The organism is Serratia sp. P2ACOL2, assembly GCF_003691565.1.
GTDB classification, from domain to species: Bacteria; Pseudomonadota; Gammaproteobacteria; order Enterobacterales; family Enterobacteriaceae; genus Serratia; species Serratia liquefaciens.
This window is the reverse complement of sequence record NZ_CP033162.1, coordinates 4,244,390-4,302,060: the sequence shown is the minus strand read 5'-3', so window position 1 is coordinate 4,302,060 and position 57,671 is coordinate 4,244,390. Positions and strand designations below refer to the sequence as shown.

Annotated in this window: 42 protein-coding genes, 3 tRNA genes and 1 pseudogene (2 of these 46 running past the window's edge); 28 read left to right on the top strand and 18 right to left on the bottom strand. The window is 56.5% G+C overall.

The window, feature by feature from the left end:
* A protein-coding gene (gene lplT, locus EBA31_RS20800; RefSeq protein WP_122080099.1) for a lysophospholipid transporter LplT crosses the window boundary here: on the top strand, positions 1 to 1,158 show its 3' portion. 39 nt of this gene lie to the left of the window's left edge; only the last 1,158 of its 1,197 coding nucleotides appear in the window; its start codon lies off the left edge, out of view; its stop codon occupies positions 1,156 to 1,158.
* A 33-nt stretch (positions 1,159 to 1,191) separates the two neighbouring features.
* Here the strand turns inward: lplT and EBA31_RS20795 are convergent, their stop codons facing one another.
* The 4 genes from EBA31_RS20795 to mutH form a co-directional block, all read right to left on the bottom strand.
* Positions 1,192 to 2,232 carry an NADP(H)-dependent aldo-keto reductase gene (locus tag EBA31_RS20795; RefSeq protein WP_020828403.1) on the bottom strand — a complete coding sequence of 347 codons (1,041 nt, stop codon included), beginning with the start codon at positions 2,230 to 2,232 and terminating at the stop codon, positions 1,192 to 1,194.
* 180 nt (positions 2,233 to 2,412) lie between these two features.
* Entirely contained in the window at positions 2,413 to 2,631 is a 219-nt protein-coding gene (locus tag EBA31_RS20790; protein ID WP_020828402.1) for a YgdI/YgdR family lipoprotein, read from the bottom strand.
* Between the two features lie 173 nt (positions 2,632 to 2,804).
* Positions 2,805 to 3,521 carry a TerC family protein gene (locus EBA31_RS20785; RefSeq protein ID WP_048760797.1) on the bottom strand — a complete coding sequence of 239 codons (717 nt, stop codon included), beginning with the start codon at positions 3,519 to 3,521 and terminating at the stop codon, positions 2,805 to 2,807.
* A 95-nt stretch (positions 3,522 to 3,616) separates the two neighbouring features.
* Positions 3,617 to 4,303, bottom strand: coding sequence for a DNA mismatch repair endonuclease MutH (gene mutH, locus EBA31_RS20780; protein ID WP_122080098.1), 687 nt, complete (start codon positions 4,301 to 4,303; stop codon positions 3,617 to 3,619).
* Positions 4,304 to 4,999: 696 nt separating this feature from the next.
* Between mutH and rppH the strand changes: the two genes are divergently transcribed.
* The 12 genes from rppH to recD all read left to right on the top strand — a co-directional run bounded on the left by rppH (position 5,000) and on the right by recD (position 23,597).
* Positions 5,000 to 5,527 (top strand): RNA pyrophosphohydrolase, encoded by a 528-nt coding sequence (gene rppH, locus EBA31_RS20770; protein WP_012146527.1) that lies wholly within the window; start codon positions 5,000 to 5,002, stop codon positions 5,525 to 5,527.
* A 12-nt stretch (positions 5,528 to 5,539) separates the two neighbouring features.
* Positions 5,540 to 7,786, top strand: coding sequence for a phosphoenolpyruvate--protein phosphotransferase (ptsP, locus tag EBA31_RS20765; protein ID WP_020828399.1), 2,247 nt, complete (start codon positions 5,540 to 5,542; stop codon positions 7,784 to 7,786).
* Positions 7,787 to 7,976: 190 nt separating this feature from the next.
* A complete protein-coding gene (gene lgt / locus EBA31_RS20760; RefSeq protein WP_020828398.1) occupies positions 7,977 to 8,849 on the top strand; it encodes a prolipoprotein diacylglyceryl transferase in 873 nt (290 codons plus the stop codon).
* Between the two features lie 7 nt (positions 8,850 to 8,856).
* Positions 8,857 to 9,651, top strand: a complete 795-nt coding sequence (gene thyA / locus EBA31_RS20755; protein WP_020828397.1) for a thymidylate synthase — start codon at positions 8,857 to 8,859, stop codon at positions 9,649 to 9,651.
* Between the two features lie 188 nt (positions 9,652 to 9,839).
* Entirely contained in the window at positions 9,840 to 10,346 is a 507-nt protein-coding gene (locus EBA31_RS20750) for a prepilin peptidase-dependent protein (RefSeq protein WP_122080669.1), read from the top strand.
* Complete coding sequence (locus EBA31_RS20745) at positions 10,334 to 10,912, top strand: prepilin peptidase-dependent protein (protein WP_122080097.1); 579 nt, start codon at positions 10,334 to 10,336, stop codon at positions 10,910 to 10,912. The genes EBA31_RS20750 and EBA31_RS20745 overlap by 13 nt, the downstream gene beginning before the upstream one ends.
* Complete coding sequence (locus EBA31_RS20740) at positions 10,909 to 11,355, top strand: YgdB family protein (protein WP_122080096.1); 447 nt, start codon at positions 10,909 to 10,911, stop codon at positions 11,353 to 11,355. The genes EBA31_RS20745 and EBA31_RS20740 overlap by 4 nt, the downstream gene beginning before the upstream one ends.
* The gene (locus tag EBA31_RS20735; protein ID WP_122080095.1) at positions 11,345 to 11,719 is read left to right on the top strand and encodes a prepilin-type N-terminal cleavage/methylation domain-containing protein; all 375 of its coding nucleotides are present in this window, start codon (positions 11,345 to 11,347) and stop codon (positions 11,717 to 11,719) included. The genes EBA31_RS20740 and EBA31_RS20735 overlap by 11 nt, the downstream gene beginning before the upstream one ends.
* A 33-nt stretch (positions 11,720 to 11,752) precedes the next feature.
* Positions 11,753 to 15,124, top strand: coding sequence for an exodeoxyribonuclease V subunit gamma (gene recC, locus EBA31_RS20730; protein ID WP_122080094.1), 3,372 nt, complete (start codon positions 11,753 to 11,755; stop codon positions 15,122 to 15,124).
* A 189-nt stretch (positions 15,125 to 15,313) separates the two neighbouring features.
* Positions 15,314 to 18,202, top strand: coding sequence for a pitrilysin (gene ptrA, locus EBA31_RS20725; protein ID WP_122080093.1), 2,889 nt, complete (start codon positions 15,314 to 15,316; stop codon positions 18,200 to 18,202).
* Entirely contained in the window at positions 18,199 to 21,750 is a 3,552-nt protein-coding gene (recB, locus tag EBA31_RS20720; RefSeq protein ID WP_122080092.1) for an exodeoxyribonuclease V subunit beta, read from the top strand. Before ptrA ends, recB begins: the two co-directional genes overlap by 4 nt.
* Positions 21,747 to 23,597 carry an exodeoxyribonuclease V subunit alpha gene (gene recD / locus EBA31_RS20715; protein WP_122080091.1) on the top strand — a complete coding sequence of 617 codons (1,851 nt, stop codon included), beginning with the start codon at positions 21,747 to 21,749 and terminating at the stop codon, positions 23,595 to 23,597. The genes recB and recD overlap by 4 nt, the downstream gene beginning before the upstream one ends.
* A gap of 43 nt (positions 23,598 to 23,640) precedes the next feature.
* Here recD and argA read toward each other — a convergent pair whose 3' ends face one another.
* Entirely contained in the window at positions 23,641 to 24,966 is a 1,326-nt protein-coding gene (argA, locus tag EBA31_RS20710) for an amino-acid N-acetyltransferase (RefSeq protein WP_041414902.1), read from the bottom strand.
* Between the two features lie 239 nt (positions 24,967 to 25,205).
* On the opposite strand from argA, the gene amiC reads away from it, so the two are divergent.
* Positions 25,206 to 26,462, top strand: a complete 1,257-nt coding sequence (gene amiC / locus EBA31_RS20705) for an N-acetylmuramoyl-L-alanine amidase AmiC (protein WP_122080090.1) — start codon at positions 25,206 to 25,208, stop codon at positions 26,460 to 26,462.
* 315 nt (positions 26,463 to 26,777) lie between these two features.
* Positions 26,778 to 28,187: an MFS transporter gene (locus EBA31_RS20700; protein WP_162302909.1), complete on the top strand. Its 1,410-nt coding sequence runs from the start codon at positions 26,778 to 26,780 to the stop codon at positions 28,185 to 28,187.
* Positions 28,188 to 28,314: 127 nt separating this feature from the next.
* Here EBA31_RS20700 and EBA31_RS20695 read toward each other — a convergent pair.
* From EBA31_RS20695 to EBA31_RS20685, 3 genes are all read right to left on the bottom strand, one after another.
* Positions 28,315 to 28,391 (bottom strand) — tRNA-Met (locus EBA31_RS20695).
* A 64-nt stretch (positions 28,392 to 28,455) separates the two neighbouring features.
* Positions 28,456 to 28,532, bottom strand: a tRNA-Met gene (locus EBA31_RS20690).
* 62 nt (positions 28,533 to 28,594) lie between these two features.
* Positions 28,595 to 28,671, bottom strand: a tRNA-Met gene (locus tag EBA31_RS20685).
* Positions 28,672 to 28,884: 213 nt separating this feature from the next.
* On the opposite strand from EBA31_RS20685, the gene mltA reads away from it, so the two are divergent.
* The gene (mltA, locus tag EBA31_RS20680) at positions 28,885 to 30,027 is read left to right on the top strand and encodes a murein transglycosylase A (RefSeq protein WP_020828385.1); all 1,143 of its coding nucleotides are present in this window, start codon (positions 28,885 to 28,887) and stop codon (positions 30,025 to 30,027) included.
* A gap of 302 nt (positions 30,028 to 30,329) precedes the next feature.
* A complete protein-coding gene (gene tcdA, locus EBA31_RS20675) occupies positions 30,330 to 31,136 on the top strand; it encodes a tRNA cyclic N6-threonylcarbamoyladenosine(37) synthase TcdA (RefSeq protein ID WP_122080088.1) in 807 nt (268 codons plus the stop codon).
* On the opposite strand, the gene csdE is transcribed toward tcdA, so the two are convergent.
* Both csdE and csdA read right to left on the bottom strand, forming a co-directional pair.
* Positions 31,127 to 31,561: a cysteine desulfurase sulfur acceptor subunit CsdE gene (csdE, locus tag EBA31_RS20670; protein ID WP_122080087.1), complete on the bottom strand. Its 435-nt coding sequence runs from the start codon at positions 31,559 to 31,561 to the stop codon at positions 31,127 to 31,129. The genes tcdA and csdE overlap by 10 nt on opposite strands.
* 23 nt (positions 31,562 to 31,584) lie before the next feature.
* Positions 31,585 to 32,790: a cysteine desulfurase CsdA gene (csdA, locus tag EBA31_RS20665; protein ID WP_046372766.1), complete on the bottom strand. Its 1,206-nt coding sequence runs from the start codon at positions 32,788 to 32,790 to the stop codon at positions 31,585 to 31,587.
* A 195-nt stretch (positions 32,791 to 32,985) separates the two neighbouring features.
* On the opposite strand from csdA, the gene EBA31_RS20660 reads away from it, so the two are divergent.
* The 4 genes from EBA31_RS20660 (at position 32,986) to rlmM (ending at position 36,062) form a co-directional block, all read left to right on the top strand.
* Entirely contained in the window at positions 32,986 to 33,210 is a 225-nt protein-coding gene (locus tag EBA31_RS20660; protein ID WP_004952250.1) for a YgdI/YgdR family lipoprotein, read from the top strand.
* Positions 33,211 to 33,600: 390 nt separating this feature from the next.
* Positions 33,601 to 34,518 (top strand): transcriptional regulator GcvA, encoded by a 918-nt coding sequence (locus EBA31_RS20655; protein ID WP_044553150.1) that lies wholly within the window; start codon positions 33,601 to 33,603, stop codon positions 34,516 to 34,518.
* A gap of 52 nt (positions 34,519 to 34,570) precedes the next feature.
* Positions 34,571 to 34,966, top strand: a complete 396-nt coding sequence (locus EBA31_RS20650) for a DUF423 domain-containing protein (RefSeq protein ID WP_020828380.1) — start codon at positions 34,571 to 34,573, stop codon at positions 34,964 to 34,966.
* Entirely contained in the window at positions 34,959 to 36,062 is a 1,104-nt protein-coding gene (gene rlmM, locus EBA31_RS20645; RefSeq protein ID WP_020828379.1) for a 23S rRNA (cytidine(2498)-2'-O)-methyltransferase RlmM, read from the top strand. Before EBA31_RS20650 ends, rlmM begins: the two co-directional genes overlap by 8 nt.
* A gap of 30 nt (positions 36,063 to 36,092) precedes the next feature.
* Here the strand turns inward: rlmM and xni are convergent, their stop codons facing one another.
* The 3 genes and pseudogenes from xni to queF form a co-directional block, all read right to left on the bottom strand.
* Positions 36,093 to 36,848: a flap endonuclease Xni gene (gene xni / locus EBA31_RS20640; RefSeq protein WP_020828378.1), complete on the bottom strand. Its 756-nt coding sequence runs from the start codon at positions 36,846 to 36,848 to the stop codon at positions 36,093 to 36,095.
* Positions 36,849 to 37,017: 169 nt separating this feature from the next.
* Positions 37,018 to 38,382 (bottom strand): nucleotide 5'-monophosphate nucleosidase PpnN, encoded by a 1,365-nt coding sequence (ppnN, locus tag EBA31_RS20635; RefSeq protein WP_122080086.1) that lies wholly within the window; start codon positions 38,380 to 38,382, stop codon positions 37,018 to 37,020.
* 190 nt (positions 38,383 to 38,572) lie between these two features.
* Positions 38,573 to 38,683, bottom strand: a pseudogene (gene queF / locus EBA31_RS27125) (NADPH-dependent 7-cyano-7-deazaguanine reductase QueF); the annotation flags it as partial.
* 107 nt (positions 38,684 to 38,790) lie between these two features.
* Here queF and syd point away from each other — a divergent pair.
* Entirely contained in the window at positions 38,791 to 39,342 is a 552-nt protein-coding gene (gene syd, locus EBA31_RS20630) for a SecY-interacting protein (protein ID WP_122080085.1), read from the top strand.
* Positions 39,343 to 39,960: 618 nt separating this feature from the next.
* Here the strand turns inward: syd and EBA31_RS20625 are convergent.
* Positions 39,961 to 41,199 (bottom strand): MFS transporter, encoded by a 1,239-nt coding sequence (locus tag EBA31_RS20625; RefSeq protein WP_122080084.1) that lies wholly within the window; start codon positions 41,197 to 41,199, stop codon positions 39,961 to 39,963.
* Positions 41,200 to 41,377: 178 nt separating this feature from the next.
* On the opposite strand from EBA31_RS20625, the gene EBA31_RS20620 reads away from it, so the two are divergent.
* The 5 genes from EBA31_RS20620 to EBA31_RS20600 all read left to right on the top strand — a co-directional run bounded on the left by EBA31_RS20620 (position 41,378) and on the right by EBA31_RS20600 (position 51,557).
* Complete coding sequence (locus EBA31_RS20620) at positions 41,378 to 41,704, top strand: YqcC family protein (RefSeq protein ID WP_202914211.1); 327 nt, start codon at positions 41,378 to 41,380, stop codon at positions 41,702 to 41,704.
* A 152-nt stretch (positions 41,705 to 41,856) separates the two neighbouring features.
* Positions 41,857 to 47,838, top strand: coding sequence for an alpha-2-macroglobulin (locus EBA31_RS20615; RefSeq protein ID WP_122080082.1), 5,982 nt, complete (start codon positions 41,857 to 41,859; stop codon positions 47,836 to 47,838).
* Positions 47,839 to 47,894: 56 nt separating this feature from the next.
* Positions 47,895 to 50,243: a penicillin-binding protein 1C gene (gene pbpC, locus EBA31_RS20610; protein WP_122080081.1), complete on the top strand. Its 2,349-nt coding sequence runs from the start codon at positions 47,895 to 47,897 to the stop codon at positions 50,241 to 50,243.
* Positions 50,244 to 50,303: 60 nt separating this feature from the next.
* Positions 50,304 to 51,074, top strand: a complete 771-nt coding sequence (gene truC / locus EBA31_RS20605) for a tRNA pseudouridine(65) synthase TruC (RefSeq protein WP_122080080.1) — start codon at positions 50,304 to 50,306, stop codon at positions 51,072 to 51,074.
* 33 nt (positions 51,075 to 51,107) lie between these two features.
* Positions 51,108 to 51,557 (top strand): flavodoxin, encoded by a 450-nt coding sequence (locus tag EBA31_RS20600; protein WP_044553138.1) that lies wholly within the window; start codon positions 51,108 to 51,110, stop codon positions 51,555 to 51,557.
* A 98-nt stretch (positions 51,558 to 51,655) separates the two neighbouring features.
* On the opposite strand, the gene EBA31_RS20595 is transcribed toward EBA31_RS20600, so the two are convergent.
* The 4 genes from EBA31_RS20595 to map all read right to left on the bottom strand — a co-directional run bounded on the left by EBA31_RS20595 (position 51,656) and on the right by map (position 56,590).
* Positions 51,656 to 52,045: a DUF3461 family protein gene (locus EBA31_RS20595; RefSeq protein ID WP_006318690.1), complete on the bottom strand. Its 390-nt coding sequence runs from the start codon at positions 52,043 to 52,045 to the stop codon at positions 51,656 to 51,658.
* A 129-nt stretch (positions 52,046 to 52,174) separates the two neighbouring features.
* The gene (gene dapD / locus EBA31_RS20590) at positions 52,175 to 52,999 is read right to left on the bottom strand and encodes a 2,3,4,5-tetrahydropyridine-2,6-dicarboxylate N-succinyltransferase (RefSeq protein ID WP_020828368.1); all 825 of its coding nucleotides are present in this window, start codon (positions 52,997 to 52,999) and stop codon (positions 52,175 to 52,177) included.
* A 43-nt stretch (positions 53,000 to 53,042) separates the two neighbouring features.
* Positions 53,043 to 55,721 (bottom strand): bifunctional uridylyltransferase/uridylyl-removing protein GlnD, encoded by a 2,679-nt coding sequence (gene glnD, locus EBA31_RS20585; protein ID WP_122080079.1) that lies wholly within the window; start codon positions 55,719 to 55,721, stop codon positions 53,043 to 53,045.
* A 74-nt stretch (positions 55,722 to 55,795) separates the two neighbouring features.
* Complete coding sequence (map, locus tag EBA31_RS20580; RefSeq protein WP_020828366.1) at positions 55,796 to 56,590, bottom strand: type I methionyl aminopeptidase; 795 nt, start codon at positions 56,588 to 56,590, stop codon at positions 55,796 to 55,798.
* Positions 56,591 to 56,951: 361 nt separating this feature from the next.
* On the opposite strand from map, the gene rpsB reads away from it, so the two are divergent.
* Positions 56,952 to 57,671 carry the 5' portion of a 30S ribosomal protein S2 gene (gene rpsB, locus EBA31_RS20570; RefSeq protein WP_020828365.1) on the top strand. Its footprint extends 6 nt past the window's final position, so 720 of the gene's 726 nt are visible here — the first part of the coding sequence; the start codon lies at positions 56,952 to 56,954; its stop codon lies beyond the right edge, outside the window.

Below are 57,671 nucleotides of genomic sequence, written 5' to 3'. Positions count from 1 at the left end.
CGCAGCATGATTGCCGTCATTTGCGCACAGTTTCTCTCTGCGTTCGGTGACAATGCGTTGCTGTTCGCCACGCTGGCGCTGATCAAACAACAGCTTTATCCCGACTGGAGCCAGCCGATTCTGCAGATGGCGTTTGTCGCCACCTATATCATTCTCGCGCCTTTTGTCGGCCAGATTGCCGACAGCTTTGCGAAAGGGCGGGTGATGATGGTGGCCAACGGCCTGAAGCTGGCCGGCGCATTGGTGATCTGTTTCGGGTTGGATCCGTTCCTCGGTTATAGCCTGGTGGGCGTGGGTGCCGCAGCTTATTCACCGGCCAAATATGGGATTTTGGGTGAGATCACCAGCGGTGAGAAACTGGTCAAGGCCAACGGCCTGATGGAGGCCTCCACTATCGCGGCGATCCTGCTGGGCTCGGTGGCCGGCGGCATCCTGGCAGACTGGCACGTGGTCGCCGCACTGGCGGTATGTGCGCTGGTTTATGCAGCGGCGGTGATCGCCAACCTGTATATTCCGCGCCTGCCTGCGGCACATCCGGCGACGTCATGGACGCCACGCGCCATGACTCGCGCTTTCTTCAACGCCTGTGTGGTGCTGTGGCGCGATGGGCAAACCCGTTTCTCATTGATTGGTACCAGCCTGTTTTGGGGCGCAGGGGTCACGCTGCGCTTTCTGTTGGTGCTGTGGGTGCCGGTGGCGCTGGGTATCGCCGATAACGCCACGCCGACGTTGCTGAATGCCATGGTGGCGGTGGGGATTGTGGTTGGCGCCGGTGCCGCAGCTCGCTTCGTTACGCTTGAGACCGTGAAACGCTGTATGCCGGCCGGGATCTTGATTGGCGTAGCGGTGGCGATATTCGCGCTGCAAACTACCCTGTTTAGCGCCTATGCGGTACTGCTGATTATCGGCATCTTGGGCGGCTTCTTTGTGGTGCCGTTGAATGCGTTGTTGCAAGAACGAGGCAAAAAATCGGTGGGGGCAGGCAACGCGATCGCGGTGCAAAACCTTGGCGAGAACACCGCCATGCTGTTGATGCTCGGGCTCTATTCGCTGGCGGTGAAAGTCAGCGTGCCGGTGGTCGGCGTGGGGATCGGTTTCGGTGTGGTTTTCGCGCTGGCGATCGGCGCACTGTGGTTGTCGCAACGACGGGCAAAATAATCAAAGGGGCGCGGTTTAGGCGCCCCTGATTATTTAGGGTGCAGGAATGGTAAAGCGGGTGTGGATCTCTTCCAGCCCCTGAAGCACGTCTTCATTCAACACCAGGTCGAAACTGTCGATGTTGGTTTTCAGCTGTTCCAGCGTGGTGGCGCCCAGCAGGGTACTGGCAACGAAGGGTTGCTGGCGAACAAAGGCCAGGGCCATCTGCGAAGGATCCAGTCCGTGTTTTTTGGCTAATGCGACGTATTCGGCAATCGCCAACTGCGTTTGCGGGGCCGAATAACGATTAAAGCGGCTAAACAGCGTATTTCGCGCACCGGCCGGTTTGGCGCCGTTCAAATACTTGCCGCTCAGGGTGCCGAACGCCAGGCTGGAATAGGCTAACAGTTCGACGCCTTCGTGCTGGCTGATCTCCGCCAGAGCAATCTCAAAACTGCGGTTTAACAGGCTGTAGGGGTTCTGAATTGAGACGATGCGCGGCAGCTCATGCTTTTCAGCCAACTGCAGGTAACGCATCACGCCCCAAGGCGTTTCGTTGGACACCCCGATATAACGAATTTTACCGGCGCGCACCTGCTCGGTCAGCGCTTCCAGCGTTTCCAGCAAGGTGACGGTAGCCTTTTCGTCAGTGTACTGATAGTTGAGCTTACCGAAGAAGTTGGTCGCGCGCTGCGGCCAATGCAACTGGTAGAGATCGAGATAATCGGTGTTGAGGCGTTTCAGGCTGGCGTCCAGCGCGGCACGGATGTTTTTGCGATCCAGCGCCTGCTGCGGACGGATACTGCTGTCAGTTCCGCGCACCGGCCCGGCGATTTTGCTGGCCAGCACCAGTTTCTCACGGTTGCCGCGAGCCTTGATCCAACTGCCGATGTACTGTTCGGTCAGCCCCTGGGTTTCAGGGCGGGGTGGTACCGGGTACATCTCTGCGGTATCGATCAGGTTGATGCCAGCGGCTAATGCATAGTCGAGTTGCGCGTGGGCATCGGCTTCACTGTTCTGTTCGCCAAAGGTCATGGTGCCCAGTCCCAGCACGCTCACTTCTAAAGAACTGTGGGGAATACGGTGGTATTGCATTAACGGCCTTCCTTTCGTGTTAGCGCTTACGGGCTATACACCCGGTAAAACAGGAGCCAAACAATCTGCAAGGCGGTGATCTCGCCTTTGCCGACTATAACCAAGCCGAGAAGATGGGGGAAGTGGATTCAGTGCGGGGAGGGCTATCGCGCAATGCGGGGGCGATAGCCGATCGGGAAACTAGCGTTCGATGACCTGTGAAACCTGATCGCCGTTGATCTGGCGATGGTTGCCTTTTTCGTCTTTATAGCTGATCAGGCCGGTATCTTGGTCAATCTCTGGCTTGCCCTGAGTCAGGATCATATTGCCGTCTTTGGTCGCCATCACGTAATCGCTGGAGCATCCCGCCAACCCGGCGGCCATCACCAACGCAGACACTGCCATTACCCACTTTTTCATCCTGCGGATCCTCAGTTATGTGTGCAAAAAGAAGCTTCTTTCTAGATTAGCAAACTATAGATGCATCGTGTTTCGGATAAGTCCTTATCTCTGTAAGAGAAAGTGACATTGAAACTGTGCGGGGGATACAAAAATATTAACGGGAGCGGCTTACGCTCGCTCCCGTTGGGGGATTACTCAGAGGCGGGTTTTTTCTTGCTGCGCATCAGGTTGAGTGCTTCTACCGACATCGAGAAGAACATCGCAAAGTAGATGTAGCCTTTAGGTACATGCACCTGGAAGCTTTCCAGCATCAGGGTGAAGCCCACCAGGATCAAGAATGCCAGCGCCAGCATTTTCACCGAAGGGTGGCGGTTAACGAACTCGCCAATCGGCCGGGCGGCAAACATCATAACGCCCACGGCAATCACTACTGCTGCCATCATGATAAACAGATGATCGGACAGGCCTACCGCGGTGATCACTGAATCCAGGCTGAAAATGATATCCAGCAGCATGATCTGCACGATGGCACCGAAGAAGCCGTGCACTTTAGTGTGGTGCTCTTCGTCCGACCCTTCGATGGTTTCATGGATCTCTTTACTGGCTTTCCAAATCAGGAACAGCCCGCCCAGCAGCAGGATCAGATCGCGAGCCGAAACGCTGTGATCCATGACGGTAAACAGCGGATGGGTCAGACGGATCACCCAGGCGATAGAGGCCAACAGCCCCAGACGCATTAACATTGCGCCGGCCAGCCCGATGCGACGCGCCTTGTTCTGCTGGGCTTTCGGCAGTTTAGACACCACCAGGGAAAGGAAAATAATGTTATCAATACCCAGAATGATCTCAAGAATGGTCAGCGTACCTAACGCTAACCAGGCATTGGGATCCATAATCCATTCGAACATTGCCTAGCCACACCTTAATAAAAAGCAAAGGCTGAATTATACGCGTTTATTGATACGGCGACACTGTTAGCTAAACACAGCCTAAACAAAAGCGATCAGATTAAGAAATGTCTTGCCAGCAGCGCGGCGGTGAAACTTTTTTTCAAATAGAAACCGCGCGGTAATGTGAGGATCGGCTGACCTTGTTCGCCGATGGCTTCGGTCAGGGCTTTACTGTTGGCCGCCTTGGGGCGTAGTTGCAGCACTTCACCGTGCCGTGCGGTGATCCGTTCTACGTGGCCAAGCACGATCAAATCCATCAGCTCTTCCCAGTCGCGGCGCAGCATCTCTTCTTCTTCTTCGTTCGGGCTCCACAACAGTGGTGAACCTATGCGCCGCTGTGCCAGCGGAATCTGCCGCTCGCCTTCCACCGGGATCCACAGCACCCGCGCCAGCTTATGGCGTACGTGGCTGCTGGCCCAGGTGACGCCGCTGTTGCCGGTCAAGGGCGCTACGCAGACGAAAGTGGTTTCCAGCGGCTTGCCGGCGGCGTCTATCGGGATGGTTTTCAGCTCGATGCCCAACTCGGGAAAATCCTGTTCCGGCTTGCTGCCGGCCATGGCGCCAAGATACTGCTCCAGCAGCATGCCAACCCATCCTTTATCCCGCTTCAGATCTTTGGGAATAGGCAACTGCGCACGTGCCGCCAGTTCTCCCAACTGACAGCCGGCAAGCTGCTGCGCCCGTTCAAACAGTTGCTGTTCATTTTCTGGAGGAGGGGGCAGAGGAGATAAAAACGCCATAATGCGAACCTGTTAGATTTGGTTGAAAAACGTACTGTATTTGTACACAGCGAACCTTGGTGGGCAAGGTCTGGGGAAAAGAATAATAGTAGCATGATTTTCCATGACTTTTTTCCCGCTACATGACGGGGGAAAAATTCAGGGCGACGCTTGTGCACCTGAAGCCACCGACAATAAACAGGATCTTACACCTATTTATCCACAGATTTATGGGATAACCCAAATTTTTACCGATCACTGGTTCGATTTACAGCCTTGACTCAGGGGTTTTTTTGCGAAATTGTCCGTTTTGTGCGTAACTCATACGGATAATCTGTGGATAAAAACGACGTTGGTGGATCTTTCGCCAGGGTAAGATCCTAAACGGATATAGATCACATTTTTACTCTGTATAGGGTTGTTGATAAATAAATAACTTTATGTTTTTAATGATGTATTTTTGTTTTTGTTTTTATGGTGATTTTGAGTTCACCAGAGTTTTACCGGCTTATCCCTTGAGTTCTTCACACACCTATCCACAGAAAAAGTGAATAAAACCGCGTGTAAACGGCTTCACATGTTTATAACTTTGCCATTATCTGTGAGTTATCCCAATGTTATCCGGTCTGCACCGCCGCAAAGCAGTGGTTTACCGCCTGTAGCTTGTGTGAAACAATCAGGGTATCTATGCGAATTTAAGCTTATCGAGGTAGTCCGGTGATCGATGATGATGGCTACCGCCCGAATGTTGGTATCGTAATCTGTAATCGTCAGGGGCAAGTCCTGTGGGCTCGCCGTTACGGTCAACACTCCTGGCAGTTTCCCCAAGGGGGGATCAACCCCGGTGAAACCGCAGAACAGGCAATGTACCGTGAGCTGTTCGAAGAAGTGGGGCTGAGCAAAAAGGATGTGCGTATCCTGGCCTCAACCCGCAACTGGTTGCGCTATAAATTGCCAAAACGTTTGGTGCGTTGGGACACAAAGCCGGTTTGTATCGGCCAAAAGCAGAAATGGTTTCTTTTGCAGTTAATGTGCAATGACGCTGATATCAATATGCAACGCAGCAGCACGCCGGAGTTTGACGGCTGGCGCTGGGTGAGCTTTTGGTATCCGGTGCGCCAGGTGGTGTCGTTCAAACGCGACGTTTACCGCCGGGTGATGAAAGAATTCGCCGTCACCGTGATGCCGATGCAGGAGCAGGCAGCGCAGCGGCAGACCCCCGCTTATCGCCGGAAGAGAGGTTAAGTTAAGCCGACTATGCTCACGCGCTTGCGAGAAATTGTTGAGAAGGTGGCCGCGGCGGCCAGCCTGACAGATGCGCTGGATCTTTTGGTCAATGAAACCTGTCTGGCAATGGATACGGAAGTCTGTTCCATCTATCTGGCAGACAATGACCGCCGCTGTTATTACCTGATGGCGACACGCGGGTTAAAAAAACCGCGTGGGCGCACTATCGCACTGGCCTTTGATGAAGGCATCGTCGGCCTGGTTGGGCGCCGTGCCGAGCCGATTAACCTGGCGGACGCGCAGAGCCACCCCAGCTTCAAATATATTCCCCAGGTGAAGGAGGATCGGTTCCGATCCTTCCTCGGCGTGCCGATCATTCATCGCCGCCAACTGCTGGGCGTATTGGTGGTTCAGCAGCGTGAGCTGCGCCAGTTCGACGAAAGCGAAGAGTCTTTTATGGTGACGCTGGCCACGCAAATGGCCGGTATCCTATCCCAATCGCAGCTTAACGCTCTTTTTGGTCAGTATCGCCAGACGCGCATTCGTGCGCTGGCGGCATCGCCAGGCGTGGCAGTGGCTGAAGGTTGGCAGGACAGCAGCCAGCCGTCACTCGATCAGGTTTACAAGGCTTCAACGCTCGATACCGCCAGCGAACGTGAACGCCTGACCCAGGCGCTGGAAGAAGCCGGGGCGGAATTCCGCCGTTTCAGCAAGCGCTTTGCCGCCAGCTCGCAAAAAGAGAGCGCAGCGATTTTCGATCTTTACTCTCACCTGCTGAACGACGCCCGTCTCAAGCGCGAACTTTTTGCCGAGATCGATGCCGGCTCCGTGGCCGAATGGGCGGTGAAACAGGTGATCGAAGTCTTTGCCGCCCAGTTCGCCAGCCTGCAAGACACCTACATGCGCGAGCGCGCCAGCGATCTGCGCGCGCTCGGTCAGCGCCTTTTATTCCACCTCGACGATACCACTCAGGGCGCAACCCAGTGGCCGGCGCGTTTTGTGCTGGTAGCCGATGAACTGACTGCTACCCTGTTGGCCGAAATGCCACAGGACAGGCTGGTCGGCGTGGTGGTCCGCGACGGTGCCGCCAACTCACACGCGGCTATTTTGGTGCGGGCGATGGGGGTGCCGACGGTGATGGGGGCGGATATCCAGCCTGCATTGCTCAGCCAGCGCCTGCTGATTGTCGATGGCTATCGCGGCGAGCTGCTGGTTGATCCGGAGCCGGTGCTGGTGCAGGAATACCAGCGTCTGATCAGCGAAGAGCTGGAATTAAGCCGATTGGCGGAAGACGATGTCGAACAGCCGGCTCAGCTCAAAAGCGGCGAGCGAGTGCAGGTGATGCTCAACGCCGGTCTTAGCCCGGAACACGAGCAATTGCTGGGAGGGCGCGTCGATGGCGTCGGCCTCTACCGTACCGAAATTCCATTTATGCTGCAGAGTGGCTTCCCTTCCGAAGAGGAACAGGTCGCCCAATATCAGGGTATGTTGCAGCTCTATCCGAACAAGCCGGTGACGCTGCGCACGCTGGATATCGGCGCCGATAAGCAGCTGCCTTATATGCCTATCAGCGAAGAAAACCCCTGTCTGGGTTGGCGCGGTATCCGCATCACCCTGGATCAGCCGGAAATCTTCCTGATCCAGGTGCGCGCCATGCTGCGTGCCAATGCCGGTACTGGCAATCTGGGCATTTTGCTGCCGATGATCACCAGTCTGGAAGAGATCGACGAGGCCCGACGCTTGATCGATCGCGCTGGGCGGGAAGTGGAAGAAGTGTTGGGGTATGAAATTCCCAAACCCAAACTTGGCGTAATGCTTGAAGTGCCGTCGATGATCTTCCTGATCCCGCATCTGGCCGGGCGGGTGGAGTTTATTTCGGTCGGTACCAACGACCTGACCCAATATCTGTTGGCGGTTGATCGCAACAATACCCGAGTGGCTTCGCTGTACGACAGCCTGCATCCTTCCATGCTGCAGGTGCTCAAGATGATTGTCGTTCAGGCCCAGGCCGTCGGGCTGCCGGTGGGGTTGTGCGGTGAACTGGCCGGCGATCCCATGGGGGCCTTGCTGCTGGTGGGCATGGGCTACCGCAACCTGAGCATGAACGGACGTAGCGTGGCGCGGATCAAATATCTGCTGCGGCATATTGAGCTCTCCGATGCCGAAGTGCTGGCGCAGCGGGTACTCAGTGCCCAAATGACCACCGAAGTGCGCCATCAGGTGGCGGCGTTTATGGAGCGGCGTGGCATGGGCGGGTTAATCCGCGGCGGCAAGTAACGCCGCAGGCTGACTGATTTTTTTACAGAACTTTTCCCAGCAGTCCAGTCCGGAGACGCTTAAGCTTATGCTATTATCCGCCTCCTCACTGTGTTGAAAGCAACGGAAAAAGTGCTCCTGCTGCGTTTCACCGCGTTTGGCACCTGCCGCCCCCGGATGGGGAAGAATAATAGACATGTTGTGGTGATAGATGACCAATAGCTATCTGGCGTTTCCTAAATTTGATCCGGTGATTTTCTCTATCGGCCCGGTCTCTCTGCATTGGTACGGTCTGATGTACCTGGTTGGCTTCGTTTTTGCCATGTGGCTGGCGGTGCGCCGTGCCAACAAACCGGGCAGCGGCTGGACCAAGGATGAAGTAGAGAACCTGCTGTATGCCGGTTTCCTCGGTGTGTTCGTCGGTGGCCGCGTTGGCTATGTGTTGTTCTACAACCTGCCGCTGTTCCTGGATAACCCGCTCTATCTGTTCAAAGTCTGGGATGGCGGTATGTCGTTCCACGGCGGCCTGATGGGGGTTATTCTGGTGATGTTCTGGTTCGCTCGTCGTACCAAACGCACCTTCTTCCAGGTTTCTGATTTTATTGCCCCGCTGATCCCCTTCGGCCTGGGTGCCGGTCGCTTGGGCAACTTTATCAATGGCGAACTCTGGGGCCGTGTTACCACCGATACCCCATGGGCGATGCTGTTCCCAAGTTCACGCGCGGAAGACGTAGCGCTTGCCGCCGCCGATCCGCAACTGCTGCCGATCCTGAATCAATACGGCGTGCTGCCGCGCCACCCGTCCCAGCTGTATGAACTGCTGCTGGAAGGCGTGGTGCTGTTTATCATTCTGAACCTGTTTATTCGCAAACCGCGGCCGATGGGCGCCGTTTCCGGCCTGTTCCTGATTGGTTATGGCGTATTCCGCATTATCGTCGAAGCTTTCCGTCAGCCGGATGCCCAGCTCGGCCTGTTCGACGGCGTAATCAGCATGGGGCAGATCCTGTCCGTTCCTATGGTGGTGGCCGGTATTATTATGATGATTTGGGCGTATCGTCGTCGCCCGCAGCAACAACTGTCGTGAGGAACAAATGAAACAGTATCTGGATTTGATGAACAAAGTGCTCGCCGAGGGCACCCCTAAAGCCGACCGTACCGGCACTGGCACGCTGTCGATTTTCGGCCACCAGATGCGTTTCAATTTGCAGGAAGGCTTCCCGTTGGTGACCACCAAAAAATGTCACCTGCGTTCGATCATCCATGAACTGTTGTGGTTCCTGAACGGCGACACCAACGTGGCTTACCTGAAGGAAAACAAGGTCAGCATCTGGGACGAGTGGGCCGACGAGAACGGCGACCTTGGCCCGGTGTACGGTAAACAGTGGCGTGCCTGGGGAGCCGCTGACGGCCGTCAGATCGACCAGTTGACCACGGTGCTGAACCAGCTGAAACAGGATCCGGATTCACGCCGCATCATAGTCTCGGCCTGGAACGTGGGTGAATTGGATCAGATGGCGCTGGCGCCATGCCATGCGTTCTTCCAGTTCTACGTGGCGGACGGCAAATTATCCTGTCAGCTGTACCAGCGCTCGTGCGATGTGTTCCTCGGCCTGCCGTTCAACATTGCCAGCTACGCGCTGTTAGTGCATATGATGGCGCAGCAATGCGATCTGGAAGTGGGTGATTTCGTCTGGACCGGCGGCGATACCCACCTGTACAGCAACCATATGGAACAAACCCAGCTGCAGCTGACCCGTGAACCGCGTGCCTTGCCAACGCTTTTGATCAAACGCAAACCGGCATCGCTGTTCGATTACCGTTTCGAAGATTTTGAAATCGAAGGGTACGATCCGCATCCCCCAATCAAAGCACCGGTTGCTATCTGATTTTCTCCGCATAAGTTATCCCCGAGGGCGCACAGGTTGCGCCCTTATTTTTTTCTGCCGCCCCTCTCTGCGCACTGCATCGTATTTTGTTGTGCTTGTTCACCAGTTGCATAGAAAGCCTGCGCGATGCGCTTCAAGGCCGAAAAGCCCCCCTTTACCCTGTTGCGCGCCTGATTACACTGGCCGCCATGAACGACGAGATGAAGTTTAACCCCGATGGCCAGCGCGGCATGACGCTGATAGAACTGCTGGTGGTGATTACCCTGGCGGGTCTGCTGACGGGCTGGGGTGTCAGCCACTGGCGTCATTATCAGCAGGCTTTGCGGTTGGAACACACTGCACAACAACTGCTGGCTTTCCTCAACCGGTTGCAGGCTGATGCCAACTGGCACAACCGCACGGCGCTGCTGGGGATTAAACCCGGAACGGCCTGGTGCATCGGTGAAGGTCAAACGCCTGCGAATTGCGCTGCACTCGACGATGACATCTTCAAGCCGCATTACCCTGATGTGCGGCTGACAGGCCATACCCAAAAAGAGATGGGGTTTTATGGCCTGCGCAATAATGCGCAGGCGGGGCATATTGTGCTTAGCAACGGTGCAGGCAGCCTGAGGTTGGTGCTGTCTGCCAAGGGGCGACTGCGACTGTGCAGCGAAGGGGTGAGCATCAGGGGGGTTGCGCTATGTCAGCCTTAGAACGGGGTTTTACGCTGCCGGAGGTGATGTTGGCGCTGACGTTCGGCAGCCTGATTGCGCTTGCTGCCGCCAAAACCTATCCGGTTTTACGTCAACACAGCGTCGATGTCGGCAGGCACTACCGGCTGGAGTCGGTACTGCGCCAATTGGCCGTCGGTATTGAGAAAGATCTACGCCGTGCGGGGTTTTGCGCCGGTCAGTGCCGTGGGCAACCAATACTGCTTAGCCACCTTCCCGGAGAAGCGGCGGGCAGTTGCGTGATTATCGCCTATGACATCAGTCTTAACGGCCGTTGGGAGGCTTTCGGCACCGATGCCGACTATTTCGGTTATCGCCTGCGCCAGGGGATGTTGGAAGGGCAGCGGGGTATTAATCATTGTCGGGGCGGTGGCTGGGAACGCCTGAACGATAACGACGAAGTGCGTATCGAAGCCTTCAGCGTAAAGACCAACCTGGGTGAAAACGGAAAAACCTGGGCTACGCTGGTGCTAAGTGGCCGTGCGAAAGCGGACGACGGTATACGGCGCAGCCTGGTCTGGGCGGTCAATATGGCTTCTCTGCCATGAACATTAGTGCCGAACGAGGCGGCAGTACCCTGGCGGCCGTGATGATGCTGTTGGCGATGGGGCTGATGCTGTTGAATGCCCAGCATCGCCAACTGGACAGCGCTTTACTGCTGGCTGCCGACGAGAAACGTTATTTACTGGCATACAATCAGGCCGCTTCAGCGCTCAGTTGGGGTGTGGCCCAGACTTGGCCTCGCGGGCAATTGAGCGTCAGTGGCTGGTGGTGCCGGCAAGCCGACGCGCTACGCGCCTGCGCAAAATTATCCTCCCAGGCGGGTATTGTCCTGGTGCGTGGTGAAGCACCGATGAATGGCGCAGAGCCTTTGCGGTTATATCAACGGAGCAAACCTGAGGGCGCAACCGGAGAGATTGCGCTCAGAGCAGAAACCGGCGGGTGGCTGGATTTTTGCCCTGAAAAAAAGCAGGCGGACTGTGAGGATTAACCCAACTGATGCATCTGACGCAACCTTATGGCGCCAGCGGGGCTTCAGCTTGCCGGAGGTCTTGATTGCCGCGTTGCTGTTCGCGGTGTCGCTACTGGGGTTGTTACAGTATCATCAGGTGCTGTTGCAGTCGTTCCAGCGTCAATGGCAGTATCGACAGGCGTGGTCGTTGGCGCACCAGCATCTGGAAGTGTTCGCCGCTAGCGGTCGCCTGGATGCCGGGCTGCCGCCATTGGCACCCGGCTGGCGGCGTGAGACCAGCTTGAGCAGCCCACAGCCTGCCTGTCAGCGGTTAGTGGTAAGAATACAAACGCCCCAACAGCAGTGGGCGGAACTCAGTCGTTGGTACTGCATGCGCCAGTGAGCTGGCACATATTTTGTTTTAAGGGAGCGCCCAATGTTTAAGGTTTATCACTCCAATCAGTTGGACGTGTTAAAAACGCTGACCAGCATTTTGATAGCCAGAGAGCCCTTGGCCGATCCTTTCCAACAGGAAGTGGTGCTGGTGCAGAGCCCCGGTATGGCGCAGTGGCTGCAGATGCAACTGGCGGAGCAGTTCGGCATCGCCGCCAACATTGCTTTCCCCCTGCCGGCTACCTTCATCTGGGACATGTTTACCCGGGTGTTACCGGGTATCCCGAAAGAGAGCGCCTTCAGCAAAGACGCCATGACCTGGAAGCTGATGTGGCTGCTGCCCGATTTACTCACCCAGCCTGAATTTGCTCCACTGCAGCATTACCTCACCGACGACGGCGACAAACGTAAAATTCACCAGTTGGCCGGTCGGGTGGCAGACCTGTTTGACCAATACCTGGTGTATCGCCCGCAATGGCTGGAAAGCTGGCAGAAGGGCGAACGCGTTGACGGACTGGCGGAAGCGCAGCAATGGCAGGCCCCGCTGTGGGCGCGCCTGGTAGAGTACACCGCGGAATTGGGGCAGCCGGAATGGCATCGCGCCAACCTGTATCGCCGTTTTATCAACGAGCTGGAAAAGGCACAGCAGCCCCCGGCGGGATTGCCGCCACGGGTCTTTATCTGCGGCATTTCGGCATTGCCGCCGGTCTATCTGGAGGCCCTCCAGGCTCTGGGCAGGCACATTGACGTTCACCTGATGTTCACTAACCCTTGCCGCTACTACTGGGGAGATATTCAGAGTCAATCATTTCTGGCGAAATTGCAGAGCCGCAAACGACGCCATTATCAGGATCAAACCGAATATGCGTTATTCAAAGATCCTGAAAATGCCGCCGCGCTGTTTAATGAAGCCGGTGAGCAAGACCTGCCGAACCCACTGCTGGCCTCATGGGGCAAGTTGGGACGCGACCACCACTTTTTGCTTTCGCAGATCGAATCTGCGCAGGAAGTTTTCGCATTTGTCGATATCCCTGCGGATAATCTGCTGCATGGCATTCAGTACGATATGCTGGAGCTGAAGAACAGTGCGGTTATCGGCACCACGCCGGAAACGCTGGAAAGCAGCGCCACCAAACGACGACTGGATCCTGCCGATCGCTCCATCAGCCTGCACGCTTGCCACAGCCCGCAGCGTGAAGTTGAGGTGCTGCACGATCAGTTATTGAGCATGTTGGCGGATGACCCTGAGCTGACGCCGCGCGACATTATTGTGATGGTGGCGGACATCGACAATTACACGCCTTATATCCAGGCGGTATTCGGCAATGCCTCCCCGGAACGCTACCTGCCGTTTGCCATTTCTGACCGCAAAGCCAGCCAGGCCCACCCGGCGCTGCAGGCTTTTATCTCGCTGTTGGATCTGCCGCAGAGCCGCTTTACCTCAGAGCAGGTGCTGGCACTGCTGGAGGTTCCCGCACTGGCGGCGCGATTCTCCATCCGGGAAGAGGGCCTGCGTCTGTTGCGCCATTGGGTGGGGGAATCCGGCGTACGCTGGGGCCTGGATGACGACAACGTGCGCGAACTGGATTTGCCCGCCACCGGACAGCACACCTGGCAATTTGGCATTACGCGTATGCTGTTGGGTTACGCCATGGACAGCAATGCCGGTGACTGGCAGGGGGTCTTGCCCTACGACGAATCGAGCGGATTGGTCGCCGAGCTGGCTGGGCAGCTAGCTGAACTGCTGGCGGCGTTGAGCCGCTGGCGGCAACGGCTGGGGCAACTGCGTACGCTGCAGGAATGGCAGCCGCTGTGCCGCCAACTGCTGGAGACCTTCTTTGAGCAGGACGGTGAAACCGAAGTGGTGCTGGCGCTGATTGAGCAGCAGTGGAACAAGCTGTTCGAGTTCGGCTTGGCGGCCCGTTATCCCGATGAGGTGCCACTGTCCATCCTGCGTGATGAACTGGCGTCACGCCTCGATCAGGAGCGGATCAGCCAGCGTTTCCTGGCCGGGCAAATCAATTTCTGCACCCTGATGCCGATGCGTTCCATCCCGTTTAAAGTGGTGTGCCTGCTGGGCATGAACGACGGCGTTTACCCACGGACGCTGCCGCCGTTAGGCTTTGATCTGATGGCACAGCAGGTCAAGCGTGGCGATCGTAGCCGCCGTGATGATGACCGCTATCTGTTCCTGGAGGCGATACTGTCGGCGCAGCAACGGCTGTATATCAGCTTTATTGGCCGTTCCATTCAGGATAACAGCGAACGTTACCCTTCGGTGTTGGTGACCGAGCTGCTGGAATACCTTGAACAGAGCTACTGCCTGCCGGGTGATGAGGCGTTGGACGCCGATGGCAGCGCAAAACGCGTGGGTGATCACTTGCTTAACTGGCACTCGCGTATGCCGTTTGCCGCCGAGAATTTCCTGCCCGGTACCGAAGATCAGAGCTACGCCGCGGAATGGCTGCCGGCCGCCGACGGAAAAGGAGCTGCACATCCGGCGTTTAATCAACCTCTGCTGCCGGAAGCGCAGACCCAGATTTTGCTGGATGACTTGCTGCGATTCTATCGCCACCCTATCCGCGCCTTCTTCCAACTCCGTCTGGGGGTCAGCTTCATTCTGGAAGAAACCGAACTGCCGGATGAAGAGCCCTTTACCCTGGATAATCTCAGCCGTTATCAGTTCAACAGCCAACTGTTGAATACCCTGATTGACGGTGAGGACGCCACGCGCCTGTTTCAGCGAGTTCGTGCCGCCGGCGGATTACCCTTTGGCCCATTCGGTGAAATTTATTGGCAGAAGCAGCAGGAAGAGATGGCTGAACTGGCTGAGCAGGTGCGGGCAGAGCGTAGCGAAGGGCACAGTCTTGAACTGGATATCGACATTGCCGGCGTGCGCATTAGCGGCTGGTTGCATCAGGTTCAGGAAGACGGGCTGTTACGTTGGCGGCCATCCACCCTGTCGGCCGTCGATGGGATATTGCTGTGGCTGGAGCATCTGGTGTACTGCTGCGCCGGTGGCACAGGGGAAAGTCGTATTTACGGTCGCAAAGGGGCAGCCTGGCGTTTTGCCGCCCTGAGCGCAGAGGCTGCCCACGAGCAACTGGCCGAACTGGTGGCCGGTTATCAGCGCGGTCTCTGTCAGCCGTTACTGTTGCTGAACAAAAGCGGCTGGGCTTGGCTAAGCCAATGTTACCAGCAGGAAACGCAGCAGATTGACTGGGATGAAGAGGTGCAAATCAAGGCTCGAGCCAAGCTGCTGCAGACCTGGCAGGGCGATCAGCGCATTCCGGGAGAAGGCGAGGACCCTTATGTGCAGCGGGTATTCCGGCAGTTGGATAATCCTTATTTAGCGCAAATTCTGGCCGAAACAGAACGTTACCTGCTGCCGGTTGCGCGACATAACCTTGGGTAACAATCCCCCGGTGGTACTGATTGCCGGGAGGTGGTAAAAATAATTAGGGTTATATTCAACTATCGGGGTCAGCTCCGGTCTTACATAACGTACAAGCATATAGATATTATTGTGTTGTGTTGTTTTGATGTACGCCGTCAACGTCAGGGATTTGGCGCGACGGCGTCAGAATAGGGGTTTATTTTGGATATGCGCAGACAGTTGGCCCGCATCACCGGGTTAGTATTATTGGTTATGTTTTGGGCACCGTTGAGCTGGGCCGCACAGGGATGGCAACCGCTGGCGGAGAAGATCAACAAAAGCGATCACGATCCGCGTCAGTATCAGGCGATCAAACTGACGAACGGCATGACCGTGCTGCTGGTGTCCGATGCTCAGGCACCAAAATCGCTGGCGGCGCTGGCGCTGCCGGTGGGCTCGCTGGAGGATCCGAACAGCCAGCTTGGGCTGGCGCACTACCTGGAGCACATGGTGCTGATGGGATCCAAGCGCTATCCGCAGCCGGAAAACCTGTCCGAGTTTCTGAAGAAACACGGTGGCAGCCATAACGCCAGCACCGCCTCTTACCGCACCGCATTCTATCTGGAAGTGGAAAACGATGCGCTGGCCCCGGCGGTAGACCGCATGGCGGATGCCATTGCCGAGCCGATATTGGATCCAGGCAATGCCGATCGCGAACGTAATGCAGTGAATGCCGAACTGACGATGGCACGTTCGCGTGACGGTATGCGCATGGCGCAGGTCGGGGCGGAAACGCTAAACCCGGCTCACCCGAGCGCGCGCTTTTCCGGCGGTAACCTCGATACCCTGAAAGACAAGCCCGGCAGCAAGCTGCACGACGAACTGACCGCATTCTATCAACGCTATTATTCCGCCAATCTGATGATGGGGGTGTTGTACAGCAACCAACCCTTGCCGGCATTGGCTGAACTGGCGGCCAAAACCTTTGGCCGCGTACCTAACCATGATGCCAGCGTACCGCCGATAACCGTCCCGGCCGTCACGCCTGAGCAACAGGGGATCATTATTCACTATGTGCCGGCCCAGCCGCGCAAGCAGTTGAAGGTCGAGTTCCGCATCGACAACAACAGCGCTCAGTTCCGCAGTAAAACTGATACCTATATCGCTTACCTGATTGGCAACCGCAGCCAAAACACGCTGTCGGACTGGCTGCAGAAGCAAGGGTTGGCGGATGCAATCAATGCCGGGGCCGATCCTATGGTCGATCGCAACGGCGGGGTGTTTTCCATCAGCGTTTCGCTGACCGATAAAGGCCTGGCCAAACGTGACGAGGTGGCTGCCGCAATTTTCAATTACCTGAAGATGTTACGCAGCGAAGGCATCAAGCAAAGCTATTTTGATGAGATCTCCCACGTACTGAACCTGGATTTCCGTTATCCCTCGATCACCCGTGATATGGACTATATCGAATGGCTGGTGGATACCATGCTGCGCGTGCCGGTCGAACATACGCTGGATGCGCCTTACCTGGCCGACCGCTACGACGCCAAAGCGATTGCCGAGCGTCTGGACGCCATGACGCCGCAAAACGCACGCATCTGGTTTGTCAGCCCGAATGAACCACACAACAAAACGGCTTACTTCGTTAATGCGCCTTATCAGGTCGATAAGATTACGCCGCAGCGCTTCGAGCAGTGGCAGCAACTGGGCAAGGGGATCAACCTGTCGTTACCGGCCTTGAACCCGTATATTCCTGATGATTTCAGTCTGACCAAGCCTTCGCACGAGTTCAAAAAACCGGAGATGGTGGTCGACCAACCGGGCCTGCGCGTATTGTATATGCCGAGCCGCTACTTCGCCGACGAGCCTAAAGCCGACGTTACAGTGGCGTTCCGCAATGCAAAAACCATGGACTCGGCGCGCAACCAGGTGCTGTTCTCGTTGACCGACTATCTGGCGGGAATTTCGCTGGATCAACTGAGCTATCAGGCCTCGGTTGGCGGCTTGAGTTTCTCTACTTCACCGAACAACGGTCTGCAATTCAACGCCAACGGCTTCACTCAGCGTCTGCCGCAGTTGCTGACGTCGTTGATTGAGGGGTACTCCAGCTTCACGCCGACGGAAGACCAACTGGCGCAGGCCAAATCCTGGTATTTGGAGCAACTGGATTCTGCCGAAAAGGGCAAAGCCTTCGAACTGGCGATTCAGCCGGTGCAGATGGTTTCCCGCGTGCCGTACTCCGAACGCAGCGAGCGCCGTGAGGTGTTGAAAACCTTGACGCTGAAAGACGTGCTGGCCTACCGCGACAGTCTGCTGGCCGATGCAACACCGGAGTTGCTGGTGGTGGGCAATATGAGCAAGCAACAGGTGGATACGCTGGCCTCCACGTTGAAACACCGTCTGGGGTGTACCGGTATTGAATGGTGGCACGGCGAAGACGTTGAAGTGGCTAAAAAACAGCTGGCCAACCTGCAGCGTGCCGGCAGCAGCACCGACTCGGCGCTGGCAGCGGTCTATGTGCCGACCGGCTATGACGAAGTGACCGGCATGGCCTACAGCTCGCTGTTGGGCCAGATTATTCAGCCGTGGTTCTACAGCCAGTTGCGTACCCAGGAGCAATTGGGCTATGCGGTATTTGCTTTCCCGATGTCCGTGGGGCGGCAGTGGGGGATTGGTTTCCTGTTGCAAAGCAACAGCAAGCAGCCGGCATATCTGTACCAGCGCTATCAGGATTTCTACCCGAAAACCGAAAAACGCCTGCGTGAGATGAAACCGGCCGACTTTGAACAGTATAAGCAGGCGATGATCAACGAGTTGAAACAGCGCCCGCAAACCCTGAGTGAAGAGGCTGGCCGTTTTGCCAATGACTTCGATCGCGGCAATTTTGCGTTTGATACCCGCCATAAGCTGATTGAACAGATCAAGCAACTGACGCCGGTCAAATTGGCGGACTATTTCCATCAGGCGGTGATCCAGCCGCAGGGTCTGGCGGTATTGTCGCAGGTGAGCGGCAGCGGCCAGGAGAAGGCGGATTATGCCGTGCAGCCGGAGTGGGTGACTTATCCTAATGCGTCCGCACTGCAGCAAACTATGCCGCGTAAGGTCGCTACACCATGACAGAGACTACCCCGCAGCGGCTTGATCCGCTAACGTTGCCGCTGTTTGGCGAACGGCTGATAGAAGCCTCGGCGGGGACCGGCAAGACCTTTACCATCGGGGCACTGTATCTGCGCCTGCTGCTTGGCCTGGGCCAGGCGGCGGCTTTTCCCCGGCCGCTGACGGTAGAGGAGATCCTGGTGGTGACCTTTACCGAGGCCGCCACCGAGGAGTTGCGTGGGCGTATTCGCAGCAATATCCATGGGTTGCGTATTGCCTGCGTCCGTGGCCGCAGCAAGGATCCGTTATTTACCTCGCTGATGGCGGAGATTAAAGATCTGCCCGACGCCGCTGCGCAGCTGTTGGCTGCCGAGCGGCAGATGGACGAAGCGGCAATATACACCATCCACGGTTTCTGTCAGCGTATGCTGACCCACAACGCCTTCGAGTCCGGCATTCTGTTTGAGCAGACTCTGGTGCAGGATGAGTTGCCGCTGCGTCGCCAGGCCTGTGCGGATTTTTGGCGTCGCCATTGTTACCCGTTGCCGCTGGGCGTGGCCCGGGCGGTAAGTCAGGAATGGAGCGGCCCGGAAGCCCTGCTGGCCGATCTCTCCGGTTATTTGCATGGCGAAGCGCCGCTGTTGCGACGACCGCCGAAAGATGACGAAACGGTGCTGATGCGCCATGAGCAAATCGTGGCGCGTATTGACGCCATTAAAGCTCAGTGGGGGGCGGCAGCAGGCGATCTGGAAGCCTTAATCAGCCAGTCCGGCGTGGACAAGCGCAGCTACAGCAGCAAACATCTGCCCAACTGGTTGCATAAGGTGGGCGAATGGACGGTGCTGGAAACGCAGGACTATCAGCTACCGAAAGAGCTGGAGAAATTCCGCCAGTCGGTGCTGTTGGATAAAACCAAAAAAGGCGAGCCGCCACGTCATCCGCTGTTTGTGGCTATCGACGAACTTTTTGATGAACCGCTGACGCTGCGAGATTTGATCATGGCGCGGGCATTGAGCGAGATTCGCCTTTCTATTCAGCAAGAAAAGCGTCAACGAGCCGAGTTGGGCTTTGACGATTTGCTCAGCCGTTTGGATAGCGCACTGCACAGTGAAGGCGGCGATCGGTTAGCGCAGGCGATCCGTCAGCGTTATCCGGTGGCGATGATCGATGAATTCCAGGATACCGATCCGCAGCAATACCGTATCTTCCAAAAGCTTTACGTTGGCCGCCCCGAATGCGGCCTGCTGCTGATAGGCGACCCGAAACAGGCGATTTATGCCTTCCGCGGTGCCGACATCTTTACCTATATGCGAGCCCGCTCAGAGGTAAGCGCCCACTATACGCTTGAGACCAACTGGCGCTCGTCACCGGCAATGGTCGGCAGCGTTAACCATCTGTTTGCTCAGGTGGAAAAACCCTTCCTGTTCAGCCAAATTCCCTTTATTGACGTGGCCGCCGCCGCAAAAAACCGGGGCTTGGCTTTTGAACTGCAAAACCAACCGCAACCGGCAATGCAATTCTGGCTGCAGCAGGGAGAAGGTGTTGGCGTTAGTGAGTACCAACAATTGATGGCGCGCCTGTGTGCCACACAAATCCGTGACTGGCTCAGCGCCGGGCAACAGCAGCAGGCTTGGCTGGTGGATGGCGATAAACGCCGGGCGGTGCAGGCTTCAGACATTACCGTGCTGGTGCGTAGCCGTAACGAGGCGGCGTTAGTTCGCGATGCACTCAGTGCGCTGGCCATTCCTTCGGTTTATTTGTCCAACCGCGACAGCGTGTTTGATACGCCAGAGGCCAAGGATTTGCTGTGGTTGCTGCAGGCCGTGCTGGCACCGGAGCAGGAGCGAACCTTGCGCAGCGCTATGGCGACCGGGCTGATGGGATTGGACGCATTGGTACTGGACAGTTTGAATCAGGATGAGCGCGCCTGGGATAGGCTGGTCGACGAGTTTGACGGCTATCGCTCCCTCTGGCTGCGCCGGGGGGTATTGCCGATGTTGCGCGAGGTGATGAAGCAGCGCCATCTGGCAGAAAACCTGTTGGCTACGCAGGGGGGCGAGCGTCGATTGACCGACGTGATGCATTTGGGGGAACTGTTGCAGGAAGCCTCAGCCCAGCTCGACAGCGAGCATGCGCTGGTACGTTGGCTGGCGCAGCAGATTGCCCAACCCAATCGTCAGTCTGACAACCAACAGCTACGTCTGGAAAGCGATCGCCATCTGGTGCAGGTGATCACCATTCATAAATCCAAAGGGCTGGAGTTTGATCTGGTGTGGCTGCCGTTCGTCGGTAATTTCCGCCAACAGCAGCAGGTGCTGTATCACGATCGCCAGAGCTTCCAGGCTTTGCTCGACCTCAACGCCGATGAAGAAAGTATCGAATGGGCGGAGGAGGAGCGACTGGCGGAGGATTTACGCCTGTTGTACGTGGCGTTGACCCGTTCGGTGTATCACTGCAGCATCGGTATTGCGCCGCTGATCCAAGGCACCCGCAAGAAGCAGGGGGATACGGATTTACACCGCAGTGCGCTGGGCTATCTGGTGCAAGCCGGCCAGGCCGGCGATGCGGCCTATCTGCAGCAATGCCTGCAACAGCTTGTCAGGGAAGGCGTTGCGCTGTCGCTGGTCGACACGCTGGATGAACAGCCCTGGTTGCCGCAAACGCCGGAATTGAGCGAACTGGCCGCCAAAGGTTTTTCACGTCAGGTGCAGGATTTTTGGCGAGTGACCAGCTATACCGGCTTGCAACAGCACGGCGCAGGCCTGATGCAGGATTTATTGCCGCGGCTGGATGTTGATGCCGCAGGCGAGCAAGCTCAAGACAGTGAGCCAGCGCTCACACCGCACACTTTCCCTCGCGGTGCTACCCCGGGGACTTTCTTGCACAGCCTGTTTGAAACGCTCGATTTTACCCAACCGCTCGATGAACAGTGGCTGCTGGAGCAACTGCAACAACAAGGCTTTGCCGAACATTGGCAGCCGATACTGCTGGCGTGGATGCAAGTGTTGCTCAACACTCCGCTCAATGATGCCGGTGTCGTGCTGTCGGCATTGGCGCCGCCGCAAAAGCAGGCGGAACTGCAGTTTTATCTGCCGATCGACAGGCTGTTGCAGGCCCGTGAGCTGGATGCCCTGGTGAAAAACTACGATCCGCTTTCTGCTCGCTGCCCGGCACTGGATTTCCAACAGGTGCAGGGAATGTTGAAAGGGTTTATTGACCTGGTGTTCTGCTGGCAGGGGAAGTACTACCTGCTGGATTACAAGTCCAACTGGTTGGGCGAGGACAGCAGTGCCTATACCCGGCCGGCGATGGAGCAGGCGATGGCAGAACACCGTTACGATCTGCAGTATCAGTTATATACCCTGGCGCTGCACCGTTATCTGCGCCATCGGCTGGTGGACTACGACTATCAACGGCACTTCGGCGGGGTGATTTATTTGTTCCTGCGCGGGGTGGATGCGCAGCATCCAGGCAACGGCATCTTCGCCTGTCGGCCAGAGCAAGCGTTAGTCGAGGGTATGGACAGGTTGTTCAGCGGCGAGGCCATTACGGCAGAGGATGAGCCATGATAGCTTTACTGGAACAGGCGCAGGCACTCGGCGTGCTGCGCCCGCTGGATTTACAGTTTGCCCGCGTGGTGGCCACAGCGGACCAGCCGGATATTTTATTGGCTGCCGCTTGCCTCAGCGCCGAGGCGGGTGCCGGCCATGTTTGCCTGATGCTGGAACAGTTGTTGCCGGAGAATCTTTTTGACGGACGTCAGCCAGAGCTGGCGCAGGCTGTGTGGTTGGCGTCCGGGCAGCCCGACCTGATCGACTGGCAGCAGCGCCTGTCCGCCAGTGCGGCGGTTGGCGATGGCAGCACGGCGATGCCGATGGTGTTGCAACAGCAGCGTTTGTACCTGCAGCGCATGTGGCAGAACGAAGGTGAGGTTGCCGATTTTATCAGCGGTGACAGCCTTCATCAGGCGGTTGAAGAAGCCGAGCTACGCACCATTCTCGATCAATTATTTGGCGAAGCAACCGACGAACCGGACTGGCAGAAAATTGCCGCCGCGGTGGCCGCCACGCGGCGCATTGCTGTCATTTCCGGCGGACCGGGCACCGGTAAAACGACCACCGTGGCCAAGCTGTTGGCCGCGTTGGTGCAACTTGCCGAAGGCCGACGTTTGCGTATTCAGTTGGCGGCACCCACCGGTAAAGCGGCGGCACGCTTGACCGAATCCTTAGGCAGCGCCGGCAGGCAACTGGCGCTTACGCCGGAGCAACGTGCGCTGTTCCCAACCGAAGCCTCCACTCTTCACCGTCTGCTAGGCGCTCAGCCCAACAGCCAGCGTATGCGTTATCACCGTGGCAACCCGCTGCATCTGGATGTACTGGTGGTCGATGAAGCCTCGATGGTTGACCTGCCGATGATGGCGCGCCTGATTGCCGCTTTGCCTGCTCAGGCGCGGGTGATTTTCCTGGGCGATCGCGATCAGCTGGCTTCGGTTGAGGCTGGCGCGGTGCTGGGCGATATCTGCCGCTTTGCCGAGCAAGGTTATAGCGTGGCACGGGCAGAACAGCTCTCGCGGCTGACGGGTTGTCTGCTGCAGGGGCAAAGTGCCGAGGCGGAGGCAGCCGTGCGCGACAGCCTGTGCCTGCTGCGCAAGAGCTATCGCTTTGATGCCAACTCGGGCATTGGTCAACTGGCCTTTGCGGTAAATGCCGGGGATGGCAAGAAGGCAGCATGGGCGCTGGGCGGCAATTTCAGTGACGTTACGGGGCACCCGTTGGCGGAAACGCAAGACTATCAGGCACTTTTGGATGCGTGCGTGGCGGGCTATCGTGATTATCTGCAGCAGGTGGCGACAGGTGCTGACGCGGTGACGATACTGGCTGCGTTTGGCCAATTCCAGGTGCTATGCGCGCTACGAGAGGGGCCATTCGGTATTGCCGGGTTGAATGAGCGGATTGAAACGGGACTGCAACGCGCCGGTTTGATCCAGCGTAAGCCAGGAACTGCGGGGCGCTGGTATCCGGGGCGTCCGGTGATGATTGGGCGTAATGACAGCGCGCTGGGGTTGTTCAACGGTGATATCGGTATTGCTTTGCGAGATGAGAGCGGCGAGCTGCGCGTTCATTTCCAACTGCCGGACGGTAGCATTAAGTCGGTGCAGCCGAGCCGTTTACCGGCGCATGAAACCGCCTATGCGATGACGGTGCATAAATCGCAGGGCTCGGAGTTCGATCATACGGTACTGGTACTGCCCAATCATTTCTTGCCGGTGCTGACCCGCGAACTGGTGTATACCGCGATTACCCGGGCGAGGAAGCAGCTTTCGCTGTATGCCACCGAAGCCGTTTTACTACGGGCGATCCGCACCCCGACCCAACGCCGCAGTGGGTTGGCAGAGCGGTTACAGATAACGGGTTAAGAGAGAGCTTGGGGCGCAGTTCATATGCTGCGCCCGCCACGGGTTACAGGTCAGCCAGCAGAATTTTGGAACGGCGTTGGTAGTTGTACAGCGCCTGTTTTTGCATTGGCAGCACGTCAACTTCCGCCGGGGTGAACCCGCGCTCCTGGAACCAGTGGATGCTGCGAGTGGTCAGCACGAACAGTTTACGCAGGCCCATCTGGCGCGCCTGACTCTCCACCCGCTGCAGCAACATTTCACCGCGTGATGAGCTGCGGTAATCCGGGTGCACCGCTACGCAGGCCATCTCGCCGATTTTCTCTTCCGGGAACGGATACAGCGCCGCGCAGGCGATGGTCAGGTTATCACGCTCAATAATGGTGAACTTGTCGATCTCCATTTCCAACTGCTCACGAGAACGGCGAACCAAAATGCCTTGCTGTTCAAGCGGACGGATCAGTTCGAGGATGCCGCCGATGTCGTTAATCGTGGCCCGGCGCACCTGTTCCGCGCTCTCCATGACGATTTGGGTGCCGATACCATCGCGTGAGAACAACTCCTGCACCAGAGCGCCGTCTTCCTGATAGCTGATCAGGTGGCTGCGGCGTACGCCGCTGCGACAGGCCTTTACCGCGCCGCGCAGGAAGCGCACGGTGCCGGAATGGTAATCACCGCTCTCTTCCAGTTCTTCGATGCGTTTCTGCGCATCGTTGGGAAACAGTTCGGAAATGATATTGCCTTCCTGATCGGTGACCCCTTGAGACGAGCAGAAGCCGATCATCTTCTCGGCTTTCAGCTTGATGGCCAACTGGGTCGCCACTTCCTCTGACGTCAGGTTAAAGCTTTCGCCGGTAACCGAAACGGCAACCGGGCCGATCAGCACAATGGCGTTGCTGTCGAGCTGACGATGAATGGCTTCTTCATCAATACGACGGATGCGGCCGCTGTGGCAGTAATCCACACCGTCATCGATACCCAGCGGTTGGGCAATGATAAAGTTACCGCTAACCACGTTGATATGCGCACCCTGCAGCGGTGTGTTGTTGAGGCTCATTGACAGCCTGGCGGTGATATCCAGTTGCAACAGGCCTGCTGCTTGTTTAACCAGCTCAAGGGTGTGGGCGTCGGTAACGCGCGTATGTTTGTGATAAATCGGTTCGTAATTATGCTGCGCCAAATTAACGTCGATTTGCGGCCGTGCGCCATAGACCACCACCAAACGAATGCCCAGGCTATGCAGCAGCCCGATATCGTTGACGATGTTGGAAAAGTTCTCATGTTCGATGGCTTCCCCGCCAAGCATGACGACAAACGTCTTGCCACGGTGGGCGTTGATATAGGGAACTGAGTGACGGAATCCTTGGACCAGCTCTGTACTACGTTCCTTCACGGCCAAACCTCATTTGCATATTTATACGGTATTTTTGTATTTTTATTCTTTTATTAGCCTGATGGCAAGTGGGAAATTGTCTCTATTTCTTTGCTAAGGGCGCTGAATCGTTAATAAATTGAAAAACCATAAAAAGATTTTCTGATGACAGCGCCGGAATGATTGGTTAAAGTTTTCGGCATTCCCGTTTACTGGTGTTTTTTTCATCTGTTTTAATCTGTTACCACTGCCGGAGTCGCATGCCAAACTCAAATCACAATCTGGGCCGCCGTCGTTTATTGCAGGGGGTTGCCGCTAGCTGGTTGCTGAGTGTGAGTCGGGTGGGCGTCGCCGCTTCGTCGCACGTCATCGCCGTACGTGTCTGGCCTTCTTCTACCTATACCCGAGTGACGCTCGAATCTAACGTTGAACTGAAATATAAACAGTTTGCGTTGACCAATCCCGATCGCGTGGTGGTGGATATCGAGGGCGTGCAGCTCAACAGCGTGCTTAAGGGCATTGTCGGCCAGGTACGCGACGACGATCCTTACCTGAAACAGGCGCGTGTCGGCCAGTTCGATCAAAACACCGTCAGGCTGGTGCTGGAGCTTAAACGCAGCGTCACGCCCCACATGTTTACATTGGCGCCGGTGCCGGAATACCGCAATCGTCTGGTGATGGATCTGTACCCGAGCAAGGGCGGCAGCGGCGAAGACTATGATCCGCTGTTGGCGTTACTGGAAGATTACAACAAGGGCGATCTTGAGCGCACTTTACCGGCGGAAGCACCGCAGGCCGGTAAAGCAGGGCGCGATCGGCCTATTGTCATCATGCTGGATCCCGGCCACGGTGGTGAGGACCCCGGTGCGATTGGCAAATTCAAAACGCGTGAAAAAGATATCGTACTGCAGATTGCCCGTCGCCTGAGCACCTTAATCAAGCGTGAGCCGAACATGAAGGTGTTTATGACGCGCAATGAGGACGTCTTCATTCCGCTTAAGGTGAGGGTGGCTAAGGCACGCAAACAGCGCGCCGATCTGTTTGTGTCGATCCATGCGGATGCCTTCACCAACCGTGCCGCGCGCGGTTCGTCGGTATTTGCGCTGTCGACCAAGGGGGCCACCAGCTCGGCGGCTAAGTTCCTGGCGCAGACCCAGAACGAATCGGACCTAATCGGCGGTGTCAGCAAAAGCGGCGATCGCTATTTGGATCACACCATGTTTGATTTGCTACAAACCGCAACCATCAACGACAGCCTGAAATTCGGCAAGGAAGTGCTTAACCGAATGGGCAAAATCAACCGTTTGCATAAGAATCGCGTCGATCAGGCCGGTTTTGCGGTGTTAAAGGCGCCGGATATCCCCTCTATCCTGGTTGAAACGGCATTTATCAGCAACATAGAGGAAGAGCGCAAACTGCGTACTACCCATTTCCAGCAGCAGGTGGCGGAATCTATTCTGGCGGGAATTAAGGCGTACTTTGCTAACGGCGGGGCAATAGCGCGCGGACAAAGATAAGCTGAGGCGGCAGGAATAAACTGCCGCTGTTCCGATTAAAGGCACTATCCCGACTCAGGCCGGCCATTGGCGCTAACGCCAAATGCTTTGCCAGGATCCTCTCTGTTTAGAAACCCCTGTAACTGCCCATCCCTTTGTGCCATCCGCGCTTGTTGTTCACTCATTGGCGGTGATCGAGAGAAACGCCAGTGACCTTCCATTCATATCCCTCTGCGAATAGCGAGCGAGGTGCCGACTGACCGGAAAGGCTGCGGAGGCTCGTTTGTCGATCCGATCACACTCTAAGACACTGACAAGCCAAATTGGCGTTGAAAATTGACAGAAGATAAAAAATATATTCTATTAAAAAATATATTTTATTCGCATAAAAAAGGATATCCCGTGTCAATGTCCGCAAACGAAGGAATGCAGAGCATTCAGGAAATGGTAGACAGCACGGGGACGCGTCGCGGCCAAGTGCTGTTGCTGACTATGTGCGCGCTTTGTCTACTGTGTGATGGTTTCGATATCCAGGCTATGGGTTATGCCGCACCGGCCATTCGGGATGCCTGGTCGCTGGAAACCGCGGTGCTGGGCCCGGTATTTAGCGCCGGCTTGGCCGGCATTGCCATCGGTGCCTTTGCTCTGGGCTGGCTTGCCGATCGCATCGGACGCAGGCCGTCCATCATTTCTGCCACGCTCATTTTTGGCGTATTCACCCTGTGTTCTGCCTTCGCCCAGAATGTTAACCAACTGATGGGGTTCCGTTTCCTTGCCGGTATAGCCTTAGGCGGCGTGATGCCCAACTGTATTGCATTGGTTGTCGAATACAGCCCCTTACGCCAGCGAGCGACCTATATCACTGCGATAACCTGTTTTTTTGCGATCGGCGGTGGGCTGGGTGGCGTTACCGCGGCTTTGCTGATCCCGCTCGTTGGCTGGCAGGCTATTTTTATTCTCGGAGGGCTTTTGCCGATTATCCTGGCGATTTCTATGTGGGCTTACCTGCCGGAGTCGGCACAATGGATGTTGAGATGCGGAAAGGGAGAAGCGGCAATTCGTTCAACCTTGCGAAAAGTGTTTCCGGAGCAGCAGGCCATGAGCGTCGATCTTTCCAACAGCCACATTGGCATGCAGCGCGCCAAAGCCACGGTGGTTGATCTCTTTCGAGATAACCGTGCTGCGTTCACCTTGCTGCTTTGGCTGGTGAATTTTATGAATCTTATCGATCTCTATTTTTTGGCAAATTGGCTGCCAACCCTGATCAAGGACGCGGGTCTGTCGCTGGAAATCGCCAATTTGGCCACGGGAGCATTACAGTTTGGCGGGGTTTTAGGCACCCTGGCGCTGGGTCGCCTGATTGATAAATTCGGGGCTTACAGTGTGCTTATCACCGGCTTTTCAATTGCGGCCCTTTCAATAGCCGCGATAGGTTTTGAGCCGAAAAATCTGCTGATACTATTCAGCTCGGTCTTTGTTACGGGCGTTTTCGTCGTCGGCGGCATGCCGGGGGTAAATGCACTGGCTGCCGGCGGTTACCCGACATTTTTGCGTTCAACCGGTTTAGGTTGGGGGCTGGGTATAGGGCGGGGCGCTTCGATGCTCGGGCCTCTATTGGGAGCTGCACTGATTGCCCGCCATTGGATGGCATCCGATCTGTTGCTGCTTGCGGCGGTGCCGGCGGTGGTATCGGCGTTAGCCATTGGGGGGATGTGGTTGCAAAAACGTGAAAGTCATTATGATTGATCGAGTGTGCTAAATTGATTTCATTGACGTTAGGGAGAGGGCGTTGTTCGCGGGAGTAAAATCGGGATTGGTGGATTTCAGATACAAAAAAACACCCGTTAAGGTGCTTGTCTGTGATCATTAAGATTGGTTGCGGAGGCCGGATTTGAACCGACGACCTTCGGGTTATGAGCCCGACGAGCTACCAGGCTGCTCCACCCCGCGTCCGTCTTAATGCTTGTATTATCGTAAACCAACTTTCATAAGATACCGCTGGTACAGTATCGGTTGGTTGCGGGGGCCGGATTTGAACCGACGACCTTCGGGTTATGAGCCCGACGAGCTACCAGGCTGCTCCACCCCGCGTCCGTATAATACTTTTTTCATCGAATCCAACACTTACTTGATACTGCTCTTGCAGTATCGGTTGGTTGCGGAGGCCGGATTTGAACCGACGACCTTCGGGTTATGAGCCCGACGAGCTACCAGGCTGCTCCACCCCGCGTCCGATGGAAGCGCACTATACTCTCCGTGCATTTTGTTGCAACCCTTTTTGCATTTTATTGAACTAAAACAGCCTTTCTGTCGAATTAGCCCGCAATTTGCGTTCTTTTTCACCATTGTCTGGCCAGGGGCTTTTTTTATAGGCGGCGATTCCTTTATCTATGGGCGTTTGTTATCGTTCGCCGAGAGATCATATCAGTTGAGAGTGTGCGCGATGAAAGGACGTTGGGGCAAATACCTGCTGGGCGGGTTAATGGTAGCGATACTGGCAGGCTGTTCATCTAAGCCGACCGATCGGGGACAGCAATATAAGGATGGACGTCTGGATCAGTCGCTGGAGTTGGTGAATCAACCCAACGCGAAAGGTGTACCGGTTAATGCCAAGGATTATTCAGATCAGCTGATGGAGATTAAATACGCTTCTCCTTCACTTTTTAATCGCAACAACACCACCTATCAGGCAGTACAGAACTGGATGGCCTCCGGCGCCGATACGCGCAATCTGAACCAGTACGGCCTCAGCGCTTACCAGATGGAAGGCGTAGACAACTACGGCAACGTTCAGTTTACCGGTTACTACACGCCGGTAGTGCAGGCGCGCTATACCCAGCAGGGTGAGTTCCGTTATCCGCTGTACCGCATGCCGCCAAAAGGAAAAGGCCGCCTGCCCGATCGCGCGGGCATTTACTCAGGCGCGTTGGATGACCGTTATATCGTGGCGTACACCAACTCCCTGATGGACAACTTTATGATGGAAGTCCAGGGCAGTGGCTATGTGGATTACGGCAACGGCCAACCGTTGGTGTTCTTCGGCTACGGCGGCAAGAACGGCCATGCTTATCGCAGCATTGGCAAGGTGCTGATCGATCGCGGTGAAGTGGCGAAGGCAGATATGTCGATGCAGGCGATTCGTCAGTGGGCGGATACCCACAGCGCGGCAGAAGTGCGTGAGCTGCTGGAACAAAACCCTTCCTTTGTCTTCTTCCGTCCGGAGGCCTTTGCACCGGTACGGGGTGCCAGTGCGGTGCCGCTGATCGCCAAAGCCTCGGTGGCCTCCGACCGTTCACTGATCCCGGCGGGCACCACGCTGCTGGCGGAAGTGCCACTGCTGGACAACAAGGGTAAATTCACGGGAAAATATGAGATGCGTCTGATGGTGGCGCTGGACGTGGGTGGGGCGATCAAAGGCCAGCACTTCGATATGTACCAGGGCATCGGGGCTGACGCCGGTCACTCGGCGGGTTATTACAACCACTATGGCCGCGTTTGGGTGCTCAAAGGCGCCAACGTAAACGCGCCGCTGTTTACCAGCCAGACCAGCTCCGCCTCCGGCGGTTCGCTGTTGGTCACCCGTTAACGGCACCAGGCTTTACCCGATAAATTTCAGGCTGGTCGTCTGACTGTGGCTTGAAAGGCAACGGGTATACCGAAATTGACCCGCGAGGGCCGGATCCTCCGGCCCTCGAGACTGCAGACAAACATATAATGTTTGGTGGCAGGCGCTAAAGATTTTGAAAATAATCAGGAAAATCAATTTATTGATTTTCGGCTGATAACACAAAGGGGGAAAAACCACGCTTTTATCCCCCTTTGTCAATAATCTTAAGGGCCGGATCCTCCGGCCCTTATCATTTGCAAAGTTAAGGTAATCAAAGCGTTATGAGCACAGCCTATTCTGAAGCCTATCTGCAGCGTTTTGGCGGCACGGCACGTTTATACGGTCAGCAGGCGTTGGCGCTGTTTGCCCAGGCGCACATTTGCGTGATTGGCATCGGCGGTGTGGGCTCCTGGGCGGCAGAAGCGCTGGCGCGTACCGGCATCGGCGCTATTACGCTGATAGATATGGACGATGTCTGCGTCACCAACACCAACCGTCAAATTCATGCGCTGCGCCAACATGTCGGGCAGTCAAAAACAGAAGTGATGGCGGAGCGTATCCTGGCGATCAACCCAGAGTGTCGGGTGACCTGCATTGACGATTTCATTACGGCGGACAATGTTGCCGAGCTGCTCGATAACAATTTCAGCTACGTCATTGACGCGATTGACAGCGTGCGGCCGAAGGCGGCACTGTTGGCTTATTGTCGACGCTACAAGATACCTGTGGTCACCACCGGCGGTGCCGGTGGACAGATAGACCCGACCCAGATTGCGGTGGTCGATCTGGCGAAAACCATACAGGATCCGCTGGCGGCCAAGCTGCGTGAGCGGCTGAAAAATGATTTCAACGTGGTGAAGAGCAGCAAGGGCAAGCTGGGCATCGACTGCGTGTTTTCCAGCGAACCCTTGGTTTATCCGCAGCCGGATGGCAGCGTTTGCGCGTCGCGCAGCACCGCAGAAGGGCCAAAAAGAATGGATTGCAGTGCGGGATTCGGTGCGGCAACCATGGTTACCGCGACCTTTGGCTTTGTCGCCGTTTCTCACGCGCTGAAAAAGATGGTAGCGAAAGCCGCGCGTCAGGCGTAGCGGGTGCCGATCGCTTTCACTGCGGCAGCCAGCGCTTCCAGTCCACTGGCTCGGGTGGCGCTGAGCTGGGCGCGTAGCGCCAACTGATCAAACAACCCCAAGGGGTCCATCGCCGCGATTTGTTGCGGCGTTTTTCCTTCCACCGCCGTCAGCAGCACCGCCAACAGGCCGCGTACGATACGACCTTCGCTGTCGCCATAAAAATGCAGCGTCCCGTCCGCCTGCAACTGATGCCCCAGCCAGACCCGGTTTTCACAGCCGCTCAATTCCATTTCCGCTGCACGTAATGCTTCCGGCAACGGGGGCAGCTGCTTTGCCAGCATGATCAGTTGGCGATAGCGATCTTCCCACTGTTTCAGCGCGGTAAATTTTTCGATTAGCGCCCCGGCGGTGATTTCACGGCCAAAGGGATGAGGGGCAAGCATAGCGTCTCCGATGTTCATTCAGTCTAGTCGGCCAGCAGGTCGATGGCGTTGATCAGGGCTGCGACCAAAGCATCGACATCTTCCTGGGTGTTATAAGGTGCAAAGGAGGCTCGCAGCGTCCCACTGACGCCGAGCGCCGCCATCAGCGGTTGGGCGCAGTGCTGGCCGGCACGCACGGCGATGCCTTGTTCTGCCAGCAGGGTGACGATGTCGCTGTGGTGGATGCCGGCAATATCGAATGCCAGCAGGCTGGAGCCTGAGCAACGGAAGCTGCGAAAGCCCGGTAATCCCCCCAACCTTTGTTCGGCGTTATCGGCCAGGCCACGGCTGTAGCGTTCGGCAGCCAACATGTCCTGATTGGAAAGCCACTCCAGTGCGGCGGCTAACCCCAACACGCCGGCGATATTGGGCGTTCCAGCTTCAAAGCAGTGAGGAGGCTTTTGCGGCGTGAACCCCTCGAACGATGCCTGGGTCAGCATCTTGCCGCCGCCCTGCCACGGTGCCATTTGCGCCAATAACTCGCTCTTGCCGTACAGCGCCCCTATGCCGGTTGGGCCGTAGAGTTTGTGGCCGGAGAAAGCGTAGAAATCAATATCAAGCCGCTGAACATCGGCAGGGCAGTGCACTATGCCTTGCGCGCCGTCGATCATCACGCGTGCGCCGGCGCGGTGGGCCAAAGTGATGGCATACGCCAGATCCGGGCAGCCGCCGGTGACGTTGGACATTTGCCCCAGTGCCAGCAGACGGGTTTTGGCGTTGAGCAGGCCAGGCAACAATGTCAGGTCCGGCAGGCGATCTGCACCAAGGGGCAGTTTTACCACCCGAGCTCCGGTTTGCTCTGCCACCATCAACCAGGGGATCAGATTGGCGTGATGCTCGGCTTCGCTCACCAGAATTTCGTCACCCGGTTGCAGCAGTGGGCGAGCATAGCTCTGCGCTATCAGGTTGATGGCTTCGGTGGTGCCGCGGGTCCAGATAATATCATCGGCTGAAGGGGCGTTGATCAGTGTAGCGACCTGTTGGCGCGCCTGCTCGAAACGGGCAGTCAGGTCCTGTGCGGCCCTATGCTGGCTACGATGCACCGTTGCCGCATCGTCACGATAAAACTGCTGCGTAGCGGCGATGACCGCCAGAGGTTTTAATGCGGTGGCGGCGCTGTCGAGATAAATGCCCGCCTGCTGCAATGCAGGAAACTGATTACGGAAGTCGATGGGATTAAAAGGCGTCATACCCTGATTATCACTGGCTGGAGTCAATCACTGATCCTGTCTTATTTTACGGCTGGAGACAAGCTATCACGACCATTAGGACTTATCGCCTGGCAATCTTGGGAAAGTTTGTTATGCTAATAAGTACGCGCTAAATAATGGCGTTGAATAATAGAAAGGGTTTTTTACAGCATTTAAAACTACAAGGAGTCCACAATGAAGAAGACAGCCGCAGTTATCTCTGCTCTGATGCTTACGTTCACCCTGGCAGCCTGCTCCAGCAATTACGTGATGCACACCAATGATGGGCGCACTATTGTCGCTGACGGCAAGCCAAAAGTGGACAACGACACCGGGATGATCAGCTATAAAGATGCCAACGGTGTTGAGCAGCAGATCAACCGCTCCGACGTGAAAGAAATGGTTGAAAGCAACCAGTAACCAGTAAACGTCAGGCAAAAAAAAGCACCGCAAAGCTTGCGGTGCTGCATAAAATCACTATGGACAGACAGGGTAAATGTACAGGAAGTGAAAAAACAGTAGCTTAGCTACCACGTCTGGATTGCCAGACAATTTGCAAACACAACATCACAACCACAAGCCAAAAGTTCATCGGCGTCCTCGACACCCACTCCCTTTTCGTTCCGGCCCGGGAAGTGCCGCCACTATAGGTATTTGCTGGCGCATGCTCAACGGACAATTTATAATGGCTCGGATTAAAAAAACTAATGGTAGCGCTTTGTTGTTCTGTGCCTTTTGCACCGCACACCACGCCGCCTGATTTTTTATGCCGAATCACTCGGAATATTGTTACACAAAAGTAGCTAATAAATGTCTAAACGCTTACCACCTCTGAATGCACTGCGGGTCTTTGACGCGGCTGCTCGTCATCTGAGTTTTACCAAAGCGGCTGAAGAACTGTTTGTCACCCAGGCCGCGGTGAGCCACCAGATCAAGTCGCTGGAGGACTTCCTCGGCCTGAAGCTGTTTCGGCGCCGCAACCGCTCGCTGTTGCTGACGGAAGAAGGGCAAAGTTATTATCTGGATATCAAGGAAATCTTCTCCTCGATCAATGAGGCAACGCGCAAGTTACAGGCGCGCAGCGCCAAGGGTGCACTGACCGTCAGTTTGCCTCCCAGTTTTGCCATTCAGTGGCTGGTGCCCCGCTTGTCCGGCTTTAACTCAGCTTATCCGGGAATTGACGTGCGTATCCAGGCGGTGGACCGTGAAGAAGACAAGCTGGCGGATGACGTGGACGTGGCGATTTTCTATGGTCGCGGCAACTGGACTGGGTTGCGCGCCGAGCGTTTATACGCGGAATACCTGCTGCCGGTATGCTCTCCCAGCCTGCTTACCGGCGAACATGCGTTAAAAATGACGAGCGATCTGGCTTATCACACGCTACTGCATGATACTTCACGCCGCGATTGGCTGGCCTACACGCGCCAGTTGGGGTTGCAGCACATCAATGTACAGCAGGGGCCGATTTTCAGCCACAGCGCCATGGTGGTTCAGGCGGCAGTGCATGGGCAGGGGATTGCCTTGGTCAATAACGTGATGGCACAGACCGAGATCGAAGCCGGGCGATTGGTATGCCCGTTTAACGACGTCCTGGTCAGTAAAAATGCTTTTTATCTGGTATGTCATGACAGTCAGGCAGAACTGGGTAAAATAGCCGCCTTTCGTCAGTGGATCCTGGCGCGGGCAGCCAGCGAGCAAGAAAAGTTCCGCTTTCGCTACGAACAATGAGGCCGGTCGCCGTTTTGTCGCCGCCGGTTTTTTTCAATAAAGGTAAATAACGATGAGCAGTCGTTCAATGCTGATTTTTGCCGCTATCAGCGGTTTTGTATTTGTTGCTCTGGGCGCGTTTGGCGCACACGTATTAAGTGGCACGCTGGGCGCTAACGAGATGGCCTGGATCCGTACCGGGCTGGAATATCAGGGCTTTCATACCCTGACGATCCTGGCACTGGCAGTGGCGATGCAACGCCGTGTCAGCCTGTGGTTTTACTGGAGCGGGGCGTTATTGGCGCTCGGCACCGTACTGTTCAGCGGCAGCCTGTACTGTCTGGCGCTGTCGCACCTGAAGGTCTGGGTCTATATCACGCCGATTGGCGGCGTGTGTTTCCTGGCCGGTTGGGTATTGATGTTGATTGGCGCTTTGCGTCTGAGGAAAAAGGCCGAGCGCCATGAATAAGATTGCGTTGTATTGCCGCCAGGGTTTTGAAAAAGAGTGTGCGGCGGAAATTACCGCCAAGGCTGCCGAGCTGGAAGTGTTTGGCTTCGCCAGAGTGAAGGACAACAGCGGCTACGTGCTTTTTGAGTGCTACCAACCGGACGATGCCGATCGCCTGGCGCGGGAAATTCCGTTCCGCGAGCTGATTTTTGCCCGCCAGATGCTGGTGGTGGGCGAGCTTCTGCGTGATTTGCCGCCGGAAGATCGCGTATCACCGATCGTTGGCATGCTGATTGGCGTGGTGGATCGCGGTGGTGAGCTGCGAGTAGAAGTGCCGGACACCAACGAAAGCAAAGAGCTGATGAAGTTCTGCCGCAAACTGACGGTGCCGTTGCGCGCCGCGATGCGTGAGCAGAAAGTGTTGATGGCCCGTGAGAATGCAACCCGTCCCGTGGTGCACGTGTTCTTTATCGCGCCGGGTTGCTGTTATGTCGGTTACTCCTTCAGCAACAACAACTCACCGTTCTATATGGGCATTCCGCGCCTTAAATTCCCTTCAGACGCGCCAAGCCGTTCTACGCTGAAGCTGGAAGAGGCATTCCACGTGTTTATCCCCGCCGACGAGTGGGACGAGCGTTTGGCCAGCGGTATGCATGCGGTCGATCTGGGGGCCTGTCCGGGCGGTTGGACCTACCAACTGGTGCAACGCAGCATGATGGTGCACGCGGTGGACAATGGCCCGATGGCGCCAAGCCTGATGGATACCGGACAGGTAACCCATCACCGCGCCGACGGGTTCAGATATGAACCTTCCAGCAGCAAGATTTACTGGCTGGTGTGTGACATGGTGGAAAAACCTGCGAAGGTGACCAGCTTGATGATCCAATGGCTGGTGAAAGGCTGGTGTCGCGAGGCGATCTTCAACCTGAAGTTGCCGATGAAAAAACGCTACGAAGAGGTTTCGCAGAACCTGCAGTCGATCAGGGAAGCGCTGGATGCGGCGGGTATCAGCTCGCAAATCCATGCCAAGCAGCTGTACCACGATCGTGAAGAAGTTACCGTGCACGTCCGCCGTATGTGGTCTGCCGTGGCTGGTCGTCGCGACGAGCGTGATTAATTGAGCGGGCGCTTTCTGCAGCGCCCTGGTTTATGCCGGTAACCGCAGTTGCTGCAGGTTACCGGTTAACGTCAGGTCGGTGCGCAAGGTGGCGACCTTTTTACTGATATAAGCCATGTCGCGGTGTTGTTGAAGTTTACCGCGCCATTTCTCCGGCACCTGCTCCAGGGCCTGGTAGAGCCCGTCCAGTGAACCTGCCTGCTGCAACAGCAACACCGCCGTTTTCGGTCCGATGCCGGCTACACCAGGGATCTTGCTGCTACTGATCCCCGCCAATCCCCAGTAATCCGCCAACTGCTGTGGCGATACCCCAAACTCCTGCTGCACAAACGGCATATCCAGCCAGCGCTTTTGAAAGTAATCGCGAATTTGCACGCTGGGTGCCAACAACTGACAGTAACCTTTGTCGGTGGACACAATAGTGACCTGATGGCCGCCGCCTGCGATTTTGGCCGTCAGCGTTGCCGCCAGATCGTCCGCTTCATTGCCTGGCGAGTGCCAACAGGCGACGCCGAGGGCCTCGAACGCCTGGCGAAGCTGCGGCATTTCCTGCTGCAGATTCTCCGGCATCGGCGAACGTCCGGCTTTATAGTCGGGCAGGATCTGATGACGCCAGCTTTCGCTGCGATCGTCCTCGTCGAATACCGCCACCGCGTGCGTTGGGCGGCTGTGCTGGATCAACTGTTGCACGGCGTGCTGGCAGGCGTTGACACAGGGAGACCCCTGCACGGCGTGAATGCGGCGGATGAGGTTGAGGGCGTCGACAATCAGTAGGTGTATAGGCATTAACTCGTCGTCTTTCAAGCTGCAGCGTTGCTGACTTCACGTACTCCCCCCAAGTAAGCTCTGGGGATGAACACGCTTACCGCCTGGCTGCAACTTGAAATCCATATAGAGTAAAGGCGGAAAAGTCAGGTAAAAAGAAGGGCGGTTATTAAGCCGCCCAGAGGGTTCGTTAAGCGACTATTTCGTAGCAGGGTACATAGGCGCTGCCCGGCAGCTTCATACGGTGTTGAGCAACGAAGCCCTGCAACAGGCTGTCCATCTGTTTCATCATCTGCGGTTCGCCGTGCAGCTTGTACGGGCCGAACTGCTCAATGGCATGAATGCCATTTTCCTTCACGTTGCCGGCGACGATGCCGGAAAACGCGCGGCGTAGCGCAGCGGCCAACTGTTCGGCCGGCTGGTCCGGATACAGGTTGAGATTCGCCATATTTTCATGGCTCGGCTCGAATGGTAATTGCAGATCCGGCGCGATGCGAATAGACCAGTTGAAGCTGTAGGCATCGCCGGTATTGCGGCGGTTTTCTTTCACCAGCGGCATGGCTTTTTTCATCTGCCGCGCCACTTCCGCCGGATCGTCGATGATGATGGTGTAATGGCGGCGCGCTGCGTCCCCCAGCGTGTTCATGATGAACTCGTCCAACACGCGGAAATAGTCGGCGCTCTCTTTTGGCCCGGTGAGGATCAGCGGCAAGACCTGTTCGCTGTTTTCCGGGTTCATCAGAATACCCAGCAGATACAGCAGTTCTTCCGCCGTGCCAACGCCGCCCGGGAAGATGATGATACCGTGGGCAATACGGACGAAGGCCTCCAGGCGTTTTTCGATGTCCGGCATGATAACCAGCTCATTGACCAGCGGGTTTGGCGGTTCTGCGGCAATGATTGAAGGTTCGGTCATGCCGATAAAACGGCTGTTGCGGTAGCGCTGCTGGGCGTGGCCCACGGCGGCGCCTTTCATCGGCGCTTCCATGGCACCCGGTCCGCAGCCGGTACAGATATTCAGCTCGCGCAGGCCCAGTTGGCTGCCGACCTTGCGGGCATAAAGGTATTCATTTTCATTGATCGAATGGCCGCCCCAGCACACCACCAGGTTAGGATCCTCATCGAGGTGCAACGCACGGGCGTTACGCAGGATAGAGAACACCAGGTTGGTAATGTGGGCCGAGTTTTCCAGATTCAGATGCTGGAAACGGCCGGCGCTGTCGATCTGCCCGTGAACGAACAGAATATCGCGCAGCACGGCGAACAGGTTGGCCTGCAGCGAGCGGATAATTCGACCGTCGACAAAGGCGTCTTCCGGTGGGTTAACCAGTTCGAGTTTCACACCGCGCTCACGGCGCAGCACGTTGATATCAAAGGTTTCGTAGCGTGACAGCAGCTGTTTGCTGTTGTCGGTCTGGCTGCCGGAGTTCAAAACGGCCAGCGAACAGTTGCGGAACAAACGGTATAGATCACTGCTGGCGGTACGCTTCAGCATGTCTACTTCCAGCTGCGACAGCAAATCCATAGAGCCAAGCGGGCTGATGTGTGTAATCAAGGTAACTCCTTTGCACCCGGAACGGGGCAGTAGTAATCCATACGCAGCAAAACAGCATCTCGTTATTGTCAGGGCACGGCGGTAAAACCCGACCGGAATGCCCGGCGCACCTGATTTAACCTTACCGCCGTCCCCCGATTTTTACCAACACAAACCACTCGTTAGCTCAGTTGTTGAGCAATGTTTCGCACTATTGGCGTGTCGGACGACCTCGAAACGGGACAAAGTCCGTTTTGCTGCGCCAGGGATTGATGTCCTGCCCGCCGCGACGGGGGCAACGTGCGTAGATTGTCAGGCTTTGCCCAGCGTCAGTTCCGACAGGGAAGGGGCTTGGTTGGAGGACATCTGCTGTCACCTTGGTGAGAGATAGGTACAATGGTCGCCAGTTTACCGTATGCGAGAAAAAATATGGACCACGATGTACCGCACGCCCTGCGTGAATTTACCCAGCGTTATGTTGAGCTTTGGCAGCAGGAGCGCGGTCATGCGCCGGCAAGTCAGGAGCTGTACGGCGTGCCGTCGCCCTGCCTGGTCGAAAACCGTGATGACCAGGCGCTGTGGTTGCCGCAACCCTTCACCCCGGCCGCAACGCTGGAAAAGGTAGAGACTGCGCTTGAGCTTCGTCTGCAGCCGGACATCAATCTGTTTTATACCCAGCAGTATGCTGGCGATATGGGTGCGCAGTTCGGCGAACATCATTTGACCTTGCTGCAGGTATGGAGCGAAGACGATTTTATCCGCCTGCAGGAAAACCTGATCGGTCATCTGGTAACGCAAAAACGTTTGAAACTGTCCCCGACGCTGTTCCTGGCAACCACCGAATCAGAAATGACCCTGGTCTCTTTGTGCAACGTCAGTGGGAATGTGGTGCTGGAGCAATTTGGCAGTGATAAGCGCACCCTGCTGGCCGCGTCGCTGGGCAATTTCCTCGATGCATTGCGCCCGCGGATAGACGATTGATGCTAATTTGACCGCATTGCTTGTGCGAGATCTCTCACAAGCGTTGTGAGAGATCGCTTTTAATTTTTGGCTCACTGCCGATTAGAAGCATTTTATTGTTATCCAGATCAATTGGTTAGTTTTTCTTTAGGATAACTCTTAGCATTAATTTGTAGCACGCCTGCCAGTAAGCCCTTGTGAACCCGGGATAATTAAGCGATCTTATGTTCACCGGAAGGGATACGGTGGAGCTGGAAAGCATCAGGATGATGCAGCTTCAGGATGAAGAAGTGGATGCGCTCAGTGAAGAGCGAAGGACGGCGTCAGGAGATGCCAGGATGTTTCAGGACTGAAACCAGGGACACCTCCAGGATGGAGATTGAGAGCCAGCAAGGGATGGTTGGCGGGTCATGAAGACTAAGGAACCGCATCAGGACGATGCTACGGGACAACGCCAGGATGGTTTGGTCAGGATGGCCGCAGGAAAAGTTTTCAAGGATTGAGCAGGGAGCACACTGTGTAGCGGGACTGCTATAAAACGAACCGAGGGCACTGTTAGCGCAGTGCCCTCAACTTTTTATACGGATTTATGCTTTAAGCCGTCAACAGGCTTAACCCTGCTCGAATTCATCTCAGTTGTTAACCAATCGCCCCCAGCGTATCGCCATCGACCTGTTTTTTAGGCAGCAGGAACAGCGTGGCATAAATATCCAGCAGATAAATCGCCGCCAGCAGGCTGATTGCCGCAGCGAAGGATACCTGCGTCACCAATGCGCCGATCACCAATGGCCCCAGGCCGCCAACGCCTCGCCCCAGATTGAACAAAATGTTTTGTGCGGTAGCGCGCGCCTGTACCGGGTAAGTATCGGAGATCAACGCGCCGTAGCCGCCAATCATCCCATTAACGAACATTCCCATCAGCGCGCCGGCAAACAGCATTAACGTCGGGTCGCTAAGTTGCGCATAGACCACTACCATCACCACCGCACCGATCTGATAGCTGATAAAAATCTTCCAGCGGCTGAAGCGGTCGGCCAAGACGCCAAACAGCCAGATACCGAACGTCATGCCGATCACCGTAACCGCTGTCCACAGGCCTGACTTGGTTAATGAGAAACCGAAGTTTTTGGCCAGGTAGGTCGGCATCCAAATCATCAGCCCGTAATAGCCGAAGTTCTGCACCGAGCACAAAATAAAAATACCGATACTGGCCTTGCTGGTGGCGCGGTCTTTGAACAGCAGCCTGATACGTTGGGCGAAAGAGAGCTGTTCACCGGTGCTTTGCTGGCGGACGAACGCTTCCGGTTCTCCCAGGGTGCGGCGGATCAGGAACGACGCCAGTGCGGGCAACAAGCCCACCAGGAACATGCCGCGCCAGCCGATATGCGTCAGCAGTAACGGGGTGAGAAACGCCGCCGCCAATACGCCAAGCTGCCAGCCCATGCCCACGTAGGCCGAGGCTCGATTGCGTTTTTCCGCCGGCCAGGCTTCGGCGATCAGCGCCATGCCGATACCGAACTCCCCGCCCAGCCCGATGCCCGCCAGCGTACGGTAGGCGAGCAAATCCCAGTAGCCTTGTGCCAGGGCACAAAGGCCGGTAAACACCGAGAACATCAGGATGGTGATGGTCAATACCCGGATACGACCAAAGCGATCGCTGAGGTGACCGAAAATCACCCCGCCCAGTACGGCGCCGATCAGCGTCCAGGTGACCAGCGAACCGGCGGCGGAAGAACTCAATCCCATTTCGATACTGATGGCCGGCAGCATAAAGCCGAGGATCAGCAAGTCAAAGCCGTCCATGGCGTAGCCGGTGACCGAAGCCAGCATGGCTTTGCCGGGCGTGGCGTGATTTTTTGTCGGTGTGATTGCAGGCATGTGTCTAATCTGTTTGGTTTAGTCGGTGTGTCTATTGTGCCGTGGGGCGCTGGACGCCACCAGATAAAAACGGCTGCGCTAGTCAAGTCAGCCGAATTTGGGCTATAAAAATGCTATGCTTTGCCGCTTTTCAGCCACGCGGCTGAATCATCATCATGAAAATAGATCGGGAATGCAGATGAGTATAAATAATCAGGTTCGCCACAGTTTGCAGGCGATTGAACAGTCAATGCGCGATCTGGCTCTGTGGCAGGCTGCACCGCCTGAGCCTGAGGCCTTCGCCAGCACTGAACCTTTCTGCGTAGACAGCATGTCGGCCGAAGCCTGGCTGCAATGGGTGTTTCTGCCACGTATGTACGCGCTGCTGGATGCGGATGCGCCTTTACCTACGCGCTTTGCCATCACGCCTTATTTTGAAGAGGCGCTGAAAGACAATGAGCCCAACTGCATGCCGCTGCTGGTTGTGCTGCAGAAATTGGATAACATGCTGAATAAAGAGTCGTAATTATATTCCGACGTGGCCGCTGATTTTCGCCAGGCGGCAGATGGATGTATTAGCGCAGACGCCAGGACAGGGTATTTGGCGGCGTCTTTCGAACCCGATAAACCCTGGCCGTTTATCCGGGGATCTGCAAAGGATTATAAGGTGCTGCAATAATGGATTTATTAAAGTTTATCCTTCGTCTGCCTTTTACGTTAATCAAGGGTGCATTCCGCCTGTTGGCATTGAGCCTGGCGTTACTGGGGCGGTTATTCAGGCCGCTGATCGGTAATCTTGCCTGGAGTGCGCCTGCTTGGTGGACTGCGCTGTCTGGCGGTGTGAAACGGACGTTTTTGCGGCTGGAAAGCGGCGTAAACAAATACCCGAAAGCCATCAGTCTGGCGTTGCTGATTTTGTTGTGCATCGCCGGTGGCGCTGTCTACGGCTGGCACTGGTGGCTGAACCGACCGCAACCGATCGAACCGGCACCCATGGTGTATCAGCAAACCGACGTGCAGGCCGCTGGCCCTGAAGCGATAAACTACGCCGTTCAGAAGCCGACACCGCAGAAGCTAAGCCTGACGTTCAGTCACTCGGCGGCACCTTTGACCGACGTTGGCAAGACGGTGACCAAGGGCGTGACGCTTAAGCCGCAGGCCGAGGGCCAGTGGATCTGGAACGACGCTTCAACCCTGGTCTTTACGCCGAAAAAACCGCTGCCGATGGGCACGCAATACCAGGTTAACCTCGATCCTGCCACGTTACTGGCGCCGCAGATCAAACTCGCCAACACCCGTTACACCTTTAACGTGCCCGCTTTTAATTACCAGCTTGGCCAGGCCGAGTATTACCAGGACCCGCAGGATCCGAAGAAGCGCAGCGCTATCTTTAATCTGAAGTTCAATGCGCCGTTGGACGTCACCAGCTTTGAAAAACAGGTCTCGCTGGGATTGAAGGAAGGCAACGCCAAGTCGGAGAAAAAGCTCAACTTCTCGCTGGTCTACGATGAGAAAAAACTCAACGCCTGGATCCACTCAGAGCCGCTGCAGGCGCTGGATCAGGGCGGCGTGGTGCACCTGACCGTCGGCAAGGGTATCAAAGCGACGGTGCCCGCCAACACCATCGATGAAGTGAAAAGCAACGGGGTCACGGTACCGACGCTGTACAGCCTGGCGCTGAGCGATGCCAGCGCCCAGGTGGTGGACGCCGAGGGTGCCAAGGGGCAGCGGGCTCTGATCGTCGCTTTCAGCGATGCCGTCAAGGATAAAGAGCTGGCACGCGCGACCAAAGCCTGGTTGCTGCCACAGCACGATCCCAGCGATGCTGAAGCCGCTAAAGACCCGAATGATTTTTACCAGTGGGATACCGACAGCGTCGCCAAGAATGTGCTGGCGCAGTCAACGCCGCTGACTTTGACGCTCAACGAGGCCGAAGAGAGCTACCAGCCGCAGTTCAGCTTCAAATTCGATGCCCCGGCGCATCGCTTCATGCTGCTTGAGATCGACAATCAGCTGGTCTCCAACGGCGGTTATAAAATGCCGAAAAAGGCCTTCCGGGTGATTGAGGTGCCGGAGTTCCCGAAATCCCTGCAGTTCATGTCGCAAGGATCGCTACTGTCGGTGAACGGCGATAAGCAGATCAGCGTTGCCGCGCGCAACGTGGCGGGCCTGCGCCTGGATATCAAACGGGTGATCCCAAGCCAATTGCAGCACATAGTTTCTTTCAAAAGCCGGGAATACTCTTCCGCCGAGTTTAACCGGCTGGATGACGAATATTTTACCGAGCATTTTAAATACCAGACCGCGCTCAATAATGACCAGCCGGGCGTGGTGAATTATCAGGGCATCGATCTTTCCCGCTACTTGTCCACCAATCCTGATTCTCACCGCGGCGTGTTTCTGCTGACGCTGTCCGAATGGCAGCCGAACCAGAAACCGGCGGAGGAAGAGGCAGGAGCCGATGAACCTCAGGAAGAAAGCGACGATCAGGACAGGGTCGGTGATTCACGTTTTGTGGTTGTGACCGACCTGGGCATTGTCGCCAAAAGCTCTCAGGACAAAACGCGCGATGTATTTGTCCAATCGATCCACAGCGGTGCACCGGTCGGCAGCGCGAAAGTGTCGGTGATCGCGAAAAACGGCGTAACCTTGCTCAGTCAAATCACCGATGCCAACGGCCACGTGCGCTTCCCGGCGCTTGACGTTTACACCAATGAGCGCCAGCCGGTGATGTTCCTGGTGGAAAAAGAGGGGGATGTTTCCTTCTTGCCGACCGGCAGCTATAACGATCGCGGGTTGGATTTCTCGCGCTTCGACATTGCCGGTGAGCAGACCCCCACCGATCCGCGTGCGCTCAGCAGCTACCTGTTCTCCGATCGGGGCGTTTATCGGCCGGGAGACACCTTTAATATCGGCCTGATCACCCGCGCCGCCGATTGGGGCGTGGGGCTGGCCGGCGTGCCGGTACGTGCTGAAATCCGCGATCCGCGCGATAAGCTGATGACCACGGTGCCGCTGACGTTGGGCGCCAGCGGGTTCAATGAGCTGAGTTACACCACCGATGAGAATTCACCCACCGGCGAGTGGAACGTCTATCTGTATCTGGTGGGGAAAAACCACGACACCTCAACGCTGCTCGGTCATACCTCCGTCAATGTGAAAGAGTTTGAGCCGGATCAGCTGAAGGTGAAGCTGGAACTGACACCAAACCGTCAACAGGGCTGGGTGAAACCTTCGGAATTGCAGGCCAATATTGATGTGCAGAATCTGTTTGGCACGCCGGCGCAAGATCGTCGCGTCACCTCACGATTGACCCTGCGACCCATGTACCCGAGCTTTGACCGCTTCCCGGACTACGCCTTCTACGAAAACCGGCAAAACAGCGACGGCTTCGAAACCGAGTTGGAAGAGCGCACTACCGACGAGCATGGCGCGGCTAACATTCCGCTGGATCTCAAAGGCTATGCCGATGCCACTTATCAGCTGCAGCTGTTGTCGGAAGCCTTCGTCGCCGGCGGTGGGCGTTCGGTGGCGGCTACCGCCAGAGCCCTGGTATCGCCTTATGACTATCTGGTTGGCGTGAAGGCAGATGGAGATCTTGGCTATATCAACCGCGATGCGGTGCGTCAGTTGAATGTGATCGCCGTAGATCCGTCGCTCAAACAGATTGCCCTGGCGGATCTGAAGCTGGTGCTGATCGAACAGAAATACATTTCCGTGCTGACCAAGCAGGATTCCGGCGTTTACAAATATCAATCGAAAATGAAGGAAGTGTCGCTGTCGGAGCAGCCGTTGGCACTGAGTGAACAGGGGAATGATCTGCGGCTGGCGACCGACAAGCCGGGTGACTTTGTGCTGGTGATTGAGGACGCGCAGGGCAAGGTGCTTAACCGCGTTGCCTACAGCGTGGCCGGGAATGCCAACCTTAGCCGTTCGCTGGATCGCAATGCGGAACTGAAATTGAAGCTTAACCAGGCGGAATATCAGCCTGGCGAAGAGATAGAGGTGTCGATCAACGCGCCTTACACCGGTAGCGGGCTGATCACCATCGAGAAAGATCGGGTTTACGCCTGGCAGTGGTTCCATAGCGACACCACTAGTTCGGTACAGAAAATTCGCCTGCCGGCCGGCCTGGAGGGCAACGGTTACATCAACGTGCAGTTTGTGCGCGACGTCAACTCCAGCGAAATCTTTATGAGCCCGCTGAGTTACGGCGTTATGCCTTTCAAAATCAGCACCCGCGCACGGCAAAATGGGCTGCAAGTGACGGCACCGACGGTGATTAAGCCCGGTGAGGATCTGACCATGTCGGTGAAAACCGACGGCCCGCAGCAGGTGGCGTTGTTTGCCGTCGATGAAGGGATCCTGCAGGTGGCTCGCTACCGGTTAAAAGATCCGCTGGAGTTCTTCTTCAGCAAGCGTGAACTGAGCGTCACCAGCTCGCAAATTCTTGACCTGATCCTGCCGGAGTTCAGCAAGCTGATGGCGCTGACGGCGGCCCCGGGCGGCGACGCAGGGGAAGGGTTGGATCTCAACCTGAACCCGTTCAAACGCAAGCGCGATAAGCCGGTCGCCTACTGGTCCGGCATCACCGAGGTGAACGGCGAGAAGTCATTCGTCTATCCGGTGCCGGATTACTTCAACGGTAAAATCCGGGTCATGGCTATCTCGGTGACGCCGGACAAGATCGGCAAGGCGCAAACCGCCGCGACGGTGCGGGACAACTTCATCATGACGCCAAACGTGCCGGCGATGGTGGCACCGGGCGATGAGTTTGACGTCAGCGTGGGCGTCAGTAACAACCTCGAAGGATTGAACGGTCAACCGGTGGCGGTGAGCGTGCACTTGACGCCACCTCCTCAGTTGGAAGTGGTGGGCAATGCGGTACAAGGTCTGTCGCTGGCGGAAAAACGCGAGGGTGTGGTTAATTTCCGACTGCGTGCCAAATCTGCGTTGGGGGATGCACCTTTGGTGTTTGACGCCAGCTATGGCGACAAGAGCAGCCGCCGCACGGTCAGCACCTCGGTGCGCCCGGCAATGCCGTACCGCACCCAAACGGTGATGGGACGGATGAGCGGCAGCAGCCAAAACGTCGAAGGCCTGCGTCAGATGTTTGACGCCTATGCGCAGCGCCAGGCGGCGGTTTCCCATTCGCCGCTGGTGCTGACCAACGGGCTGGCTCAATACCTGGCAGACTACCCTTATTACTGTTCCGAGCAGATCGTCAGCCGCTCCATTCCGCTGATCCTGCAGAGCCGTCATCCGGAAATGGCGGGGGGCCTGAGCCAGGCAGAGGTTAGCAAACAACTACGCAACCTGCTCGGCGTGTTGCGTTCTCGCCAGAATGACAGCGGGGCCATCGGCGCCTGGCGGTCATCACCAGATGCCGATCCTTTCGTTACGCCGTATGTGGTCCAGTATCTGTTGGAGGCCAAAGAAGCCGGGTATGCGCTGCCGGAGGGCATGCTTGAGGAAGCCAACGGCGCACTGCGTGAACTGGCGGCCAGCGGCTTTGACGACCTGTATCTGCTGCGTTTGCGCAGCTGGGCTATCTATCTGCTGACGCGGCAAGGCGAGGTGACCACCAATGCGCTGGCAATGGTGCAGGATACGCTGCAAAAACGCTATCCGGACAGTTGGAAAACCGATCTGAGCGCGCTGTATCTGGCATCTTCTTATCAATTGCTGAAGATGGATGACGAGGCCGCCGCACTGTTGCAGCCAAGCTGGCAGCAGTTGAGCAAAGCCTATGACAACGCCTGGTGGACGCAGAATTACTTTGATCCGCTGGTGCAGGATGCGACGCGGCTGTATTTGATTACCCGCCATTTCCCGGAAAAGGTGGCATCGATTCCGCCGCAGGTGCTGGAGAACATGGTGAAGGCGCTGAAAGAAGAGCGTTACACCACCTACTCTTCCGCGATGAGCATACTGGCGCTGGAGAGCTATTCGGCTCAGGTGGCGCAGTCTGCCAACGCGGGTGCGCTGGAGATTGCACAGATCGGTAAAGGCGGCAATGCGGCACCACAGCGGATAGCCGAGCTGCAGGGGCTGTTTGCCAAAGGGCGGTTTACCGCTGATGCCGCCGCTGTCCGCTTCACCAACAGCGGCGATGCGCCGGCCTGGTACTCGGTGACTCAGGCAGGTTATGACCTTGCTGCGCCACAGAAAGCCCTGGCACGCGGGCTGGAAATCACCCGCGATTACACCGATGAGCAGGGTAAGCCGGTCACGCAGGTAACGCTGGGGCAGAAGGTCAATGTACATCTGAAAATCCGCGCTAACGCTAAAGAGGGGTTGAGCAATCTGGCGATCGTCGATCTGTTGCCGGGCGGGTTCGAAGTGGTGCAGCAAACGCCGCCGGAACCAGCCGCTGAAGAAGGCAGCGAGGAGGAAGCGCAAAGCAGCGGTTGGCAGTCACCGCTGGCGGCTTCAGGATCCAGCTGGGCGCCGGATTACAGCGATATTCGTGAAGATCGGGTGATCATTTACGGCAGTGCCAGCACCGAGGTGCAGACGTTCGTTTACCAGATCAAAGCGACCAATACCGGCAGCTTTGTCATCCCACCGGCCTATGGCGAAGCCATGTATGACCGTGAAGTGCAGGCCATGTCGGTCGGCAGCGGTAAGCTGGTGGTGGTGCCGGCGGAAAATAAATAAGCTGTGGCTGACGTCGGGCTAATCTCCGCAGCCCGACGTCAGCGCGTTGAGACCCGATGAAAATCCTGAAAACACCCTGGCTGCAGAACAGCCTGATGGCGGTCTTTCTGCTCGCGCTGGTGCTTGGCGCCATTCGGCTATGGCCGCACCCGCCGTTGGCGCAAGAATTACCGCTGTCCTCCACCTACTATGATCGTCAAGGTACGCTGATGCGCATCACGCTGGCCAATGACGATCGTTACCGGCTGTGGACTCCGCTGGAAGACATTTCACCTTTGGCGGTGCGTGGTCTGCTGCTGCATGAGGATCGGTGGTTTTACTACAATCCCGGTTTTAACCCCGTTAGCCTGGCGCGCGGCTTCTGGCGCAGCTATGTTTCCGGTGGCAGGATGCAGGGCGGTTCGACCATCAGCATGCAACTGGCGCGCATGCGCTGGCATCTCAACACCCGTACGCCGGGTGGCAAACTGCTGCAGGTCGCGCGTGCGATACAGCTTGAGCTGAGCTACTCCAAGCACGATATTTTGGAAGCTTATCTGAACTATGCCCCTTACGGTCGCAATATTGAAAGCATCGGTGCCGCCAGCCTGATCTATTTCGCCAAGCCACCGCGAGACCTGACCCTGCCGGAAGCGTTAACCCTGGCCGTGTTGCCGCAGTCACCCAGTTACCGTCTGGAACCGAAAACGGGCGTGCTGGGCGTTGCCCTGACGCAGGCGCGCGACCGCTTGTTCCAGCGCTGGCAGCAAGTCTACGCGACCGACAGCAGCCAACAGGCCCTGTTTCGGCTCCCGCTAGCGCTGCGTCAACCCGAGCAGATGCCCTATATAGCACCGCACTTTATCGAGCAACTGCGCCAGCAAACTCCGCAGTGGGTGAAGCGAAACAGCCGCGTCGACACCACGCTGGACGTCGGGCTGCAACGTTTGGTCGAACGCCAGGTAAATGCCTTTATTGCCCGCAATCAGAGCCGTGGGATCCACAATGCCGCAGTGCTGCTGGTGGACAGCCGTGATATGGGGGTCAGGGCGCTGGTGGGGTCAGCAGACTATTACAACCGCCAGATTCAAGGGCAGGTGAACGGGACCCATGCCAAGCGTTCGCCCGGTTCGACCTTAAAGCCCTTTATCTATGCCCTGGGCATGGAGCAGGGCGTGCTGCATCCGATGACCATTCTGAAAGATGTACCTTCCTCATTTGGTGCCTACGCGCCGGAGAATTTTGACCGGCGTTTTCTCGGGCCGGTAACGGCCACCGATGCGCTGAATTTTAGCCGCAATATTCCCGCTGTGTACGTGGCGTCGCAGCTGCGGCAGCCGACGTTCTACCAGTTCTTGCGCCTGAGCGGCGTCGAGAATATGGCCAGCGAGAACCACTATGGTTTGTCGCTGGTATTGGGGGGCGGTGAGGTTACCGCTCAGGAACTGGCGAAACTCTATGCTTTGTTGGCGAATCGCGGCGCATTGCGCCCATTGCGCATGCTGAGTAGCGATGTGGAGACGCCGGCGGTGCGCTTGCTCAGCGAAGAGGCCAGTTTTATTACTCTGGATATGCTGCGACAACACCGACGGCCGGGAGACACGTTGGCGCAGCGCTCATCGTCGCTGCCGGTCTATTGGAAAACCGGGACTTCATGGGGATTTCGCGATGCCTGGAGCGTAGGGATTTTCGGGCCCTACGTGCTGGTGGTGTGGGAAGGGAACTTCGACAGTCGCGGCAATAATGCCCTGGTGGGTGCCGATGCAGCGGCCCCGTTATTCTTCAATATTATCGACAGTGTGCATGCCAGCTATCCCTCGCTGCGGGAGCCCCGACAGCCATTCCCGAAGCGGTTGCGGCGGGTGGATATTTGCCTGGCCAGCGGCGATTTACCTACCCCCTGGTGCCAGCAAAAGGGCAAAACCTGGTTTATTCCCGGTAAGTCACCGATCAAGGTCGACAGCGTTTATCGGCCGGTGGTGCTGGATATTCACAGCGGTGAGGTGGCCTGTCCGCCCTATGACCAGGCGCAAACCCGCACTGAAGTGTTTGAGTTCTGGCCTTCCGATCTGGCCAACGTGTTCGCTCAGGCCGGGTTGCCTAAGCGCTCGCCGCCGATAAATCGCTGCAAGGACAACGGCATTGCCGTTGGGGGTAATGCGCCGCGCATCACCTCGCCGCTCAAGAACACCACCTATACCCTGCGGCAATCGCAGCAGGGACGCGATAAAATTGCCTTCAACGCAGTGACCGATGCCGACAGCAAAACGGTGTACTGGTTTGTTGACGACATTTATCTCGGCAGCAGCGCCAGCAAAAAGGCCATCGACTGGCGGCCGATCAACAACGGGCAGTACCGCATTCGGGCGGTGGACGATCGCGGCCGGGCCGATAGTCGTCTGGTGACCATCGAATGGGTTAACTAGCCCTGACGCACTCCTGTATACTCGCGCCGGAATCTGGGCTTTTACGTAGGAAAAGAGATTGTGATTGAGGTTTTGTATCAGGACGAGCACCTGGTGGCGGTGAACAAGCCGTCCGGTTGGCTGGTGCACCGCAGCTGGCTGGATCGCCATGAAACCCGGTTTGTGATGCAGACCGTGCGCGATCAGATTGGCCAGCATGTGTTTACCGTGCATCGCCTTGATCGTCCTACATCCGGCGTGTTGCTGATGGCGCTGTCCAGCGAGGTGGCGCGGCTGTTGTCGCAGCAGCTTGAACAGCACCAAATGCAGAAAACCTACCATGCGGTGGTGCGCGGCTACGTGCTGGAAGGCGATACCCTCGATTACCCGTTGACGGAAGAGCTGGACAAAATCGCCGACAAGTTTGCCTCGGCGGACAAAGGCCCGCAGCCGGCGATCACCCATTATCGGCCGCTGGCGCAGGCAGAGATGCCGGTGGCGATTGGCCGTTACGACAGCGCACGCTACAGCCTGCTTGAGCTGAAACCGGAACATGGCCGCAAGCACCAGCTGCGGCGCCATATGGTACATATCCGCCATCCCATCATCGGTGACAGCAAGCACGGTGACCTGCGCCAGAACCGCGGCATGGCCGAGCATTTCGGTTGCTCGCGCCTGATGCTGCACGCCAGCCATCTGCAGCTGACTCATCCGGTGACCGGCAAACCGCTGCAGATTTCCGCTCGCTGGGACCAGTCCTGGCAGGGCGTTATGTCACAGTTTGGCTGGGCGGAGAGTATCCCTGAGCTTGCCGGGGTTGAGTTTCCCTCGGCTAGCGGTCAGGATAACTGATCATTTCTAAAGGTATTTAAGGGAGTAGGAGCAATGGCTCAGGTTGGAATCTTCGTGGGAACGGTTTACGGCAACTCACTGCTGGTAGCGGAAGAAGCGGAAAATATCCTCAGCGAACAGGGGCATGAGGTCAAACTGTTCGAGGAGGGCACGCTTGAAGCCTGGCAGTTTTACCGTCAGCATTACGCGTTGGTGATTACCTCCACCACCGGTCAGGGCGATTTGCCGGACAGCATTGCACCGCTGTTCCATGCCATTCGCGATCAGGTCGGCTACCAGCCAGAGCTGCGCTATGGTCTGATCGCCTTGGGTGACAGCAGCTACGATAACTTCTGCGGCGCAGGGCGCGCATTTGACGCATTGCTACAGGAGCAAGGGGCGACCCGCGTGGGTGAAGTGCTGGAAATCGATGCGATGGAACAGCCGGAGCCGGAAGTGGTTTCTTGCCCGTGGGTCGAGCAGTGGGCCACATTGCTGAAATAATTTACCCTGCGCCTGTAGGAGGCGAATATATTCGCCCCGATGAATGCGGGCGCAGCATGCTGCGCCCCTACAATCTGTAGTATCAGTTCGCTAAACCCTTACTTCCCGCGGGTCAGCTTTTCCAGATCGGATTCGATCTCGGCAATCTTGTGGGAAACTACGCCTTCCAGATGACGCAGGTCATCAAGAATTTTGCGTTTCAGATCCACTTCGACCTGGTCCCGCTGGCACAGCTGGTCCAGCTCATCGATGACGTAGCGCAGGTTCGGGTTAATTTCGTGGATTTCTTTGTAACCCTGGCCGGCATTGTCCGCGACCACGGTCTTGCGTTGGCGCGGATATTTAAATTTCACGCTTTTGGCAAAGAACTCGCCTTTATCCTTGCGGAAATAAATCTTAAGAATGTCGTTATTGGCCTCCTGACGCAGGCTATAGCGATCGACATCTTCCGGTTGATTGATTCCTAAGCTTTTCAGGTTGTCATACATAATAGCGCCACCTTATAAATAAACTTTATTCCACGGTCTGGGATTATGGCGAATAACCGCGCCAGAGACTGTGACTGCTCACGTAATGAAGACAAAAAAATAGCGGGTGATTCACCCGCTATCTTCAGCTTAGTCGATGGTGCGTAATAACTCATTAATGCCGACTTTACCGCGCGTCTTGGCATCGACTTTTTTGACGATCACCGCGCAATACAGGCTGTAAGAGCCATCTTTGGACGGCAGGTTACCGGAAACCACCACCGAGCCGGCAGGCACGCGGCCGTAGTGCACTTCGCCGGTTTCGCGGTCGTAAATGCGGGTGCTCTGGCCCAGGTATACGCCCATGGAAATCACTGAACCTTCTTCGACGATCACGCCTTCAACCACTTCTGAACGCGCGCCGATGAAGCAGTTGTCTTCAATGATGGTCGGGTTGGCCTGCAGAGGCTCCAGTACGCCACCGATACCGACGCCGCCGGACAGGTGAACGTTCTTGCCGATTTGCGCGCAAGAGCCGACGGTAGCCCAGGTGTCAACCATGCTGCCTTCGTCAACGTAAGCACCGATGTTCACATAGGATGGCATCAGCACCGTGTTGCGGGCGATGAATGCGCCCTGGCGAACGGTAGCCGGTGGCACTACGCGGAAGCCTTCTTTCTGGAAGCGCGCTTCGTCGTAATCAGCGAACTTCATCGGAACCTTGTCGTAATAACGGGTTTCGGCACCGTCCATCACTTTGTTGTCGTTGATGCGGAAAGAAAGCAGCACGGCCTTTTTCAGCCACTGATGCGTTACCCACTGACCGTCAATCTTCTCGGCAACGCGCAGGGCGCCGCTGTCCAGCAGGCCGATCACCTGGTTTACCGCTTCGCGCGTTACGGTGTCTACGTTCGCCGGGGTGATTTCCGCGCGGCGTTCGAAGGCGTTTTCAATAACGTTTTGTAATTGCTGCATGCTGTTCTCTGTCCTGATGTTGTCTACGAAAAGGTTACTTGTATCACATTTTATCGTTTGGATTGAGGGCCTCTGTCAACCGTTGTTCCAACTTTCTGCGCGTTTCTGGGTTAAGGGCGCGTCGATCGCTGTCGGCCAGAATAAATAAATCCTCGACCCGTTCGCCGATGGTGGAGATGCGCGCGCCGTGCAGTGACAAACCGAGATCGGCGAACACTTCGCCCACCCGGGCCAGCAGGCCTGGCTGATCGAGCGCGGTCAGTTCCAGATAGCTGCGGCGGTCGGTGTGGGTCGGCAGGAAGCTGACTTCCGTCGGTACGCTGAAATGACGCAGCTTGGAGGACGGCCTGCGTACGCGCGGCGGCTGATATTCCCGCTGGGTAATGGCCTGCACCAACGCATGACGGATCGCCGCATGGCGGTCCTGCGCCAGCGGGCTGCCATCCGGCTCCAGTACGATAAAGGTATCCATTGCCATGCCGTCGCGGTTGGTGAAGATTTGCGCGTCATGCACGCTCAGGTTACGGCGATCCATTTCGCCGGCCACGGCGGCAAACAGGTACGGGCGATCCGGACTCCAGATGAAAATCTCGGTACCGCCGCGCGTCGCCTGACGGCTGACCAGCACCAGCGGCTTGGTGGAGTCGTGTGCCAGCAGATGGCGTGCGTGCCAGGCCAATTGGTTCGGCGAATGGCGCAGGAAGTAATCGGCGCGACAGCGGCTCCAGATACGGTGCAGCGCTTCTTCGTCGATATTGTCCATGCGCAGCAGCGCCAGCGCTTGCAGGCGGTGGTGACGCACGCGTTCGCGCAAATCAGGGCTGTTCTGCATGCCGCGGCGCAGCTGTTTTTCGGTAGCGAAATAGAGCTCACGCAACAGGCTCTGTTTCCAGCTGTTCCACAGGGTCTCGTTGGTGGCGCAGATGTCCGCTACGGTCAGGCAAACCAGATAACGCAGGCGGGTTTCACTCTGCACTTCGGCGCTAAACTGCTGAATCACCGTCGGATCCTGAATGTCGCGCCGTTGGGCGGTGACCGACATCAGTAAATGGCAGCGAACCAGCCAGGCCACCAGTTGAGACTCACGGGAATTCAAACCGTGCAGCTCGGCGAACTCCAACGCGTCCTGCGCGCCGAGGATCGAGTGGTCGCCGCCGCGGCCTTTGGCGATATCGTGGAACAGCGCCGCCAGCAGCAGAAGTTCAGGGTTCGGCAGGCGCGGATACAGCTCAACGCACAGCGGGTGACGTGGTCGCGTTTCGGCATCGGCAAAGCTTTCCAGTTTTTGCAGGACGCGAACGGTGTGTTCGTCGACGGTGTAGGCATGAAACAGGTCGAACTGCATTTGCCCGACAATTTTGCCCCACTGCGGCATATAGGCCCACAGTACGCTGTGGCGGTGCATCGGCACCAGCGCCCGTGAAACGGCGCCTGGATGGCGCAGGATGGCCATAAACAGATCGCGTGCTTCCGCAATGGTGCACAGCGGCTGTTTCAGATGGCGGCGCGCATGACGCAACTGGCGGACGGTGGTGGAGTAAATGCCTTTGATTTCGCGGTTGCGCACCATCAGGTAGAACATCCGCATGATCGATTCCGGCTGACGAATAAACAGCGTTTCGTCACGCAGGTCGATCAGGTCGCCACGCAGTTGAAAATCTTCGTTCAACGGCCGGGGTTTTTCCGTGGCGTCCAGGGCCAGAATCGCCTCATCGAACAGTTGCAGCAGCATGTGGTTCAGTTCGCCGACGCGGCGGGTCATGCGATAAAAATCTTTCATCATGCGCTCGACCGGTTCGTTGCCTTCCCCCTCATAACGCAGCAACTGCGCCACGTTAAGCTGGCGATCGAACAGCAGTCGGTTATCGTAGCGGGGCAACACCAGATGCAGCGCGAAGCGAATGCGCCACAGGAAGCTTTGGCATTCGTTAAGCTCGTTGCGTTCGGCCTGGGTCAGAAAACCAAAGCCGACCATTTCGTCCAGCGAAGTGGCGCCGAAGTGACGGCGCGCTACCCACAGCAGGGTGTGAATGTCCCGCAGGCCACCGGGGCTGCTCTTGATGTCCGGCTCCAGATTGTAGCTGGTGCCGTGGTAGCGTTGGTGGCGCTCTTGCTGTTCGACCAACTTGGCGTGGAAAAATTGGGGGGAGGGCCAGAAGCCGTCGCTGAAAATGTGCTTTTGCATTTGCAGGAACAAGGCCACATCGCCGCAGATCATGCGTGATTCAATCAGGTTGGTGGCGACGGTCAGATCCGCCAGACCCTCCAGCAGGCACTCCTCGAGCGTACGTACGCTGTGGCCCACTTCCAGCTTAAGATCCCACAGCAGGGTGATAAACTCCCCCACGCGCTGGGATTGCTGTTCATTCAGCCGGCGCTGGCTCAGCACCAGCACGTCAATGTCCGAAAGCGGGTGCAATTCGCCACGGCCATAACCGCCGACCGCCACCAAAGCGGTTTCCGGGATATCTTCGAAACCGTAGAACACCCACAGGCGACGCAGCAGGCGATCGATAAAGTCGCTGCGGGCGGCGACCAGGCTTTCGGCGCTGGAGCCGGCATTGAACGCTTCTGCCAGCCACAGTTGGAACTGTTCGAGGCGCTGTTTCAGCGCGACGCAGTTGAGCTCCTCATCGCCATAGGCGTTGGGATATTCAGGCTGCTCCGGCACGGCCTGTCGTGGAATGACCGAGGTGTCTTGTTGGCGAAAGTTTTCAGACATAGTACGCAGCCCATAAAAAAGGCCGGCAAAAGCCGGCCTGTGACATCATGCATCGCGGCAATACGCCGCGGCGCTTACATCTCGTGCGTAATGATGTTGGGGATGGTGTCATCCTTGCGCAACGTCATTATCTCGCAGCCGTTATCTGTGACCACAATAGTATGCTCATACTGCGCCGACAAGCTGCGATCCTTAGTTTTTACCGTCCAGCCGTCTTTCATGGTGCGGATGCGGTAATCACCGGCATTGACCATTGGCTCGATGGTGAAGGCCATGCCAGGTTGCAGTACCACACCGCCGTCGTCGGCATCATAGTGCAGCACCTGCGGTTCTTCGTGGAACACTTCGCCAATGCCGTGGCCACAGTATTCGCGCACCACGGAAAAGTTTTCGGCTTCAACGAATTTCTGGATCTCTTTACCCAGCGTGCGCAGGCGGATGCCAGGCTTCACCATTTTCAGCGACAGATAAAGGCTTTCCTGCGTGATGCGGCACAGACGCTCTCCCAGAATGGTCGGTTTGCCGACGATGAACATCTTGGATGTGTCGCCGTGGAAACCCTCTTTGATCACGGTAACGTCGATATTCACGATGTCGCCGTCCTTCAGAACCTTGTCATCGCTCGGAATGCCGTGGCAGACCACTTCATTAACCGAGATGCACACGGATTTCGGGAAACCGTGGTAGCCCAGACAGGCGGAAATCGCCTGCTGCTTGTTGGTGATGTGGTCGTGACAGATACGATCGAGTTCGCCGGTGGTCACGCCAGGCTTGACGTGCGGCTCGATGATTTCCAGCACTTCGGCAGCCAGACGGCCGGCCACGCGCATTTTTTGGATGTCATCAGGTGTTTTAATTGAGATTGCCATGAAATTCGTCCGCAGGTGTCGTGCTCGCCGACAACAGAAAGAAATAATAAGAAGCAGTCTCTTATGGTATCAGCCCGGCCTGAGGCTGCCAAATTTGATTTCTCGACGATGACGACTGTGGCAACAAAAGTTGGTGTCCGGGGTGGGTTTATGGTATAAAGCGCGCCGGCAGATCCGCGTCTTGGTCCTTGCGATAAGGACGGGAAAGGCCGAAAATACTTTAACTGCACTCACATTGTGTAAATAACACACACGTATCGGCACATCCGCCGGGGTGCCCTGAGGTGATTTATCACCGCCAGGGTCGGCGTTATGGGATACGTGGAGGCATAACCCCAACTCACTCTATAGAGGTTTAATCATGGCAACTGTTTCCATGCGCGACATGCTCCAGGCTGGTGTACACTTTGGTCACCAGACCCGTTACTGGAACCCGAAAATGAAGCCTTTCATCTTCGGCGCACGTAACAAGGTTCACATCATCAACCTGGAAAAAACTGTACCAATGGCCAACGCAGCACTGGCTGAACTGACCAAGATCTCTTCCCGTAAAGGTAAGATCCTGTTCGTTGGTACTAAGCGCGCAGCAAGCGAAGCGGTAAAAGAATATGCTAACACCTGCGATCAGTTCTTCGTGAACCATCGCTGGTTGGGCGGCATGCTGACTAACTGGAAAACCGTTCGTCAGTCAATCAAACGTTTGAAAGATCTGGAAATCCAGTCTCAAGATGGCACCTTCGACAAGCTGACCAAGAAAGAGGCGCTGATGCGTACTCGCGAATTGGCCAAGCTGGAAAACTCCCTGGGTGGTATCAAAGACATGGGTGGTCTGCCTGACGCTCTGTTCGTTATCGATGCCGATCACGAACACATCGCGATCAAAGAAGCCAACAACCTGGGTATCCCGGTATTCTCTATCGTTGATACCAACTCCGATCCAGACGGCGTTGACTTCATCATCCCTGGTAACGACGATGCAATCCGTGCAATCAAATTGTACCTGACTGCCGTTGCTGCCGCCGTCCGTGAAGGTCGTTCTCAAGATCTGGCCGTTCAAGCGGAAGAAAGCTTCGTAGAAGCT

What these genes read in the sequence shown, in the direction of transcription:
- EBA31_RS20655 (WP_044553150.1), top strand. Translation starts at nt 33,601, where the DNA reads ATGTCTAAACGCTTACCACCTCTGAATGCACTGCGGGTCTTTGACGCG.
- glnD (WP_122080079.1), bottom strand. Translation starts at nt 55,721, where the DNA reads ATGTCTGAAAACTTTCGCCAACAAGACACCTCGGTCATTCCACGACAG.
- lgt (WP_020828398.1), top strand. Translation starts at nt 7,977, where the DNA reads ATGACCAATAGCTATCTGGCGTTTCCTAAATTTGATCCGGTGATTTTC.
- EBA31_RS20620 (WP_202914211.1), top strand. Translation starts at nt 41,378, where the DNA reads ATGAGTATAAATAATCAGGTTCGCCACAGTTTGCAGGCGATTGAACAG.
- EBA31_RS20600 (WP_044553138.1), top strand. Translation starts at nt 51,108, where the DNA reads ATGGCTCAGGTTGGAATCTTCGTGGGAACGGTTTACGGCAACTCACTG.
- mltA (WP_020828385.1), top strand. Translation starts at nt 28,885, where the DNA reads ATGAAAGGACGTTGGGGCAAATACCTGCTGGGCGGGTTAATGGTAGCG.
- map (WP_020828366.1), bottom strand. Translation starts at nt 56,590, where the DNA reads ATGGCAATCTCAATTAAAACACCTGATGACATCCAAAAAATGCGCGTG.
- EBA31_RS20795 (WP_020828403.1), bottom strand. Translation starts at nt 2,232, where the DNA reads ATGCAATACCACCGTATTCCCCACAGTTCTTTAGAAGTGAGCGTGCTG.
- tcdA (WP_122080088.1), top strand. Translation starts at nt 30,330, where the DNA reads ATGAGCACAGCCTATTCTGAAGCCTATCTGCAGCGTTTTGGCGGCACG.
- xni (WP_020828378.1), bottom strand. Translation starts at nt 36,848, where the DNA reads ATGCCTATACACCTACTGATTGTCGACGCCCTCAACCTCATCCGCCGC.
- EBA31_RS20660 (WP_004952250.1), top strand. Translation starts at nt 32,986, where the DNA reads ATGAAGAAGACAGCCGCAGTTATCTCTGCTCTGATGCTTACGTTCACC.
- syd (WP_122080085.1), top strand. Translation starts at nt 38,791, where the DNA reads ATGGACCACGATGTACCGCACGCCCTGCGTGAATTTACCCAGCGTTAT.
- rlmM (WP_020828379.1), top strand. Translation starts at nt 34,959, where the DNA reads ATGAATAAGATTGCGTTGTATTGCCGCCAGGGTTTTGAAAAAGAGTGT.
- amiC (WP_122080090.1), top strand. Translation starts at nt 25,206, where the DNA reads ATGCCAAACTCAAATCACAATCTGGGCCGCCGTCGTTTATTGCAGGGG.
- dapD (WP_020828368.1), bottom strand. Translation starts at nt 52,999, where the DNA reads ATGCAGCAATTACAAAACGTTATTGAAAACGCCTTCGAACGCCGCGCG.
- EBA31_RS20790 (WP_020828402.1), bottom strand. Translation starts at nt 2,631, where the DNA reads ATGAAAAAGTGGGTAATGGCAGTGTCTGCGTTGGTGATGGCCGCCGGG.
- ptsP (WP_020828399.1), top strand. Translation starts at nt 5,540, where the DNA reads ATGCTCACGCGCTTGCGAGAAATTGTTGAGAAGGTGGCCGCGGCGGCC.
- csdA (WP_046372766.1), bottom strand. Translation starts at nt 32,790, where the DNA reads ATGACGCCTTTTAATCCCATCGACTTCCGTAATCAGTTTCCTGCATTG.
- EBA31_RS20625 (WP_122080084.1), bottom strand. Translation starts at nt 41,199, where the DNA reads ATGCCTGCAATCACACCGACAAAAAATCACGCCACGCCCGGCAAAGCC.
- mutH (WP_122080098.1), bottom strand. Translation starts at nt 4,303, where the DNA reads ATGGCGTTTTTATCTCCTCTGCCCCCTCCTCCAGAAAATGAACAGCAA.
- EBA31_RS20615 (WP_122080082.1), top strand. Translation starts at nt 41,857, where the DNA reads ATGGATTTATTAAAGTTTATCCTTCGTCTGCCTTTTACGTTAATCAAG.
- EBA31_RS20650 (WP_020828380.1), top strand. Translation starts at nt 34,571, where the DNA reads ATGAGCAGTCGTTCAATGCTGATTTTTGCCGCTATCAGCGGTTTTGTA.
- pbpC (WP_122080081.1), top strand. Translation starts at nt 47,895, where the DNA reads ATGAAAATCCTGAAAACACCCTGGCTGCAGAACAGCCTGATGGCGGTC.
- recB (WP_122080092.1), top strand. Translation starts at nt 18,199, where the DNA reads ATGACAGAGACTACCCCGCAGCGGCTTGATCCGCTAACGTTGCCGCTG.
- EBA31_RS20750 (WP_122080669.1), top strand. Translation starts at nt 9,840, where the DNA reads ATGAACGACGAGATGAAGTTTAACCCCGATGGCCAGCGCGGCATGACG.
- EBA31_RS20785 (WP_048760797.1), bottom strand. Translation starts at nt 3,521, where the DNA reads ATGTTCGAATGGATTATGGATCCCAATGCCTGGTTAGCGTTAGGTACG.
- EBA31_RS20595 (WP_006318690.1), bottom strand. Translation starts at nt 52,045, where the DNA reads ATGTATGACAACCTGAAAAGCTTAGGAATCAATCAACCGGAAGATGTC.
- recD (WP_122080091.1), top strand. Translation starts at nt 21,747, where the DNA reads ATGATAGCTTTACTGGAACAGGCGCAGGCACTCGGCGTGCTGCGCCCG.
- csdE (WP_122080087.1), bottom strand. Translation starts at nt 31,561, where the DNA reads ATGCTTGCCCCTCATCCCTTTGGCCGTGAAATCACCGCCGGGGCGCTA.
- EBA31_RS20740 (WP_122080096.1), top strand. Translation starts at nt 10,909, where the DNA reads ATGAACATTAGTGCCGAACGAGGCGGCAGTACCCTGGCGGCCGTGATG.
- EBA31_RS20745 (WP_122080097.1), top strand. Translation starts at nt 10,334, where the DNA reads ATGTCAGCCTTAGAACGGGGTTTTACGCTGCCGGAGGTGATGTTGGCG.
- recC (WP_122080094.1), top strand. Translation starts at nt 11,753, where the DNA reads ATGTTTAAGGTTTATCACTCCAATCAGTTGGACGTGTTAAAAACGCTG.
- ptrA (WP_122080093.1), top strand. Translation starts at nt 15,314, where the DNA reads ATGCGCAGACAGTTGGCCCGCATCACCGGGTTAGTATTATTGGTTATG.
- thyA (WP_020828397.1), top strand. Translation starts at nt 8,857, where the DNA reads ATGAAACAGTATCTGGATTTGATGAACAAAGTGCTCGCCGAGGGCACC.